The 57671-nt window shown below is 72.8% G+C and carries 50 protein-coding genes and 1 pseudogene (2 of these 51 running past the window's edge); 31 read left to right on the top strand and 20 right to left on the bottom strand.

Annotated elements, in window-relative coordinates:
• A protein-coding gene (locus ACFYMU_RS18335) for a DUF6716 putative glycosyltransferase (RefSeq protein ID WP_388373955.1) crosses the window boundary here: on the bottom strand, positions 1–554 show its 5' end (the start). It extends 808 nt beyond the left edge of the window; the window shows 554 of its 1362 coding nt (coding positions 1–554); it begins with the start codon at positions 552–554; its stop codon lies off the left edge, out of view.
• A 198-nt stretch (positions 555–752) separates the two neighbouring features.
• On the opposite strand from ACFYMU_RS18335, the gene ACFYMU_RS18330 reads away from it, so the two are divergent.
• The 3 genes from ACFYMU_RS18330 to ACFYMU_RS18320 all read left to right on the top strand — a co-directional run bounded on the left by ACFYMU_RS18330 (position 753) and on the right by ACFYMU_RS18320 (position 4389).
• A complete protein-coding gene (locus ACFYMU_RS18330) occupies positions 753–1730 on the top strand; it encodes a glycosyltransferase family 2 protein (RefSeq protein ID WP_388373953.1) in 978 nt (325 codons plus the stop codon).
• Positions 1727–3061, top strand: coding sequence for an alpha-2,8-polysialyltransferase family protein (locus ACFYMU_RS18325; protein WP_388373951.1), 1335 nt, complete (start codon positions 1727–1729; stop codon positions 3059–3061). The genes ACFYMU_RS18330 and ACFYMU_RS18325 overlap by 4 nt, the downstream gene beginning before the upstream one ends.
• Before the next feature lie 161 nt (positions 3062–3222).
• Positions 3223–4389, top strand: coding sequence for an acyltransferase family protein (locus tag ACFYMU_RS18320; RefSeq protein WP_388373949.1), 1167 nt, complete (start codon positions 3223–3225; stop codon positions 4387–4389).
• A gap of 60 nt (positions 4390–4449) precedes the next feature.
• Here ACFYMU_RS18320 and leuE read toward each other — a convergent pair whose 3' ends face one another.
• Together leuE and ACFYMU_RS18310 are read right to left on the bottom strand one after the other, a co-directional pair.
• Positions 4450–5115, bottom strand: coding sequence for a leucine efflux protein LeuE (gene leuE, locus ACFYMU_RS18315; RefSeq protein ID WP_388373947.1), 666 nt, complete (start codon positions 5113–5115; stop codon positions 4450–4452).
• Positions 5116–5179: 64 nt separating this feature from the next.
• Positions 5180–6760, bottom strand: coding sequence for a methylmalonyl-CoA mutase (locus ACFYMU_RS18310; RefSeq protein ID WP_388373945.1), 1581 nt, complete (start codon positions 6758–6760; stop codon positions 5180–5182).
• Between the two features lie 232 nt (positions 6761–6992).
• On the opposite strand from ACFYMU_RS18310, the gene ACFYMU_RS18305 reads away from it, so the two are divergent.
• Entirely contained in the window at positions 6993–7835 is an 843-nt protein-coding gene (locus ACFYMU_RS18305) for a L,D-transpeptidase family protein (RefSeq protein WP_388373943.1), read from the top strand.
• A gap of 243 nt (positions 7836–8078) precedes the next feature.
• On the opposite strand, the gene ACFYMU_RS18300 is transcribed toward ACFYMU_RS18305, so the two are convergent.
• The 5 genes from ACFYMU_RS18300 to ACFYMU_RS18280 all read right to left on the bottom strand — a co-directional run bounded on the left by ACFYMU_RS18300 (position 8079) and on the right by ACFYMU_RS18280 (position 12281).
• Positions 8079–9116 carry a hypothetical protein gene (locus ACFYMU_RS18300; protein WP_388373941.1) on the bottom strand — a complete coding sequence of 346 codons (1038 nt, stop codon included), beginning with the start codon at positions 9114–9116 and terminating at the stop codon, positions 8079–8081.
• Entirely contained in the window at positions 9116–9790 is a 675-nt protein-coding gene (locus tag ACFYMU_RS18295; RefSeq protein ID WP_388373939.1) for an RNA polymerase sigma factor, read from the bottom strand. The genes ACFYMU_RS18300 and ACFYMU_RS18295 overlap by 1 nt, the downstream gene beginning before the upstream one ends.
• A gap of 498 nt (positions 9791–10288) precedes the next feature.
• Positions 10289–11059, bottom strand: a complete 771-nt coding sequence (locus ACFYMU_RS18290) for a hypothetical protein (RefSeq protein WP_388373937.1) — start codon at positions 11057–11059, stop codon at positions 10289–10291.
• A gap of 59 nt (positions 11060–11118) precedes the next feature.
• Entirely contained in the window at positions 11119–11751 is a 633-nt protein-coding gene (locus ACFYMU_RS18285) for an RNA polymerase sigma factor (protein WP_388374060.1), read from the bottom strand.
• Between the two features lie 134 nt (positions 11752–11885).
• The gene (locus tag ACFYMU_RS18280) at positions 11886–12281 is read right to left on the bottom strand and encodes a hypothetical protein (RefSeq protein ID WP_388373936.1); all 396 of its coding nucleotides are present in this window, start codon (positions 12279–12281) and stop codon (positions 11886–11888) included.
• Between the two features lie 168 nt (positions 12282–12449).
• Between ACFYMU_RS18280 and ACFYMU_RS18275 the strand changes: the two genes are divergently transcribed.
• Complete coding sequence (locus ACFYMU_RS18275) at positions 12450–12944, top strand: DUF1877 family protein (protein ID WP_388373934.1); 495 nt, start codon at positions 12450–12452, stop codon at positions 12942–12944.
• A 13-nt stretch (positions 12945–12957) separates the two neighbouring features.
• Here ACFYMU_RS18275 and ACFYMU_RS18270 read toward each other — a convergent pair whose 3' ends face one another.
• On the bottom strand, positions 12958–13521 hold the full coding sequence (locus ACFYMU_RS18270; RefSeq protein WP_388373933.1) for a hypothetical protein: 564 nt from the start codon (positions 13519–13521) through the stop codon (positions 12958–12960).
• A 160-nt stretch (positions 13522–13681) separates the two neighbouring features.
• Positions 13682–15337, bottom strand: a complete 1656-nt coding sequence (locus ACFYMU_RS18265) for a glycoside hydrolase family 20 protein (protein ID WP_388374058.1) — start codon at positions 15335–15337, stop codon at positions 13682–13684.
• Between the two features lie 274 nt (positions 15338–15611).
• Between ACFYMU_RS18265 and ACFYMU_RS18260 the strand changes: the two genes are divergently transcribed.
• The 7 genes from ACFYMU_RS18260 to ACFYMU_RS18230 all read left to right on the top strand — a co-directional run bounded on the left by ACFYMU_RS18260 (position 15612) and on the right by ACFYMU_RS18230 (position 21588).
• On the top strand, positions 15612–16232 hold the full coding sequence (locus ACFYMU_RS18260) for a 2-oxo-4-hydroxy-4-carboxy-5-ureidoimidazoline decarboxylase (RefSeq protein WP_388374056.1): 621 nt from the start codon (positions 15612–15614) through the stop codon (positions 16230–16232).
• Between the two features lie 257 nt (positions 16233–16489).
• On the top strand, positions 16490–16870 hold the full coding sequence (gene sdhC / locus ACFYMU_RS18255; protein WP_388373931.1) for a succinate dehydrogenase, cytochrome b556 subunit: 381 nt from the start codon (positions 16490–16492) through the stop codon (positions 16868–16870).
• 5 nt (positions 16871–16875) lie between these two features.
• A complete protein-coding gene (locus ACFYMU_RS18250; protein ID WP_388373929.1) occupies positions 16876–17358 on the top strand; it encodes a succinate dehydrogenase hydrophobic membrane anchor subunit in 483 nt (160 codons plus the stop codon).
• A 19-nt stretch (positions 17359–17377) separates the two neighbouring features.
• The gene (gene sdhA / locus ACFYMU_RS18245; protein ID WP_388373927.1) at positions 17378–19132 is read left to right on the top strand and encodes a succinate dehydrogenase flavoprotein subunit; all 1755 of its coding nucleotides are present in this window, start codon (positions 17378–17380) and stop codon (positions 19130–19132) included.
• Positions 19132–19902, top strand: a complete 771-nt coding sequence (locus ACFYMU_RS18240; protein WP_381088908.1) for a succinate dehydrogenase iron-sulfur subunit — start codon at positions 19132–19134, stop codon at positions 19900–19902. Before sdhA ends, ACFYMU_RS18240 begins: the two co-directional genes overlap by 1 nt.
• Positions 19903–20058: 156 nt before the next feature.
• Positions 20059–20727 (top strand): Uma2 family endonuclease, encoded by a 669-nt coding sequence (locus tag ACFYMU_RS18235; protein WP_388373924.1) that lies wholly within the window; start codon positions 20059–20061, stop codon positions 20725–20727.
• A gap of 87 nt (positions 20728–20814) precedes the next feature.
• Complete coding sequence (locus tag ACFYMU_RS18230) at positions 20815–21588, top strand: TetR family transcriptional regulator (RefSeq protein ID WP_388373922.1); 774 nt, start codon at positions 20815–20817, stop codon at positions 21586–21588.
• A 16-nt stretch (positions 21589–21604) separates the two neighbouring features.
• Here the strand turns inward: ACFYMU_RS18230 and ACFYMU_RS18225 are convergent, their stop codons facing one another.
• A complete protein-coding gene (locus tag ACFYMU_RS18225) occupies positions 21605–24019 on the bottom strand; it encodes an MMPL family transporter (RefSeq protein ID WP_388374055.1) in 2415 nt (804 codons plus the stop codon).
• Positions 24020–24179: 160 nt separating this feature from the next.
• On the opposite strand from ACFYMU_RS18225, the gene ACFYMU_RS18220 reads away from it, so the two are divergent.
• From ACFYMU_RS18220 to ACFYMU_RS18210, 3 genes are all read left to right on the top strand, one after another.
• Positions 24180–24908 (top strand): response regulator transcription factor, encoded by a 729-nt coding sequence (locus tag ACFYMU_RS18220; RefSeq protein ID WP_388373920.1) that lies wholly within the window; start codon positions 24180–24182, stop codon positions 24906–24908.
• Positions 24905–26368, top strand: coding sequence for an ATP-binding protein (locus ACFYMU_RS18215; RefSeq protein WP_388373918.1), 1464 nt, complete (start codon positions 24905–24907; stop codon positions 26366–26368). The genes ACFYMU_RS18220 and ACFYMU_RS18215 overlap by 4 nt, the downstream gene beginning before the upstream one ends.
• 282 nt (positions 26369–26650) lie before the next feature.
• Positions 26651–28774, top strand: a complete 2124-nt coding sequence (locus ACFYMU_RS18210; protein WP_388373916.1) for a hypothetical protein — start codon at positions 26651–26653, stop codon at positions 28772–28774.
• Positions 28775–28789: 15 nt separating this feature from the next.
• On the opposite strand, the gene ACFYMU_RS18205 is transcribed toward ACFYMU_RS18210, so the two are convergent.
• Both ACFYMU_RS18205 and ACFYMU_RS18200 read right to left on the bottom strand, forming a co-directional pair.
• Positions 28790–30166, bottom strand: a complete 1377-nt coding sequence (locus tag ACFYMU_RS18205) for a metallophosphoesterase (RefSeq protein WP_388373914.1) — start codon at positions 30164–30166, stop codon at positions 28790–28792.
• Between the two features lie 21 nt (positions 30167–30187).
• The gene (locus tag ACFYMU_RS18200) at positions 30188–30430 is read right to left on the bottom strand and encodes an SCO4848 family membrane protein (protein WP_388373912.1); all 243 of its coding nucleotides are present in this window, start codon (positions 30428–30430) and stop codon (positions 30188–30190) included.
• A gap of 148 nt (positions 30431–30578) precedes the next feature.
• On the opposite strand from ACFYMU_RS18200, the gene ACFYMU_RS18195 reads away from it, so the two are divergent.
• Complete coding sequence (locus tag ACFYMU_RS18195) at positions 30579–31841, top strand: D-alanyl-D-alanine carboxypeptidase family protein (RefSeq protein ID WP_388373910.1); 1263 nt, start codon at positions 30579–30581, stop codon at positions 31839–31841.
• Here ACFYMU_RS18195 and ACFYMU_RS18190 read toward each other — a convergent pair.
• Complete coding sequence (locus ACFYMU_RS18190; RefSeq protein ID WP_388373908.1) at positions 31789–32697, bottom strand: YihY/virulence factor BrkB family protein; 909 nt, start codon at positions 32695–32697, stop codon at positions 31789–31791. The genes ACFYMU_RS18195 and ACFYMU_RS18190 overlap by 53 nt on opposite strands.
• 195 nt (positions 32698–32892) lie before the next feature.
• Between ACFYMU_RS18190 and ACFYMU_RS18185 the strand changes: the two genes are divergently transcribed.
• Positions 32893–33657 (top strand): decaprenylphospho-beta-D-erythro-pentofuranosid-2-ulose 2-reductase, encoded by a 765-nt coding sequence (locus ACFYMU_RS18185; RefSeq protein WP_388373906.1) that lies wholly within the window; start codon positions 32893–32895, stop codon positions 33655–33657.
• Between the two features lie 31 nt (positions 33658–33688).
• Here the strand turns inward: ACFYMU_RS18185 and ACFYMU_RS18180 are convergent, their stop codons facing one another.
• Positions 33689–34276: a 2'-5' RNA ligase family protein gene (locus tag ACFYMU_RS18180; RefSeq protein ID WP_388373904.1), complete on the bottom strand. Its 588-nt coding sequence runs from the start codon at positions 34274–34276 to the stop codon at positions 33689–33691.
• A 212-nt stretch (positions 34277–34488) separates the two neighbouring features.
• Positions 34489–35502: a tryptophan--tRNA ligase gene (gene trpS, locus ACFYMU_RS18175; RefSeq protein ID WP_388373902.1), complete on the bottom strand. Its 1014-nt coding sequence runs from the start codon at positions 35500–35502 to the stop codon at positions 34489–34491.
• Positions 35503–35593: 91 nt separating this feature from the next.
• Here trpS and ACFYMU_RS18170 point away from each other — a divergent pair, with 91 nt between their 5' ends.
• Positions 35594–36265: a hypothetical protein gene (locus tag ACFYMU_RS18170; protein ID WP_388373901.1), complete on the top strand. Its 672-nt coding sequence runs from the start codon at positions 35594–35596 to the stop codon at positions 36263–36265.
• A gap of 67 nt (positions 36266–36332) precedes the next feature.
• On the opposite strand, the gene ACFYMU_RS18165 is transcribed toward ACFYMU_RS18170, so the two are convergent.
• Complete coding sequence (locus tag ACFYMU_RS18165) at positions 36333–37778, bottom strand: glycine hydroxymethyltransferase (RefSeq protein WP_388374053.1); 1446 nt, start codon at positions 37776–37778, stop codon at positions 36333–36335.
• 259 nt (positions 37779–38037) lie between these two features.
• Here ACFYMU_RS18165 and rocD point away from each other — a divergent pair, with 259 nt between their 5' ends.
• A complete protein-coding gene (rocD, locus tag ACFYMU_RS18160; RefSeq protein WP_388373899.1) occupies positions 38038–39243 on the top strand; it encodes an ornithine--oxo-acid transaminase in 1206 nt (401 codons plus the stop codon).
• A gap of 80 nt (positions 39244–39323) precedes the next feature.
• Here rocD and ACFYMU_RS18155 read toward each other — a convergent pair whose 3' ends face one another.
• Positions 39324–40508, bottom strand: a complete 1185-nt coding sequence (locus tag ACFYMU_RS18155; RefSeq protein ID WP_388373897.1) for a glutathionylspermidine synthase family protein — start codon at positions 40506–40508, stop codon at positions 39324–39326.
• A 10-nt stretch (positions 40509–40518) separates the two neighbouring features.
• Entirely contained in the window at positions 40519–40860 is a 342-nt protein-coding gene (locus ACFYMU_RS18150; protein ID WP_388373895.1) for a hypothetical protein, read from the bottom strand.
• A 144-nt stretch (positions 40861–41004) separates the two neighbouring features.
• On the opposite strand from ACFYMU_RS18150, the gene ACFYMU_RS18145 reads away from it, so the two are divergent.
• The 3 genes and pseudogenes from ACFYMU_RS18145 to ACFYMU_RS18135 form a co-directional block, all read left to right on the top strand.
• Complete coding sequence (locus ACFYMU_RS18145) at positions 41005–41832, top strand: hypothetical protein (protein WP_388374051.1); 828 nt, start codon at positions 41005–41007, stop codon at positions 41830–41832.
• A 207-nt stretch (positions 41833–42039) separates the two neighbouring features.
• Positions 42040–42246 (top strand): hypothetical protein, encoded by a 207-nt coding sequence (locus ACFYMU_RS18140; protein ID WP_388373893.1) that lies wholly within the window; start codon positions 42040–42042, stop codon positions 42244–42246.
• Positions 42247–44163: 1917 nt separating this feature from the next.
• Positions 44164–45867 (top strand): annotated as a pseudogene (locus tag ACFYMU_RS18135) (SpoIIE family protein phosphatase); the annotation flags it as partial.
• A 54-nt stretch (positions 45868–45921) separates the two neighbouring features.
• Here ACFYMU_RS18135 and ACFYMU_RS18130 read toward each other — a convergent pair.
• The gene (locus ACFYMU_RS18130) at positions 45922–47313 is read right to left on the bottom strand and encodes a PLP-dependent aminotransferase family protein (protein ID WP_388373891.1); all 1392 of its coding nucleotides are present in this window, start codon (positions 47311–47313) and stop codon (positions 45922–45924) included.
• 47 nt (positions 47314–47360) lie between these two features.
• Here ACFYMU_RS18130 and ACFYMU_RS18125 point away from each other — a divergent pair, with 47 nt between their 5' ends.
• From ACFYMU_RS18125 to ACFYMU_RS18085, 9 genes are all read left to right on the top strand, one after another.
• The gene (locus ACFYMU_RS18125; RefSeq protein ID WP_388373889.1) at positions 47361–47849 is read left to right on the top strand and encodes a carboxymuconolactone decarboxylase family protein; all 489 of its coding nucleotides are present in this window, start codon (positions 47361–47363) and stop codon (positions 47847–47849) included.
• On the top strand, positions 47846–48292 hold the full coding sequence (locus tag ACFYMU_RS18120; RefSeq protein ID WP_388373887.1) for a carboxymuconolactone decarboxylase family protein: 447 nt from the start codon (positions 47846–47848) through the stop codon (positions 48290–48292). The genes ACFYMU_RS18125 and ACFYMU_RS18120 overlap by 4 nt, the downstream gene beginning before the upstream one ends.
• Positions 48289–49002: an isocitrate lyase/phosphoenolpyruvate mutase family protein gene (locus tag ACFYMU_RS18115; RefSeq protein WP_388373886.1), complete on the top strand. Its 714-nt coding sequence runs from the start codon at positions 48289–48291 to the stop codon at positions 49000–49002. Before ACFYMU_RS18120 ends, ACFYMU_RS18115 begins: the two co-directional genes overlap by 4 nt.
• Before the next feature lie 108 nt (positions 49003–49110).
• Positions 49111–49887, top strand: coding sequence for a hypothetical protein (locus tag ACFYMU_RS18110; RefSeq protein WP_388373884.1), 777 nt, complete (start codon positions 49111–49113; stop codon positions 49885–49887).
• Between the two features lie 121 nt (positions 49888–50008).
• A complete protein-coding gene (locus ACFYMU_RS18105; RefSeq protein WP_388373883.1) occupies positions 50009–50902 on the top strand; it encodes a GNAT family N-acetyltransferase in 894 nt (297 codons plus the stop codon).
• A 77-nt stretch (positions 50903–50979) separates the two neighbouring features.
• The gene (locus ACFYMU_RS18100) at positions 50980–51375 is read left to right on the top strand and encodes a CU044_2847 family protein (RefSeq protein WP_388373881.1); all 396 of its coding nucleotides are present in this window, start codon (positions 50980–50982) and stop codon (positions 51373–51375) included.
• A 3-nt stretch (positions 51376–51378) separates the two neighbouring features.
• The gene (locus tag ACFYMU_RS18095) at positions 51379–53529 is read left to right on the top strand and encodes a trypsin-like peptidase domain-containing protein (protein WP_388373879.1); all 2151 of its coding nucleotides are present in this window, start codon (positions 51379–51381) and stop codon (positions 53527–53529) included.
• Complete coding sequence (locus ACFYMU_RS18090; RefSeq protein WP_388373877.1) at positions 53526–54476, top strand: AAA family ATPase; 951 nt, start codon at positions 53526–53528, stop codon at positions 54474–54476. The genes ACFYMU_RS18095 and ACFYMU_RS18090 overlap by 4 nt, the downstream gene beginning before the upstream one ends.
• A 2-nt stretch (positions 54477–54478) precedes the next feature.
• Positions 54479–57671: the 5' portion of an SAV_2336 N-terminal domain-related protein gene (locus ACFYMU_RS18085; RefSeq protein ID WP_388373875.1), read on the top strand. It continues 182 nt past the right edge of the window; the window shows 3193 of its 3375 coding nt (coding positions 1–3193); the start codon lies at positions 54479–54481; the stop codon falls past the right edge of the window.

Raw genomic sequence — 57671 nt, 5'->3', positions numbered from 1 at the left:
AGGAAGGGCAGCGCCACCTCGGTGACCGAGGAGGCGTCGGCGCCCACTCCCTCGTACACCGCGCGGAAGCGCTCGGCGTCCTGGCGGGAGTTGGCGAGGACGAGGTCCGCCCCGTGCCGCAGCAGCAGGCCGTCGGCGAGCTTCTCGTAGACGACGCCCACATAGCCGGTGACGACCACCGGCCGCCGGGCGCGTCCCCGCCAGGCGTGGGCGAGCCCGTGCAGCATCGCCTGGACGCCGCCGCCGACGAGGGCGAGCACGAGCACGTCGTACGTCTCCTCCGCCATCTCGCGCAGGAACTCGAGGGCGGTCACCTCACGGAGGGAGTCCGCGCGGACGCCGACCTCGTCGAGCTGGCGGGCGGTGGGGGTCGCGCGGCCCCGCAGCAGGAAGCCGTCGAGCCGCACGGCCCGACCGGCCGGTTCCGGTGATTCGCCGGTTTCCCCGGCCCCTGTCGGTGAGATGCGGTGCGCGGTGAGCGCGCCCCATTTCCACCGGGTGTCGGAATCGGCGAGGACGGCGACCCGCAGGATTTTCGCGGTACTTGCTGGCACGTCGAAGACGCTAGGAAGCGATTCCGATGCCTGGCCCAACCGGAACACAACAAACGGTTAACAACACTTCGCCGAATGGCGAATCAGGCCGCGAAACGCGCTCGAAACAACTGGGTTCACTGTTCCGCCACGTGTCGTTCACCCGGTATCAAGCCGATGGTCAAGACGAATGCCGGGCGGCCCCCTAACGTCACTCGGGTGGTCAAGCTCTCCGTCATCGTGCCGTTCTACAACGTGCAGCAATACGCGCCCGACACCCTGAAGAGCCTGCGTGCGAACGCGCGGGACGACTTCGAATTCATTCTCGTCGACGACTGTTCGCGCGACGAGACACCGGACATCCTCGCGCGCGCCGAGCGCGAGCTGCCAGGCGCGGTGCTCGTCCGGCACGAGCAGAACGGAGGACTGGCGACGGCCCGCAACACCGGGATCGACGCCGCGCGCGGCGAGTACCTCACGTTCCTCGACGGGGACGACTGGCTCGCGCCCGGCTACTACCCCCGACTGGTCGCCGCCGCCGAGGAGTTGGGGTGCGACTTCGTCCGCACCGACCATGTGCAGTGCACCGCGCGGGCCCGCAGCGTCCACCGGGTGCCGCACGGCCGGCGCGGTGTGGTGCTGACCCCGCGGGACGCGATCCTGCCCGCCGACCGCTCCACCTCCGTCGACTACCCCTACGCGTGGGCGGGTGTCTACCACCGCCGGCTGGTCGACCGCGGCCTGCTGCACTTCACCGACGGGCTGCGCACCGCCGAGGACCGGCCGTGGATCTGGCGGCTGCACCGCGAGGCGGAATCCTTCGCGGCGGTGAGCCTGCTGGGCGTCTTCTACCGCCGTGGAGTCGCCTCCTCGCTCACTCAGATCGGCGATGTACGGCAATTGGACTTCATTCGCGCGTTCGACCAGGTGGTGGCCGAAACGGCCGAGGACCGGGACGCGGACAGGCTCCTGCCGAAAGCCGTTCGCACGTATTGCGCCATCATTTCCCATCATCTGGGATCCATCGAAAGGTTCGAGCCGCCGGTGGCACGGAAACTGAAGTCGATGAGTGCTGTCGCGCTGCGGCGCATGCCGCAGGCCGTACTCGAGGAGGCCCTCGACTCCATGGACATCCAGCGCGCCTCGCGCCTGCGCCGCCTGCGCCGCCGTCCCGCCTCCGCGGGGGTGGCCGCGTGACGACGCAGATCTTCCTGGCGTCGACGCTGTACGGCACGGCGACGCTGGCCGCCGCCCTGGACAGCGAGTGCTTCGCGCCCGCCGACCGGCGCATCCTGCTCGTCTCCAACAACGCGGCGACGCCCGAGACCACGCCCGGCCTGGACGAGATGCCCGGCTTCACGCACCTGCGCGCCCGCTTCGACGACGTGGTCTCCTGGAACGAGACCATCTCCCCCTTCCACCCGGGCGGCTGGGCCCCGCGCCCGGACGACGTCCCGCTGTGGGAGCGGCACCTGCGGCTGGCGTGGGACCTCGGCGACGACGACATCGAGCTGGCCGTCGAGTCGATCCAGGTCAACCCGGCGCTGGGCATCTGCCAGATCTTCACCGGGGCGCCCGTCACCGTGTACGCGGACGGCCTGATGAGCTACGGCCCCACCCGCAACAAGATCGATCCGCTGGTCGGCACCCGGGTGGACCGGCTGCTCCACCTGGACCTGGTGCCGGGCCTGAAGCCGCTGCTGCTCACCGAGTTCGGCGTCGAGCCGGAGATACTTCCCACGGACGCCTTCTCCAAGATCCTCGCCGAACTCGAGGACACCGGCGACGCGTTGCCGTCCGTCGACGCGCCCGCGCTGCTGCTCGGCCAGTACCTCTCCGCGCTCGGCATCCTCACCGCCGAGGAGGAGGAGAACCTCCATGTGCGGATGCTGGAGGGGGCGGTCGGGCTCGGTCACACCCGGGTGGTGTTCAAACCGCACCCGACGGCCCCGGCCCGCTGGTCGCGCACCCTGGAGAAGGAGGCGGACCGGCTCGGCGCCGACCTGACGGTGCTCGACACCCCCGTGCTCGCCGAGGTCCTCTACCAGCGCATGCGTCCGGCCCTGGTGGTGGGCTGCTTCTCCACCGCCCTGCTCACCGCGTCCGCCTTCTACGGTCTCCCGGTCGCCCGCACCGGCACCGGCGCCCTGCTGGAGCGCCTGACGCCGTACGAGAACAGCAACCGCGTGCCCGTCACCATCGTGGACGCGCTGCTGCCGGAGCTGACCGACCGCGAGGCGGTGACCGGCCGGCGCCGGGGCATGGACGTGCGGGACCTGACCGGGCTGATCGCCGCGGTGGGCTACGCGATGCAGCCGAAGATCTACCCGGAACTGCGTCCGGCCGCCGAACGCTATCTGACGGACCATCTGACGCGGCACACCTGGCGTTACTTCAAGCGCAAGCGCCTCACGTCGCTGGCCCTGCCCGGCGCGGTCCCCGCCCAGCTCGCGTTCATCCCGCGCAACGCGACGGTGCGCCGGGTGGCACGCCGCGCCCGTTCCCTCAGGCGGGTGGCACGCGGCTGAGCCCCCGGGGCCGGTCCGTTCGGGCCGGCCCCGGAACCCGGGGTGACGCGCAGGTGAACGCGCACGGAGCGTTCGGCGAAGCGGCAGACCATCCCCCGGGATTCCTCTTTTCATCCGATTACTGTGCTGTGGGTCAGCCCAGTCCCGCCGAGGGGAAACCTGTGATCGACACGCCCGGGGCCCTCCGCGGGACCGCCACGGACACGGCGGTACGCGACACCCTGCCGTCGCCGGCCGCCGCACCCCGCCCCCCGAAGCCGCGCGAGGGCCGTGAGGGCCGGCTGCGCGCCCTGGACGGCCTGCGGCTGGTCGCCGCGTTGATGGTGGCGGCGTACCACTACGGCGGACGCGGCGGAGAGGTCGCCCGCGCCTGGGGCAGTTCGCCGCGGGACCAGTTCCCGACGCTCCACCCGTTTTTCGCCTACGGCTGTCTCGGCGTCCAGATCTTCTTCGTCATCAGCGGCTTCGTGATCTGCATGAGCGGCTGGGGGCGCCCGCTGCGGTCGTTCTTCGCCTCCCGCGCCTCCCGGCTGCTGCCGGCGTACTGGGCGGCGATCGTCATCGTGACGGGGGTGTTCGCGCTGCCGGTGGTCGCCTTCAAGGCGGTCTCGCCGAGCGACGCGCTGGTGAACCTGACGATGCTGCAGCAGCCCCTGGGCGTGGACCGGGTGCTGGGCGTGTGCTGGACCCTGTGGGCGGAGATACGCTTCTACGCCCTGTTCGCGCTGTGCATCGTGCTGCCGGGCGCGACCCGTCGGCGTGTGATCCTCTTCTGCGCCTCCTGGACGCTGGCGGCGGCCATCGCGCAGGGCGCGAAGGAGCCGCTGCTCGACATCGTCCTGATGCCCGAGTACGCGCCGTTCTTCATCGGCGGCGTCGGGCTCTACCTGGTGCACCGCGACCGCCGGGACGTGTACGCCTGGGGCATCGTGGGCGTCAGCTGGCTGATCGGCCAGCACTACGCGGTGCGGCGCCTGTGGCACGCCCCGAACCCGGACGCCTTCTCCTACCGCCCCGCCTACGGGATCGTCCTCGTCGTCACCCTCGGCTTTCTCGCGGTCGCCGCGATCGCGCTGGGCTGGCTGGGATGGGCGAACTGGCGGTGGCTCACGGTCGCCGGAGCCCTGACCTACCCCTTCTACCTGGTCCACGAGCACCTGGGCTGGGTCGTCATCCAGGCCCTGCACCGCACGCTGGGCATCCCGTCGTACGGCACGCTCCCGCTGACGGTCGCGAGCATGCTGCTGCTGGCCTGGCTGCTCAACCGCCTGGTGGAGAACCGGCTGACCCCCCGGCTGCGCACCGCCCTGGCGGCTCCACGGCGCTGAGCCGCGTCGACGGAGCGCAGCACCCGCTCCCGGACAGCACGCACATCGCCTGCCGGGGCACTAGACGCCGGCCAGCGACAGCTTCACCGCGAAGCCCAGGAAGAGGACGCCCGCGGCCGACGTGGCCCCCGCCGACAGCCGCCTGCGCCGGTGGAAGGCCGCTGCAAGGCGCGTGCCGCCGAATATCAGGGCGCTCAGGTACAGGCCGCTGGCGATCTGGGCGAAGAAGCCCAGCACGACGAAGGAAAGCGCCGGGTGGCCGTACCCGGGGTCGACGAACTGCACGAAGAAGGCGACGAAGAAGAGGATCGCCTTGGGGTTGAACAGGCTGATCACCAGGGCGCGGCGGAAGGGCCGCTCGGCGGCCGCGGTGAGCGGGGCGGAGGTCCGGGCCGGCGTGGCCTCGGCGGCCTCCCGCCGCCGGTTCCGCCACATCCCCCGGGCGGCTCGCAGCATGCCGACCGCCAGCCACGTCAGATAGCCGGCCCCGGCGTACTTCACGATCCCGAACAGCACCGGGTTCGCCTTCAGCAGCGAGGCGACCCCGGCCGCGGACAGCGTCATCAGCACCGAGTCCCCGCACCAGACGCCCGCCGCCGCCGTGTAGCCGGCGCGCACACCGTTGCGGGCGGCGACGGACAGCACGTAGAGGGAGTTGGGCCCGGGCAGCAGGATGATGAGGACCAGACCCGCCAGATAGGTGGGGAGATCGATGACGCCGAACATGGGAAGGAGTGTCGCACGGGGGTACGACACTCCGATTCCGGGTTTCGCGGGGCGAGACGGTCGGTCAGAAGGCGTCGCTCGGCACGTACGTCCCCCACACCTCGCGCAGCGCGTTGCAGACCTCGCCCACCGTGGCACGGGCCTTCAGCGCCTCCCGCATCGGGTACAGCACGTTGTCGGTGCCCTCCGCCGCCTTCTTCAGGTCCGCGAGCGCCGCGTCCACCGCCTGCTGGTCGCGCTCGGCGCGGAGCCCGGCGAGGCGTTCCGCCTGCTGCGCCTCGATCGCCGGGTCGACGCGCAGGGGCTCGTAGGGCTCCTCCTCGTCGAGCTGGAAGCGGTTGACGCCGACGACGACCCGTTCGCCCGCGTCCGTCTCCTGCGCGATCCGGTAGGCGTTGCGCTCGATCTCGCTCTTCTGGAAGCCGTGCTCGATCGCCGGGACCGCGCCGCCCAGCTCCTCGACCTTGCCCATCAGCTCCAGCGCCGCGGCCTCCACCTCGTCCGTCATCTTCTCGATCACGTACGAGCCCGCGAAGGGGTCCACGGTCGCCGTCACGTCCGTCTCGTAGGCCAGCACCTGCTGCGTGCGCAGCGCCAGGCGCGCGGACTTGTCCGTGGGCAGCGCGATCGCCTCGTCGAAGGAGTTCGTGTGCAGCGACTGCGTGCCGCCGAGCACCGCCGCCAGGCCCTGCACGGCGACGCGCACCAGGTTCACCTCGGGCTGCTGCGCCGTCAGCTGGACACCGGCCGTCTGCGTGTGGAAGCGCAGCATCATCGACTTCGGGTTCTTCGCCCCGAACTCGTCCCGCATCACCCGCGCCCAGATCCGGCGGGCCGCGCGGAACTTGGCGACCTCCTCCAGAATCGTCGTCCGGGCGACGAAGAAGAACGACAGCCGGGGCGCGAAGTCGTCGACGTCCATGCCGGCCGCGACCGCCGTGCGCACGTACTCGATGCCGTCCGCCAGGGTGAACGCGATCTCCTGCGCGGGGGACGCCCCGGCCTCCGCCATGTGGTAGCCGGAGATCGAGATGGTGTTCCACTTCGGGATCTCCGCCTTGCAGTACTTGAAGATGTCCGCGATCAGGCGCAGGGACGGCTTCGGCGGGAAGATGTACGTTCCCCGCGCGATGTACTCCTTGAGCACATCGTTCTGGATGGTGCCCGTGAGCTGCCCGGCCGGCACCCCCTGCTCCTCGGCGACCAGTTGGTACAGGAGCAGCAGCAGGGCGGCCGGCGCGTTGATCGTCATGGACGTGGAGACCTTGTCCAGCGGGATCCCGTCGAACAGCACACGCATGTCGTCGAGCGAGTCGATGGCGACGCCGACCTTCCCGACCTCGCCGTGCGCGATCGGCGCGTCGGAGTCGTGGCCCATCTGGGTGGGCAGGTCGAAGGCGACCGACAGGCCCATCGTGCCGTTGGCGATCAGCTGCTTGTAGCGTGCGTTCGACTCCACCGCCGTACCGAAACCCGCGTACTGACGCATCGTCCACGGACGGCCCGTGTACATGGAGGGATACACCCCGCGCGTGAACGGGTACGCCCCCGGCGCGCCCAGCTTCTCGGCCGGGTCCCAGTCCTCCAGGGCATCCGGCCCGTAGACCGGCTCGATGGGCAGTCCGGACTCCGACTCGCGCGCCATGGTGTGTGCCTCCGCGTTGCTTTGTTTCTCGGCCTGGTGGACCCGGCTCCGCTACCGACCGGTACAGACGCCCTCGCCACGGACTGTAGCGGCGGCCGTGCGCCCGGTGGAGGGCCGCACGCTGGGACCTTGCTCACAACCATGCCCCCCTGTTCGCCCGCGGGCACATGGGGGGAAGATCTCAGGTGACACGATCGGACACCGGGTACCGGTGGGACGACGGGGGGGCCGCATGGGCGCCAGGGGTACCAGGGGTACGGGGACATCGCTTCTCGCCGGGATAGCCGGGGCGGTGGCGCTCGCCGCGCTCGCCGGATGCACCGCGCAGCCGGTGGAGGGGCGGGGCGGGGGCGCCGAGCACCGCTCACCGGTGCACATCGAGGTCCCGCCCACGCCGTCGGGGACCGCGGCACCGGCCACCACGCCCGCTCCCCGGCCCTCCGCCGCGGTCCTGTGGACACGCGGCGACGCGGGCCGGCAGGTGCGCGAGCTGCAGGCCCGGCTGCGCCAGCTGGCCTGGCTGTTCGACGGGCCGACCGGGACGTACGACGACCTGACCGAGAAGGCCGTCAAGGGCTTCCAGGGCAAGCGCGGGCTGCCGCGGACGGGCGAGGTCGACTCCGTCACCTGGCAGCGGCTGCTGAAGATGACCCACAAGCCCGGCACCTGGGAGCTGTATCTGATGGGCGGGCAGCCGGCCGCCGCGCCGGACCCGCGGTGCACGACGGGCCGGGTGCTGTGCATCAGCAAGACGACCCGGACGCTGCGCTGGATGGTCGACGGCCGGACCGTCTCGACGATGGCCGTCCGGTTCGGCACGCAGTACACGCCCACGCGCGAGGGTGTCTTCCACGTCTACTGGAAATCACGCCATCACGTGTCCACGATCTATCACTCGTCCATGCCGTACGCGATGTTCTTCAGCGGCGGCCAGGCGGTGCACTACTCGTACGACTTCGCGGCGCGCGGCTACGCCGGCGGCTCCCACGGATGCGTGAACGTACGGGACGAGGCCGCGATCGCGGCGCTGTTCTCCCAGGTGAGGACCGGCGACAAGGTCGTCGTCCACTGGTGAGAGGAGCCACGGGAGGTGTGCGGGGCGCGGGCAGGACCGGGGGAACGTGTCCCGCCCGCGCCGGGTGCACCGAGCCGTGGGTACGGGGGGAACCCCGGCTCTGTGCGACGGCCGATGACCAGTCGGCTCACTTATTACTGCGTCAGCACGGCCGAAAACGTCACACCCCCGCCGACGAAACCCCCAGGCATCGCGAAACCCCAGGTCAGAGGCCATGTGGAGGCAGGGGGACGGGACGGTCTGTCAGTGGCCCCCGGGCGCGCCCAGCGCGCTGTAGACCGGGGCCGGGGACGCCGTCCGCGGGGCCGGGCCCTGAGCGACGGCGTGGGTGTCCGGTGGGGCGAGGGGCGGACCGCCGGCGCCGGGCCCTCTGTGGCCTTCGCCGTCACCGCCCTGGTCGCCACCGTTCCCGTTCCCGTTCCCCTTGCCGTTTCCCTTGCTCTTGCCGTTCCCCTTGCCCTTCCCGTTCCCGTTGCCGTTCCCGCTCTGCCCGTCGCTCTTGCCGTCCAGGACGCCCCTGCAGAACTTCTTCACCCGTGCGCTGCCGCCGGCCGCGTCCTCCAGCGCGCGCTGCCGCTCCCGGCCGAGTCCCTTGCCGTCGGCCAGGTCGCGGCAGGAGGAGCGCACCGCCACCCACCACTGCTCGGCCCCGCCCGCGGCGTGCTCGTCACCGGAGCCCGGCCGGCCGCTCGGTGCGGAGCCGTCGCCCGCCTCGCGGTGCGAGGAGCCGTTCCGGGTGCCGCTCGTGGCGCCGGGCGCCGGCGTACGGGGGCCGCCCGGCGTCGGTGTGAGCAGCGGCTGCGGCGACGTCGCGGCGGCCGACACGGACGCCGCGGGCCCCGGTTCGTCGTGGAACGGCGTCGGCAGGACTCCGGTTCCGGCCGCCACCGCGACCCCTCCGATCATCCCGGCCGCCACCGCGGCGGCCAGCCCGAAGCGCACGCGGCGCCCCCACCGGGAGGAGCCCCCGGAGGCGGCGGGGCGCCCTAGGCGGATGAGTCCGGCGTCGGCGGACCGGGCGGCGAACGGGCGGGCGGACGTGCCGGAGCACGATTCCTCGCCGTCGGCGCCGGTGCGCGCGGCCCGGAACGCGGCCAGCGCGGCGGCCTCGCCCGGCGCTTCCTCGCCGGTGGGAGCCGGTGCCGCGGCGAGCGCGGCGAGGGCCTCGGCGAGCCGGGCGGCGCGTGCGCGCGTGTCGGGGTCGACGGCGTCCAGCGGCTCTCCGCGCAGCAGGCGTTCCGCCGCGTCCTTGTCCAGCCACCCGTACTGCTCGTCGGCCATCACATGTCCTTCTGCGTCCGCGAACGCACGCGCGTCACACCCGCGGGCGACACCGCGCGCCTGCGCGCATCTCGCTGGGGAGGCATGGCGCCGAGGGCGCCAGCTGATTCCGGATCGGCCCCGGGGCCCGCGTCGAGCAGCTCCGCCAGCCGCTTCAGTCCGCGGTGCGCGGCCGTGCGGACGGCGCCCGGCCGCTTGCCGAGCGTCTCGGCCGCGGACTTGGCGTCCAGGCCCACGACCACCCGCAGCACCACGGCCTCCGCCTGGTCCTGGGGGAGCTGGGCGATGAGGGAGAGGGTGCGGTCCGTGGCCAGGGCCTCGATGGCCTCGCCGGCGGTGTCCGACTCGGCGGCCCTGCCGGTCAGTTCCGTCTCGTCGCCGCCGATCGCGGGGCGCCGCCCACGCATCCGTATGTGATCCAGCGCACGGTTGCGGGCGATCCGCGCGGCCCAGCCGCGGAACCGGTCGGCGTCGCCGCGGAACCGCTCCAGGTCCCGCGCGATCTGCAGCCATGCCTCGGAGGTGACGTCCTCCGCGTCGGGATCGCCGACCAGCGTGCGCACGTATCCCAGCAGTCGCGGATGCACCGCGCGGTACACGGTCAGGAACGCGGTCTCGTCCCCGTCCTGTGCCGCAAGCACGGCGGCCGTCAGCTCCGCGTCGTCCCCCAGCACCCCGAACTGCCCCTCTGTGCGCCTTGTCCGGCACCGCCCGCGCGGACCGGGTTGTCGCTGTCGTGATTCCTCGTCGTTGCCTGTGGCCCGAGGCCGCTCGTGGTCTGCGGCGGTTCCCCTCACCCGTTCTGCTGGTCGTCCGCGGTCGGCGCGAAAGGCACGTTACGGCCTGAAACCGGTCTGCGTCCATGACGGTACAACGTGCAACCAACACATGACGCGATGGGGTGTGACAGAAAACGCATCCATGGCGCTGTAGAGAGTACGGGCCGCCGCGCGGCCCGTGCCGCGCGACGGCCGGGGCCTCTCCTGTGGGGGGTGGCGGCCCCGGCCGTTGCCTCGGCGGCACCGTGGCCGCGCCGCGAGGCACACCCCGGCGGGCCCTGATCGCATACGGCATCGGCGCATCGAGCTCCTGTGGACACGCATCCGAGACGAACGACGTCGGGGCGCACACACGCGAGCCACCGGACGCCCGACCGGTCCGCGACAGCGGCCCTACCGCCCGGGTCTCTTGGACCTGCGGGCCGTCGGCACGACGGCCGGCGTGGTGGGAGCGGCCGGAGTCACGGCGTCCGAGCCCGCCGCCGTCCCGGCGTTCCCGCCCTTGTCACCGGACTTGCCCGTCCGGTCGGCCGGTGCGGTGGCGGTGCGCGCCAGCTGCTCCGCGCAGTACGCCTCGACCTTGTCCTCGCCGCCCGCGGCCACCACCAGCCGCTGCCAGGCCGTGGCCTCCATCGCCTTGCCCCGGTCCTTGACCGCTTCGTAGGCACGGCAGTGGGCCTCGGTGTCCTGGGCGGTCTCCGGGTGGTCGGGGGAGGCGGCGGTGCCCGGCGCGTGGGACGTCGGGTCGGGCCGCCCGGCCGGGGCGTCCGTGGCGCCGTGCGAGGGCCGGCCGTGGTCGCCGCCCGCGTCGCCGGAGGAGCCGGCCGAGCCGATCCCTGCGACCGCGACGCCGCCCAGGGTCAGGCTCGTGAGGAGCACGGCGACCGTCGCCTTCACCGAGCGCCGCGTACGCCGCTGCTCGCGCGGCCGCCAGTCGTCCCGGCGCCGGGTCCGCGGCTGCTGCGCCCGGGCGTCCCGGGTGGCCCGGAACGCCGCCACCGCCCGCTGTTCGGCCTCGGCGTCCACGGCGCTCTCGCGCAGCGCGGCGGCGAGCAGCGCCTCGAGCACCGCGCTCTCGGCCTCGACCCCAGGGGCGGGCACGGTGCCGCCGGGGTGCACGTGCCGACGGCCGGGGACTCCGCCGCCGCTGTGCCGTTCACCCATGTCCGCATCCATCCCTGTTCGACGGCCGGTCCCGTCGCCGGGCGCGTCGCCGTTGCCGTTCATTTCGACTCCCCCAGCGTTCGGGAGCCGTCTTCCGTCACACCCCGGCCCGTCCCGCCGTCGGCGCCGAGCCGGCGGGCCAGCCGCTTCAGCCCCCGGTGGGCGGCGGTGCGCACCGCGCCGGGCCGCTTGCCGAGGACGCGCGCGGCGGCCGGGCCGTCGAGTCCGACGACCACCCGCAACAGCACCGCCTCGGCCTGGTCGCGCGGCAGCTCCCGGACCAGGTCCAGGGCGTGTTCGGTGGAGATGGACTCCAGCGCCTGGTCGTGGGTGCTGTACGTGCCCGGCAGTTCGAGTGCGTCCTGCTCCAGCGCCGACGCACGGGGTCTCACCCGCTGCCGGCGCAGATGGTCGAGCGCCCGGTGGCGGGCGATGGTCGCCGTCCAGCCCCGGAAGCCCGCGCCGTCCCCCTTGAAGCGCCCGAGGTCCCGGGCGATCTCCAGCCAGGCGTCCGACGCCACGTCCTCGGCGTCGCCGCCGACCAGCCCGCGCAGATACCCGAGCAGCCCCGGCTGCACGATCCGGTAGGCCACCGCGAAGGCGGCCTCGTCACCTTCCTGAGCCCGCACAACGGCCGCGCCCAGTTCCCCGTCGAACGCCTGCGCGCGGCGGGGTTCGCGTCGTTGGCCCAACACTGTCCTCGTTCGTACCGAGTGCGTAGCGAGCTGTGGTGAACCCGCACCGTGCGGGAGCGCCGGCCGTGGCGGCGCCCCCATGGTCAACAGCGTCGCGCCGCGCCGAAGTGTCACAGCCGTCACCGCCCGGCCTACGCGGTCCGCGCCCCCGCCGTCGCGTCCCGGCACAACAGCCGCAGCGAGCCGTGGCCCGCGAAGCAGCGGCGGGCCTCGTCGATCGGGTCCCACAGCGAGCCGTTCGGGGTGCGGACCCAGTGGTCGCCACCGGACGTCCACCACTCGGCGCCGGTCTGACGGACGATCACCTCGCCCGCGTAGGAGCCGAATCCGCGCAGCGCGCTGTCCACGGCGTCGTAGGGCGCCCCCTCCCGCCGTATCTCCTCGATCAACCGGTCCACGCGCCACAGGCTCTGCGCCGAGTAGTCGAGCCGCAGCCCCGCGCCCTCCCGCATCGCCGCCACCGTGTCCGCCGCCCATCGCACCGGCTTCGCGGCGGCGTGAGCCCTGGTCTCCTGCTGAGTCGTCACGTACGCAACAGCGGGGTCGGCGGCCTTTTCGTCACCATGATCGGGGCGGTTCGCCGCAACCGGCGCAGGACCGGCCCGGCTCCGCCCCACGACCGTCACAAGACCCCCTCACCAGGGGGGCTTTCGCGGAAGTGATGGTTCGGGCGCGGTGTGCGCTCCCTATCTGTGATGAGCATGTACTTCCATCTCCGCTCGGTGCCGGCCCCGGCACTGCGCAACAGCGCGAACTGGCTGCAGAGGCTTTTCGAGGACGACCGGGACGCGGTCCGGTGGCGGATCGACCGGCGCCGCGAGGAGGTGCTGGACCGGCGCTATCTGGACCAGGAGCTGCTCTACGCCTGCGCCCCCTCCCACGCCGAGGAGAACGGTGCCGGGAACGACGTCGTGCTCGGCGGCACCCCGGTGTTCCCCGGCGACCGTCAGGGCCCTCCCCTTCTGCTGCTCCCCGCCGGGCGGGCGGCGCGGGTGGCCGCGTTCCTCACGACGACCGACTTCGAGACGCTGTGGCGGCTCGCCCGCGACCATCTGCTGCCCCGGTACGACGGGACGGCGACGGAGACCGAGACACGGTGCGCCCTCGAAGCGGCGCACCGGGACCTGCGGTCGTTCTACGCGCAGACCGCCGAGTACGGGGACGCGGTGGTGAAGCGACTGATGCGGTGAGCGCCGGCGGGGCTCACGCCCGCCCGCGCGCCCGCCGCGACACGACGGCCCGCAGCACCCGGCGCCCCTCCGTGGACACCTCCAGTGCCTGGCGCAGCCCGTTCGGGCCGTGCCCGGCGAGCAGTTCAAGCACGGTGATCTGGCGCCGCAGTTCGGCGGCGACGAGGGGCGGCATGCCGTCGGTGCGGCCCTCACGGCGGGAGTCGACCGGGGAGTCGTCCTCGGCGGGGTCCAGCAGCCCGTGGATCTGCAGGGCGGCGACCGAGCAGGCGTCCGCCCACCGGCGCAGCGCCTCGGTGGTGGGCCGCTCGGGAAACGTGTCCAGCATGCCCCGAGCGAGCCGCGCCGCCTCCGTCTCGGAGGCGCAGTCGGCGTCGGGCATCTCCTCGGCGGCCAGTTCGGCCCGCGCCTTGGCGACCCGCTCCTGCCACTCCTGCCCCGCGACGAGGGTCGACCACAGCGGCCGCAGGATGTCGTCGTCGCCTCCGAGGAGCGGAACACACCGATCCAAACAAGCCAGACCACTCGCCGCGAGCGCCCGCTTGTCCGCCTGTGCGATCAGGTCCACCAGGCTCATCACGCCTCCTCGAAACGCCTCGACGGGTCGCCTCACGTCAACGGAGCCCGCACTTCCCCTTACTGCGTGCAACCTACCGGTAGTGTGACCGGGGCACCACGCCCCGTCGGTGACTGATTGAGAACAATCAGTTTCGGCCAACCGCGCCTTCGGCGGCCTCTCACCCGAGCCGGTTCGCCAACTGCCGGAACTGCGACCAGGACAGCGCCGGCTTCCGCGGGTCCCACAGCTTCTGGGCAGTGGCCCGCAGCGGCATCCGGACCCCGGCCGCCACCTGGTTCTGCGTCTGCGCGGTCGCACGGTCGCTCCACACCGCGAACACGCCGCCGCGTATCTGCCCGTCGTAGCGCGCGGGCACCGCCGCCCTCCCCCGGACCACGCGCGGGGTCCACTGCTCGTATATCCGCTGCCCGGTGGGGTAGACGAAGGTCTGCGGCTGACCCAGCACGTAATACAGGTATTCGTCGTTGTAGTTGAGCAGCGTGCGGCCCGCGTCCAGGTACTCCGCCGGGCGCCGGGCACCGATCTCCTTCCCGGTCCAGTACGCGACGTCGACGCCCTTGGCCGGCTGCACCGCGCTCGTCCGGTAGAAGCCGTCGTTCCAGGCGCGCACCGTCCGGCCGTGCCGGCGCATCAGGTCGACGCGGTCGTTCAGCCAGCCGGTCGCGAGGTCCGCGACGCCGGCGCCCGGCCCGTAGCGGGCCTTGGCCGCGGCGGCGAGCCGCGGGTAGGAGGCGGCCGGGTTCGGCACCGCCAGCGCCCGGTACTCGTCCCCGCCCAGGTGCCAGTACGCGCCCGGGAACAGGGCCGCGTACTCGCCCAGCAGGTCGTCCACGATCCGCGCGGCCGCGGGCTTGGAGATGTCGACGGCCCCGCGGGCGGGCGTGCCGGAGGCGTTGCGCAGCTGGAGGTCGGGGTGCGCGGCGATCACGGCGCCGAGGTGCCCCGGGGAGTCGATCTCGGGGACGACGGTGATGTGGCGGCTCGCGGCGAGGGCGACGATCCCGCGCACCTGCGCCTTGGTGAGGTGCTGCCGGGAGACGATCTCGGGATGGGTGCCCGACTCGATGCGGAAGCCCTGGTCGTCGGAGAAGTGCAGCCCGATCTCGTTGTACTTCAGGTCGCCCAGCTCCCGTATGCGGTCCTCGATCCAGCCGGCCGTGTAGTACTTGCGCGCGATGTCGAGCATGAACCCGCGCCGCGGCTTGGCGGGCGCGTCGCGGACGACACCCTCGGGCGCGGTGCCGCCGCCGTGCACCTCCTGCTTGAGCGTGCGGGTCCCGTAGAAGACGCCGGCCTCGCCCGGGCCGGTGATCCGCACCCGCCCGCTGCCGACGGTCATCGTGTAGGACTCCTGGCCGCCGCTGCCGGCCAGGCCCAGCTCGACGTCGCCGGCGCGGGCACCCGTCCGTCCGGCGTAGCCCATCCTCAGCTCCCCGGCCAGCAGCCGGCCCTCGTCGGCGAGGGCGTCGTCGTCGACGACCACCCGGGCCCCCGCGGCGGGCCGCCAGCCCGGGCCGCGCGCGGGGACGTGCTCCCGGACGGCGGGGATGGTGCGGGGCGTCTGCGACAGGGGGTAGGCCCGGGACGGGGAGGGGGCGGAGGAGCCGGGGGACCCCATGGGGGCGACCGGCCCGGTCGGAGCGGCCGACGTGCTCGCGGAGGCACCGGTCCCGTCCGGCGCGCCGTCACCGGCCGGCCAGAGGGCCACGGTGGCGGCGACCGCGCCCGCGACGAGGATCGCGCCGCCCAGCAGCAACCGGTTGCGCGTCCGGGACGTCTCCTTCCGGGAGACCCGCCGCCTGCGGCCGGTCACCGCGTCCCGCCCCGTGTCGTGTCCGCGCACGGTGACGCCGTGTCCGGACGACCGGGCGTCACCTCGCCCGGTCCACCCGTCCGTATGTGCCCGACCGTCGATCGCACACCACTCACCTCCAGGCTCCACTGCCTCACCCGAACCTACGGCCCCCACCCGCCCGACCGTCCATCCAGCGTTCCAAAACTCTCCCATCCGGGTGAAATCCGGACAGCGACTGGACATCCGCCCGAGCGCCGTCGATACCGTGACGGCGCAGTTCCCGCACCCTCCCCTGCCGACCCGCACGCGATGCCCACGGGACGTCACGCGCGCCTCCCGCCGAGGACCCACGCTGCATCCGCACCGTCTCCCCCGCCTCCCCGGCCACACCGCCCTGCCGGTGCAACACCGCGCGGAGGCCCCCTCGGGCCTGGAGGCGTTCAACTCCGCGGGCCCCGAGGACGCCCGGCGCGCCCTCCTCGCCTGCTGCCGCAGCCTGCGCTGGGTCCACCGCATCGCCGAGCACCGCCCCTACCCCGACCTGGGTTCCCTGCTCGCCGCGGCCGACGAGGCCGCCTACGACCTCACACCGGCGGACCTCGCCGAGGCGCTGGCCGGCGAGTCGCTCATGGCGCTCCCGGACGGCGCGTACTCCGCGGCCCGCACCGCCCTGAACGCGGCGCACGCCGCCTACGAGAGCAGATTCGGGCATGTGTTCATCATCTGTCTGGACGATGTGACACCCGAGGAGGCAGCCGACCGGGTCCTGGCCGCCATCCGATCACGATTGGCGAACGATCCGGAGGAGGAACGACTGCTGGCGGCGGAGGAACTGCGCCGGCTCGCTCGGGGAAGGCTGACCCGGCTGCTGCGGGAGCCCTGCGGGCGGCCCGCGCTGCACCACGCCCCGTGAAGGGCCGCGGAGCTGCGGCGACGCGCGGGCCGGCCGCCGGCGCCCGGCCCGCGCGAGCAGCCCCCGCCCGGACACCGGTCCGCCGGCTAGCCCGTCCGTGCTCGTTTGATTGCCGGTTTGATCACATTGGCAGGGCCGCCGTGAGTGTTCCGGCGACTCGTCGCTACGATGCTGAGGGCCGGTGGACCGTACCCGGCCGGGCCCGACCGACCAAGAAGCCGGCGCGGCCCTAGTCCCCGCTCCCGGAGGGTTCTTCCGTGCCGGCTGGAACGCTGTACCGCGGCCGGGAAGGAATGTGGTCCTGGGTGGCTCACCGAGTCACCGGCGTCCTCATCTTCTTCTTCCTGTTCGTACACGTCCTGGACACCGCTCTCGTGCGTGTCTCCCCCGAGGACTACGACAAGGTCGTATCCACGTACAAGACGCCGATCGTCGCCGTGCTGGAGTACGGCCTGGTCGCCGCCATCCTCTTCCACGCACTCAACGGCCTGCGCGTCGTCGCCGTCGACTTCTGGTCGAAGGGCCCGCGCTACCAGAGGCAGATGCTCTGGACCGTGCTGGGCGTGTGGATCGTGCTGATGCTCGGGGCGATCTACCCCGTCCTCGGTCACGCCGTTCGTGAACTGTTCGGGAGCTGACGCGCATGTCCACGACTGAAACCACCGCATCCGGCATCGGCCCCGTCGAGGGGCCCGCGCTGTACGACGCCGACAACCCGGCGCCGGTGATCGAGGCCCCCCGCAAGCGGACCAGGAAGACACCGAAGTCGACCCGCGGCAACTTCGAGATGTACGGCTGGCTGTTCATGCGCCTGTCCGGCATCGTGCTGGTCGTCCTGGTCATCGGCCACCTGCTGATCCAGCTCGTCCTGGACGGCGGTGTCACCAAGATCGGCTTCGCCTTCGTGGCCGGCCGCTGGGCCTCCCCGTGGTGGCAGACCTGGGACCTCGCCATGCTGTGGCTCGCCATGCTGCACGGCGCCAACGGCCTGCGCACCGTCATCAACGACTACGCCGAGCGGACGAACACGCGCCTGTGGCTGAAGGGCCTGCTGTACACCGCCACGGTGTTCACCATCCTGCTGGGCACGCTGGTGATCTTCACCTTCGACCCGAACATCCGCTAGGCACGGGGCTGCGAGAATCATGAAGATCCACAAGTACGACACCGTCATCGTCGGCGCCGGCGGCGCCGGCATGCGCGCCGCCATCGAGGCGACGAAGCGCAGCCGCACCGCCGTGCTGACGAAGCTGTACCCCACCCGCTCCCACACGGGCGCCGCGCAGGGCGGCATGGCCGCCGCGCTGGCCAACGTGGAGGAGGACAACTGGGAGTGGCACACCTTCGACACGGTCAAGGGCGGTGACTACCTGGTCGACCAGGACGCCGCCGAGATCCTGGCGAAGGAGGCCATCGACTCCGTCCTCGACCTGGAGAAGATGGGCCTGCCGTTCAACCGCACGCCGAACGGGACGATCGACCAGCGCCGTTTCGGCGGTCACTCCCGCAACCACGGCGAGGCCCCGGTCCGCCGCTCCTGCTACGCGGCCGACCGCACCGGCCACATGATCCTCCAGACGCTGTACCAGAACTGCGTGAAGGAGGGCGTGGAGTTCTTCAACGAGTTCTACGTCCTCGACCAGCTGATCACCGAGGTCGACGGCGTCAAGAAGTCGGCCGGTGTGGTGGCCTACGAGCTGGCGACCGGCGAGATCCACATCTTCCAGGCGAAGGCCGTGATCTACGCCTCCGGCGGCTGCGGCAAGTTCTTCAAGGTCACGTCGAACGCGCACACGCTGACCGGTGACGGCCAGGCGGCCGTCTACCGCCGCGGGCTGCCGCTGGAGGACATGGAGTTCTTCCAGTTCCACCCGACCGGCATCTGGCGCATGGGCATCCTCCTGACCGAGGGCGCGCGCGGCGAGGGCGGCATCCTCCGCAACAAGGACGGCGAGCGCTTCATGGAGAAGTACGCGCCGGTGATGAAGGACCTGGCGTCCCGTGACGTCGTGTCCCGCTCCATCTACACGGAGATCCGCGAGGGCCGCGGCTGCGGTCCCGAGGGCGACCACGTCTACCTCGACCTCACCCACCTCCCGCCGGAGCAGCTCGACGCGAAGCTGCCCGACATCACGGAGTTCGCCCGCACCTACCTGGGCATCGAGCCCTACACGGACCCGATCCCGATCCAGCCCACCGCGCACTACGCGATGGGCGGCATCCCGACGAACGTCCAGGGCGAGGTCCTGTCGGACAACACCACGGTGGTCCCGGGCCTGTACGCGGCGGGCGAGGTCGCCTGCGTGTCCGTGCACGGCGCCAACCGCCTCGGCACCAACTCGCTGCTGGACATCAACGTCTTCGGGCGCCGGGCCGGCATCGCGGCGGCGGACTACTCGCAGAAGGCGGACTTCGTCGAGCTGCCGGAGAACCCGGCGGAGTTGGTGGTCGACCAGATCGAGCAGCTGCGGTCCTCGACGGGCACCGAGCGCGTGGCGGACCTGCGGCGCGAGCTGCAGGAGACCATGGACGCCAACGTCATGGTGTTCCGCACCGAGCAGACGATCAAGACGGCCGTCGAGAAGATCGCCGAGCTCAGGGCCCGCTACAGGAACGTGGCGATCCAGGACAAGGGCAAGCGGTTCAACACGGACCTGCTGGAGGCCATCGAGCTGGGCAACCTGCTGGACCTCGCCGAGGTCATGGCGGTGTCGGCCCTGGCCCGCAAGGAGTCCCGCGGCGGTCACTACCGCGAGGACTACCCGAACCGCGACGACGTCAACTTCATGCGCCACACCATGGCGTACCGCGAGGTGGGCGCCGACGGCACCGAGTCCGTCCGTCTCGACTACAAGCCGGTCGTCCAGACCCGCTACCAGCCGATGGAGCGTAAGTACTGATGGCTACCCCCGTTCTGGACAAGGAGGAGGCGGCCGCTTCCGGTTCCGCCGCCTCCCCCTACATCACGGTCACCTTCCGGATCCGCCGCTTCAACCCGGAGGTCTCGGCGGACGCGGTCTGGGAGGACTTCCGGATCGAGATCGACCCGAAGGAGCGCGTCCTCGACGGCCTCCACAAGATCAAGTGGGACCTCGACGGCTCGCTGACCTTCCGCCGCTCCTGTGCCCACGGCATCTGCGGGTCGGACGCCATGCGGATCAACGGCAAGAACCGTCTGGCCTGCAAGACGCTGATCAAGGACATCAACCCGGACAAGCCCATCACGGTCGAGCCCATAAAGGGCCTGACGGTCCTCAAGGACCTGGTCGTGGACATGGAGCCGTTCTTCCAGGCGTACCGGGACGTGATGCCCTTCCTGATCACGAAGGACACCAACGAGCCGACGCGTGAGCGCCTGCAGTCGGCGGCCGACCGCGAGCGCTTCGACGACACGACGAAGTGCATCCTGTGCGCCGCCTGCACGTCCTCGTGCCCGGTGTTCTGGAACGACGGCCAGTACTTCGGCCCGGCGGCCATCGTCAACGCGCACCGCTTCATCTTCGACTCGCGCGACGAGGCCGGCGAGCAGCGCCTGGAGATCCTCAACGACCGGGACGGCGTGTGGCGCTGCCGCACCACGTTCAACTGCACGGACGCCTGCCCGCGCGGCATCGAGGTGACGAAGGCGATCCAGGAAGTGAAGAGGGCGCTGATCACGCGCCGCATCTGAGGCCGGCCGCGACCGACCTCCGAGGGCCCCGTTTCCGCTGGATACGGGGCCCTCGGGCGTATCGGACCACGATCGGGTGAACGTGATCACGAAGGACGCGAGGGCGCCGTCCGGCCTACCATGATGTTCTCGACACCAGCCCACGGGAGGCACCTGATGTCAGCCGCATCCGTCGAGCAGCCCTTCGAGGAGCCCCTCGAGGACGAGGAGCCGGTCACCCTGACGGCCATCGCCGACGAGATCATGGAGCGTCATCCGGGCTACCGCGTCGAGATCATCGGAGACCACCTCCTCGTGACCCCATCACCGGACGCCCCGCACGCCCGCGCCCTGACCGGCCTCATGATCCCGTTCATCGCCGCCGGTCTGCACGGCGACGAAACCCAGGTCCTCCAGAACGTCGGGCTGTGGCTGCCCACCGGCGACGAGGACTACGCCATCCCCGACCTCGTGGTGGCGGAGACCGACATCGACGACCACTTCGTCCAGAACAACGCGTACGACCCCGCCTGCTTCCGCCTCGTACTGGAGGTCACCTCCAGGAACTGGCGGGACGACCTCAGGACCAAGGCCGCCGCGTACGCCGAGGCGAAGGTTCCGGTGTATGTGATCGTCGACCGCGCACATCAGCGTGTCCACGTGCTGACCGACCCCACACAGGACGACTACCGCGGCCACCACTACGGCACCCACCGGGTCCACGCCTCCGGCGAACTGGTCACCCTCCCCGACTCCCTCGGTGCCAAGGTCACCCTGGACGCGGCCGAGATCCTCGAAGCGGGCCGGTCGAAGCGGTCCGCCGCCGCTCCCTGCGCCGACGACTGACCCGGCACCGGGCGGCCTCCCGGGCCCCGGAAGCGGCCGCCCGGTGCCGAAGAGGGACGCCCGTGCCAGTCGTTAGGCTGTCCTCCCGTGCCCGGCAGCGACGACACCCAGACCGACGGCAGCGGCCGTACCCCCACCAAGTCCGAGCAGACCCGCGCCCTGATCCTGCAGACGGCGATGCGGCTGTTCCGGGAGCGCGGCTACGACCGGACGACGATGCGGGCCATCGCCCAGGAGGCCGGGGTCTCCGTCGGCAACGCGTACTACTACTTCGCCGGCAAGGAACACCTGATCCAGGGCTTCTACGACCGGATCGCCGCCGAGCACCGGGCGGCCGCCCGGGAGGTCCTGGACCGGGAGACCGATCTGACGGCCCGGCTCACCGGGGTGCTGAAGGCGTGGCTGGACGTCGCGACGCCGTACCACGAGTTCGCGGTGCAGTTCTTCAAGAACGCCGCCGACCCGGACAGCCCGCTCAGCCCCTTCTCCGCCGAGTCGGAGCACGCGCGCGCGGAGGCCGTCGACGTCCACCGGGAGGTGCTGGCGGGGTCGAAAGCGAGGGTGCCGGAGGAACTGCGGGACGTGCTGCCGGAGTTGATGTGGCTGTCCCAGATGGGCCTCGTGCTGTACTGGATCTTCGATCGGACGGAGGGCCGCGAGCGCAGCTACCGGCTCGCCGAGCGCGGCGCCCGGCTGACCGCACGGGGCGTCACCCTGTCCCGGTTCCGGGTGCTGCGCCCCCTGGTCCACGACGTGCACGAACTGTTCACGGACTTCCTGCCCGGGATGGCCGGGCACCTGCCCGATCCGGCCAGGGCGAAGAGGGCGCCCGCGTCCGCCGACGCGAGCGCCCCCGAGTGACGACGGGCACGGTCCGTCAGTTCACCGCGTCCACCTCGTCGCCGGTCAGCTCCACGTCGTGCACGAGCGGCTCCCGCCCGAGGACCACGTGCCCGGCACGGGACCCGTACGAGGCCGCCGTCACCGCGACGAGGTAGGTGCCGGGCGCCGGGACCGAGACGATGTACGAGCCGTCGGCCAGCGAGACGACCCGGTCCAGCTGGCGGCCGCCCGTGGACAGCAGCGTGACGGCCGCTCCCCCGACCGGATCGCCCTCCGCGTCCCGGACGAACCCGTGCACGACGCTCGCGCCGCCCGCGCCCACGCTCTCCTCCGGCGCCTTCCGCGGCTCCTCGGCCGGCTCCACCGCCAGGTGCGGCAGCCGGCGGTCCAGCCAGCGCGGCAGCCACCAGTTCGACCGGCCGAACAGATGCATCGCGGCCGGCACCAGCGCCGTGCGCAGCACGAACGCGTCCAGCGCGACCGCCGCCGCGAGACCGACGCCCGCCATCGCCGCGCCTGCGTTGCCGCTGAGCACGAAGGCGAGGAAGACGCAGACCATGATCAGGGCCGCGGAGTTGATGACCCGGCTGGTCTCCGCGAGACCGACGCGGACCGCGCGGGCGTTGTCCCCGGTGTGCACCCACTCCTCGTGCATCCGGCTCACCAGGAACACCTGGTAGTCCATCGACAGGCCGAAGAGCAGGGAGAGCATGATGATCGGCAGGAACGCCTGGATCGGGCCCTCCTTGCCCAGACCCAGCAGGTCCAGGCCCCAGCCCCACTGGAAGATCGCCACGAGGGCGCCGAAGGAGGAGGCGGCGGCGATCAGGTTCATCACGGCGGCCGTCAGCGGCACCACCAGCGAGCGGAAGGCGATCAGCAGGAGCAGGAAGCCGAGGCCGATGATGGTCGCGACGAAGTACGGCAGACGGTCGCCGGTGACGGACGCGAAGTCCTTCGACACCGCGGTCACCCCGCCGACATGGGCGGTCGCGCCCGCCTTCGGGATCACGTCGTCGCGCAGGGTGTCGATCAGCCGGTCGGTCTCCTCGGACTGCGGCGAGGTGGTCGGCACCACCTGGATGACGGTCACACCGTGCGCGGGGGGCAGTGCCACGGCCCGGGCCACCCCGTGGGTGGCGCTGATGTCCTTGACGAGCGTGGTGGTGTCACCGTCGGTGGACACCACCTGGAGCGGTCCGTTGAAGCCGGGGCCGAAGCCCTCGGCGAGCAGGTCGTACGCCTTCCGCGTCGTGGTGGACGCGTCGTCGTTGCCCTGGTCGGTGGCGCCCAGCCGCAGGGACAGCACGGGCAGCGCGAGCACCACCATGAAGACCACGGCGAGCGCGGCGATCACCCGGGGACGCTTCTGCACCAGGTCCGACCAGCGTGCCGCGAGGCCGCTCGTGTGCTCCGGCTCGGGCCCCTGCGCCGCCAGCCGCCGCCGCTGCCGACGGCTGAGCACCCGCGGGCCGAGGAACCCGAGCAGCGCCGGGAGCAGGGTGACGGCCGCGAGCACGCTCATCACGACCGTGAGCGAGGTGCCGATGACCACGCCGTCCAGGAAGCGCAGGTTCGTCACGAGCATCCCGGCGAGGGCGATGCACACGGTGCCGCCCGCGAACAGCACGGCCCGGCCCGAGGTGTTCAGGGCGACCGCGGCGGACTCCTCCGGATCGAGGCCGCGCAGGACGCCGCGCCGGTGCCGGGTGACGATGAACAGCGCGTAGTCGATGCCGACGCCGAGGCCGATCAGCGAGGCGAGCAGCGGGGCGATGTCGGGCACGTCCGTGACATGGCTGATCAGCTGGGTGGAGAACAGTCCGATGCCGACGCCGAAGACCGCGACGGCGATCGGCAGCAGCATCGCGAAGAGCGAGCCGAAGGCGAGGAACAGCACGACGGCCGCCGCGACGATGCCGACCGACTCGGACAGGCCCGCGGGCGGCTGCTGGACCCGGGCGATCGCCTGGCCGCCCAGCTCCACCCGCAGACCGTCGCCCCGGGCGCCCTGAGCGGTGTCGACGACGTCCTGCACCAGTTGCTGGGGCACCGCGTTGGCCCGCTCGGTGAAGGTGATCTGCGCGTAGGCGATCGTGCCGTCCCGGCTGATCTGCGCCGCCCCCCGGGCGCCGGTGTACGGGCCGGCGACCGCGCCGATCCCGTCCATCCGCCCGATCTTCGCCAGCGCGGGCTCGATGCGGGCCCGCACGGACCCGTCACGGACCGACCCCCGGTCGGCCTTCCACACCACGGTGTCGGTGTCGCCCGCGGCCTTCGGGAACGCCTTCTCCATGAGGTCGTAGGCCCTCTTGGAGTCCGTGTCGGGCAGGGAGAACACGTTCGCGTAGTCCGCGCCCCTGGCGGAGGCCGCCGCGCCCACCCCGAGCAACGCCCCCACCCACAGCAACAGGACCAGCAGCCGGTGCCGATAGCACCACCGCGCCAAAGTCGTCAACGCTCTACGCTCCTTCATCAGGGTCCCCCGGGTCCTGGACCACCAGCATCGGCAGTGGCCTGCCGGGACGGACATGATCCGCCCCGACTCTCAAGGAACTCCAAAGCACGCCCCCGCCCACGGATTCGGGCGCGTGCGGATACTGGGGGGCATGACCGTCAACGAGGCAGCGCGCGAGGGGGCACACCCGGGCACGCACGAGGGGGCCACCGTCCTCGTCGTCGAGGACGAGGAGAGCATCGCGGACGTCCTGTCCATCGCCCTGCGCTACCACCGCTTCCAGGTGATGACCGCGGGCACGGTGCGCGAGGCGCTCGCGCTCGCGGAGCGCACCCGGCCCGACGCCGCCCTGCTGGACGTCATGCTGCCGGACGGCGACGGGCGCGCGCTGGGCCGGGAACTGCGTGCCCGGCAGCCCGACCTGGCGGTGGTCTTCGTCACCGCGCGCGACGCCCCCACGGAGATCGTCGGCGCGCTCGGCTTCGGCGACGACTACATCACCAAGCCGTTCAACATCGACGAGGTGGTCGCCCGGGTACGGGCCGTGCTGCGCCGCACCCGCCCGGCCGACGTCCTGCCGCAGCGCCCGCCGCTGCGCTACGGCGACCTGGAGCTGGACGAGACGACGTACTGCGTGCACCGCGCGGGACGCACGGTCGAGCTGACCCCCACCGAGTACGCGCTGCTGCGCTTCCTGGTGCGCAACGGCGGACGGATCGTGCCCAAGGACCAGCTGCTGCGGCACGTGTGGCAGTACGAGCACGCGCCGGCCGAGTCGACGGTCGTGGAGACGTACATCAGTTATCTGCGCCGCAAACTGGAGCCGCTCGGACCGCCGGTGATCACCACGCGGCGGGGCGTGGGATACGGGCTGGCATGACCCTCTTCCGGCTCTCCCGGCCGCGCGGCGTCCGTTCGCTGCGGGGCAAGCTGACGCTGGCGAACGTGGGGCTGCTGGCGCTCGGCATCGTCGCGGCCACGGCCTTCAGCCTGATGGGCATGCGGCACTACGTGCTCGGGCAGATCGACGCCGAGCTGACCAAGTCCCGCAACTCGCTGGCGGGCTCGCACCTGACCATGCGGGAGATCGACTCGCTGGCCGCGCTCGCGGTGGTCCGCGACCGGCTGTTGCCGCACGGCGACGACTCGCCGAACCCGGACAACGTCTTCACGGCCGTCGACCGGCACGGCACGGTGCTCGCCATCGCCGGCCTGAAGCCGAACGCGGTGCAGCGGGCGCTCGCCGCGGAGGTCGGGGACCCCGCCGCGCTCGTCCGGGACGGACAGCCGCACGACCTCCAGCTGGGCGGCGACCCCTACCGGGTGACGGGGGTGCGGCTCGCCGACGGCTCCTGCCTGCTGATGGCCCGCTCCACCGCGGTGCTGCACAAGGGCATCGCCAAGGCCCTCAAGCTCGATCTCACCATCGGCAGTCTGCTGCTGGCGCTGCTGGCCACGCTGACGATGATCAGCGTGAGCCGCCGGATGCGGCCGCTGGAGGACATGGTGGAGACGTCGTCGGCGATCGCCGAGGGCGATCTGACCCGGCGCATGCCGTCCAGCAGGGACACCTCCCTGGAGGTCGAGCAGCTGCGCACCGCCCTCAACTCCATGCTCCACCAGGTGGAGTCGGCGTACCGGACGCGGGAGCGCAGCGCCGCCCAGCTGCGCCGGTTCGTCGCGGACGCCTCGCACGAGCTGCGTACGCCCCTGTCGGCGATACGCGGCTACCTCCAGCTCTACGACCAGGGGATGCTGACCGACCCGGACGAGCGGAAGCGGTCCTGGGAGCGGATGATGGCCGAGGCGGACCGGATGGGCCGGCTGGTCGACGAGCTCCTCACCCTCGCCCGCCTCGACCAGCAGCCGGAACTCCGCTTCCGCAACGTCGATGTGAGCCGTCTGGTGCGGGACGCGGCGGAGGACCTGCGCGCCCAGCAGCCGGGGCGTCCGGTGACGGTGGCCGCGGACGGCGCGCTGCTGGTGCGGGCGGACGAGTCGGGGCTGCGGCAGGTGCTCGGCAACCTGGTGGGCAACGTCCGCACCCACACGCCCGCCGATGTGCCGGTGAAGATCGGTCTGGAGCGCGAGGAAGGGGTGGTCCGCCTGTGCGTGGCCGACGACGGGCCGGGCCTCGCGGAGCAGGACGCGGCCCGCGTCTTCGACCGCTTCTTCCGCGTGGGCTCGGGCGCGGGCAGCGGGCTCGGGCTGGCGATCGTGCAGGGCGTGGTGGCGGCGCACGGCGGCGAGGTGGCGGTACGCACGGCGCCGGGCGAGGGGCTGGCGGTGACGGTGACGCTGCCGGCGCGGCCGCACGGCAGGGACCAGGACGACGGCTGAGGCGGGCCCGGGCACAGCGCGGGACGCCGGGTGCGGAACAGGGATGACCCGAGGGTGCGCCGACGAGGGTGGCCGCGGTAGGCCGTTCGCGTGTTCTGCCTTTCGAACGTCCGCAGCCCATGGAGTGGTCGCACGCGGCCCCGGCCCTCTCTGAGGTAGACACGACACACGCCGTCAATCGACTGACAACCGGCCCACGGGACGTGGGACCTTTCGGACCTTTCACTGCGCCCAGGCCCGATGGGTCCCCGCGGGGCTTCGGTTGCCGAGGAGGTCCGCCACATGAGCCCGAAGTCGCTGCGCAGATCCTGGATCAGCACCGCCACCCGCTTCTCGGCGGCCGGAACCCTGGCGGTGCTGGCCGGACTCTCGTCCGCGCCGGCCGCTCAGGCCCAGGGAGGCGACGGCCCGCGGGACGACTGCGGTTACTCCTCCCACGACCACGACCACGGCCACGACGGCCGCTGTCCGCAGGGTGCCCAAGGCCCCCAGGGTGCCCAGGGCCCCCAGGGGTTCCAGGGCAACACGGGTCCGCAGGGACCGCAGGGGGCGTTCGGCGGTCCTCAGGGGCCGCAGGGTTTCCAGGGAGCGCAGGGCGCTCAGGGCAGTACGGGCACGCAGGGCTCACAGGGCGAGACCGGCTCCCAGGGCAGTCAGGGGGCCTTCGGTCCGCAAGGCTTCGAAGGCCCCCAGGGCGACGCCGGCCTTCCGGGCCTCCAGGGGCCGCAGGGTGTGGAGGGCACGCAGGGCGCCGCAGGCTCGCAGGGCCCTGCGGGGGACACCGGCCCCGCCGGCCCCCAGGGCACGCAGGGCAGCACCGGGGCCGAAGGCCCGCAAGGTCCCCTCGGCCCCCAGGGGTTCCAGGGCGACTTCGGCCCCCAGGGTTCCTCGGGACCGCAGGGCGACACCGGCTCCTCGGGCCCCGCGGGCCCGAGCGGCCCGCAGGGCTTCGAAGGCCCCCAGGGCACCACCGGTGTCCAGGGCGACACCGGCCTCCAAGGCGCCCAGGGCACCCAAGGCCACCAAGGCGAGACCGGCACCGGCACCCAAGGGCCCCAAGGCGACTTCGGCCCCGTCGGCCCCCAGGGCGTCAGCGGCCCCTCCGGCCTCGAAGGCCCCCAGGGCACCACCGGCGTCCAGGGCGACACCGGCCTCCAAGGCGCCCAGGGCACCCAAGGCCACCAAGGCGAGACCGGCACCGGCACCCAAGGACCCCAAGGCGACTTCGGCCCCGTCGGCCCCCAGGGCACCTTCGGCCCGCAGGGCTTCTCAGGGCCCCAGGGCACTCATGGCGCCCAGGGGGACACCGGACCTCAAGGGCCCCAGGGCGAGATGGGCAAGGAGGGCGTGCAGGGCCCGCAGGGCGAACCGAACGGTCCCCAGGGTCCGCAGGGCGAACCGGGTCCGGCTGGAGGCCCGCAGGGCGTGCAGGGTGCCCAGGGCACCCAGGGCGAGACCGGGCCGCAGGGCGTGCAGGGCACCCAGGGCGAGATCGGCGCCCAGGGCTTCCAGGGCAACTTCGGCCCCCAGGGCTTCCAGGGACCCCAGGGCGAGACCGGCTCCTCAGGCCCCCAAGGAATCCAGGGCGACACCGGCAGCGCCGGCCCCCAGGGCGACACCGGCCCCCAGGGCGTCCAAGGCCACCAAGGCGACGTCGGCAGCCAGGGCCCCCAAGGTGACCTCGGCCCCCAGGGCTTCCAGGGACCCCAGGGCGAGACCGGCTCCTCAGGCCCCCAAGGAGTCCAGGGCGACACCGGCAGCGCCGGCCCCCAGGGCGACGCCGGCCCCCAGGGCGTCCAAGGCTTCCAGGGCGACACCGGCAGCCAAGGCTTCCAGGGCGACATCGGCCCCCAGGGCGTCCAGGGCGACTTCGGCCCCCAAGGTGTCCCGGGACCCCAGGGCGACCCCGGACCCACGGGCCCGCAGGGCGTCGAGGGACCGCAGGGCTTCCAGGGCCTCGAAGGCAGCCAGGGCCCTCAGGGTTTCCAGGGCGACACCGGAGTGCAGGGCCCGCAGGGCCTGACCGGGCCGCAGGGCGTGGAGGGTGCTGCAGGACCGCAGGGCGACACCGGCCTCCAGGGCCCCCAGGGCACCCAGGGGTCCATCGGGCCGCAGGGCTTCCAGGGCACCCAGGGGGAGACGGGGGCGCAGGGTCCGCAGGGCTCGAGCACCTCCGGCGCGGCGAGCCGGGTCGTCACGGCCACCACCTCCACCGGCACGGCGACCGTGCTGTGCCCGGCCGGCACCTTCGCCGTCGGCGGTGGCGTCCGGAACCTGACAGTGAGCACGGCCAACTACGACTTCATCGGGCCGGTCGGGTTCACGGCCACCACACCGGCCACCGGCTGGCAGGCCATCTCCCCCGTCGCGCGCACCCTCACGGTGTACGCGGTGTGCACACCGTGATCCCGCGAAGACCCGTCACGCCCGGCGGGACGCCAGCTCGATCACCGTGATGTCCGACGGCGCGCCCACCCGTGTCGGGGGCCCCCAGGCCCCCGCTCCCCGCGACACGTACAACTGGGTGTCGCCGTAGCGGTCCAGGCCCGCGAGGGTCGGGTTGGCGGCCGCCGCGACGAAGTTGCCGGGCCACAGCTGGCCGCCGTGGGTGTGGCCGGAGAGCTGGAGGTCCACGTGGTGCCGTACCGCCTCGTGGATCTGGACCGGCTGGTGGGCCAGCAGCACGACGGCGCGCGAGGGGTCGCGGCCGGCGAGCGCCTTGGCGAAGTCCGGGCCCTCGCCCTCGCGCTCGCCCGCCAGGTCGTTGACGCCGGCCAGGTCGAAGGCGGGCAGTTCGGTGCGGGCGTTCTCCAGCGGGTGCAGACCGAGCCGGCGCACCTCCTCGACCCACTGGTCCGCGCCGGAGAAGTACTCGTGGTTGCCGGTGACGAAATAGCTGCCGTGACGGGCCCTCAGCTGCGACAGCGGCGCGGCGGCCGGCCCGAGGTTCTTGACGCTGCCGTCGACCAGGTCGCCGACGACCGCGATCAGGTCCGGCTGGGTCGAGTTGATGGTGTCCACCACGCGCTGGGCGAAGCTCCGGCCGAGCACCGGGCCGAGGTGGATGTCGCTCACGACGGCGATCCGGTAACCGTGCGCGGAACGCGGCAGTCTGTTCAACGCGACCGTGACGCGTTTCACGGTGGGGCCGCGGAGCACGCCGTACGTGCCGTAGCCCACCGTACCGAGCGCGGCGGCCGCCACGGCCCCGCCCACGACACGGGAGACGAACAGCCTGCGGGACGGCGACTCGGCGGCGTCCTGCGGCGCCGGGGCCACCGGGTCCGCGGGCGCCGCCCCCACCGCTTCCGGTGCCGTTTCCGGACCTGCCGGCCCCACACCCGCCGTTTCCGTACCCGCCGGCCCCGTACCCGCCGTCTCCGGACCGGCCGGCCCCGCGCCCGCCGATCCCGGCCCCACCGGCACCGCGCCCGCAGGCACCGGTGCCGCTGTCGGCTCCGTCTCCTGCGTGCTCGCCCGGCGCTCGGCCAGCCGGCGCACCAGCGGCCGCAGCAGTTCGCCCACCGCCAGCGCCAGCAGCAGGTACAGGGACAACGCCATCCACAGGAAGCCCGGCCATCCCAGGACACGCTGGAGCCAGAAGGGAGCCCCCGCGACCTCGGCCGCCAGGGCCGCGACCGTCAGCACGGGTCCGGCGACGATCACCACCGTGCCGGCGCGCCGGGCGGGGCCCGGCCCGCGGGTCGTGTCGCGGACGAGCCGGCGCCACGCGTACCGGTGCAGCGCCGCGTAGGCGGCCAGGACGGCCAGGACGATCAGCGCGAAGACGACGACCACCGTGTCCCTGTCCCCTCGTCGTTATGGCCTACGTCGCAACGCACGCAGTCCGCGGAACCCGATGACGCCGATGACGGTCCCCAAGATAAAGGAGACGACGGCGAGCGCCAGGTGCACCCAGAAGTACGCCGTCGGATCCCCCGCGTCGTCGAACGCGAGCCCGCTCGCGTCCTTCCACAGGTTCCTGACGAAAGTGATCCAGATGACCCAGCTCCACACCCCGAAGGCGAGCAGGAACCAGGAGACGGGACGGCTGAGTTTCACCAGACGGGGCCTTTCGTCACTGCGCCGGGCCTCCGCGGCCGGCCTGGGTTCAGTATCGCCGCTTCCCGGTGACCCCTCACGGCGGGGTGGGCGGCATCGGCCGGGATGCGGCGGGACTTCCGGCTCCGCACCCTGTACTTTCGCGTCCGTGTCCGCCTCGAAGAAGATCACCGGCCGCCGCCTCGCGGTCGCCTCCGCCGTCGTGTTGTCCCTCGCACTCGCCACCCCGGCGACCGCCTTCCCCGACAGGAGGAGCCCGGCCGCCCCGCCGTCGGCCACTCCCCCGGCGGCGATGTCGACCGTCGGCGGAGAACTGCTCGGCAGGCCGGGCACCCAGGTGAACCTCGGCAGCGGCGCCCCGGTGCTTCCGAAGGACATCGCCGCGCGCTCCTGGATCGTCGCCGACGCCGAGTCCGGTGACGTGCTGGCCGCCCACAACGCGCACTGGCGGCTGCCCCCGGCGAGCACCCTGAAGATGCTGTTCGCCGACACCGTGCTGCCCAGGTTCCCGAGGACCGAGCAGCACAAGGTGGCGCCCTCCGACCTGGCCGGCATCGGCGCCGGCTCCAGCATGGTCGGGATAAAGGAGGGGGAGACCTACACGGTCCACGATCTGTGGCTCGGGGTCTTCCTGCGCTCCGGCAACGACGCGGTGCACGTACTGTCCGCGATGAACCACGGGGTCGGACAGACCGTCAGGGACATGCAGGCGCACGCCGAGGAGCTCCAGGCCCTCGACACCCATGTGGTCAGCCCCGACGGCTACGACGCCCCGGGACAGGTCTCGTCGGCCTACGACCTGACGCTCTTCGCCCGGTCCGGGCTGCAGAAGAAGGACTTCCGGGAGTACTGCTCGACCGTGCGGACCGAGTTCCCGGGCGAGACGAAGGTGACGAAGGGCAAGAAGACCCGCGGGTCCTTCGAGATCCAGAACACCAACCGGCTGCTGTCCGGGGACTACGACATCACCCCCTACCGGGGCATCGCCGGCGTGAAGAACGGCAACACCACCAACGCCGGCGCGACCTTCACGGGGGTGGCCGAACGCGACGGCAGGGTGCTGCTCGTCACGGTCATGAACCCGGACAAGCACGAGCACAACGAGGTCTACCGGGAGGCCGGCCGGCTGCTCGACTGGGGCTTCGGCGCGGCCGGCAAGGTGACCCCGGTGGGCGAGCTCGTCGCCCCGAGGAGCGCCGCCGGGCAGCCCGGCGCCGAGCCGTCCGCCTCCGGCGGGGGCCACGGCTCCGCCAAGCCGGTGGCCGCCTCGGTGAAGCAGGGCGGCTCCAGCGGCGTCGGTGTGGCGCTCGCCCTCGTCGGCGGCCTTCTCATACTGCTGGGCGGGGGTGCGTTCCTGGTCAACCGCCGCTGGCCGCTGCCCGACCTGGTACGCCGCCGGACGCGCCCGTGACGTCGGCCTCGTCGTTCCGCGCGGCCGTCCAGGCGGCGCAGTACAGCACGAGTTTGGCGGTGAAGTTGATCCACAGCAGCAGCGCCACCGGCACCCCGAAAGCGCCGTACATGCTCTTCGAGGCCACCTGCTGGACATAGCCGCTCAGCAGCAGCTTCAGCAGTTCGAAGCCGACCGCGCCGATCAGGGCGGCGACCAGCAGGCGGCGCTTCGGGGGCTCCACACCGGGCAGCAGCGTGAGCACGTACAGGAGGACCAGGAAGTCGGCGCAGGCGGCGACGGCGAACGCGGCGACGCGCAGCAGTGCGATGCCCCAGCCGTGCTCGTCGAGGCCGAGCTGTCCGGCCGCCCGGCCCACCAGCGCGGAGGCGAGGGTGGAGGCGGCGAGGGTGACGAGGACCGCGCCGCCGAGGCCGATGAGCACCACGCCGTCCTTCACCTTGCGCAGCAGGGGGTTCTCGTCGCCGTCCGGCAGTTCCCACACCGCGCGCAGGCAGTCGCGGACCTGCCCGACCCAGCCGATGCCCGCGAACAGCAGCACGGCCGCGGAGATGACGCCGACCGTGCCGGCGTTCTGGACCAGGCCGTGGATGTCGAGCTGCCCGGAGATGCCGGGGAACTGCTGGGCGACCTTGCTCTGCAGCTTGTTCTGCTGGGATGTGCTGAGCGTCGCGGCGCCGATCGCGGCGGCCAGGGTGAGCAGCGGGAAGAGTGCCACGAAGCTGATGAACGTCATCGCGGCGGCGAGCCGGGTCCACTTCACGCGGTCGAGGCGTTCGTAGGAGCGCCAGGCGTGCGTGGCCATGAGGCGGGTGACCAGCGGCCCGACGACGGGGAGCCTCTTCAGCCAGTCCATGATCCGACGCTCCCCTCGTGGCCCCCGTGCGGTTCCCTCGCACGGAGCCGCGGACGATCTGTGTCCGGGTACCCGCGAAGCGGCCGGGCACCGCACCACGGGCGGGACGGCATGGGTCGTCCATTCCGGTGAGGCCCCGCAGCGACCGGGGACATGAGAGAGTTATGCCCGTTTTGCGGCGATACGGTCACGGTCATGCCTGCCCACAACGACGCCCTCGGCACCCCGCAGTCCCTGCTGATCCTCGGCGGCACGTCCGAGGTCGCGCTGGCCACCGCGCGCCGGCTCATCGCACGGCGCGCCCGCACCGTATGGCTGGGCGGGCGCCCCTCGGCCGAGCTGGAGAGGGCCGCCGAGCATCTGCGTGAGCTCGGCGCCGACGCCCGTACCGTCGCCTTCGACGCGCTCGACTGCGAGAGCCACGAGAGCGCGCTCGGCAAGGTGTTCGCGGAGGCGGACATCGACCTGGTGCTGTTCGCGTTCGGCGTGGTCGGCGACCAGGCGACCGACGAGCGCGACCCGGTGGCCGCGGCGCGCGTCGCGCAGACCAACTACACCGGCGCCGTCTCGGCGGGGCTGGTGTGCGCCCGCGCCCTCCAGGAGCAGGGCCACGGCTCGCTGGTGGTGCTGTCCTCGGTCGCCGGCGAGCGGGCCCGCCGCTGGGACTTCATCTACGGCTCCAGCAAGGCCGGGCTCGACACGTTCGCGCAGGGCCTGGGTGACGCGCTGCACGGCACCGGCGTGCACGTCATGGTCGTGCGCCCCGGGTCCGTCCGCCGGCGCGGCAGCGCGGGGCGGGGGGACGGACCGCTGTCCACCACGCCGGAGCGGATCGCCGCCGCGATCGAGCTGGGGCTGCGCAGGCGGTCGGAAGTGGTGTGGGTACCGGGGTCCCTGCGGCTGGTCATGTCGGCGCTGCGCCACGTGCCGCGTCCGGTGTTCCGGTGGCTTCCCGTCTAGGGATCCAGGGGATCGGGAGTCCGAGGGCGGTCTAAGGAGCCCAGGGGGCGGGCAGGGGGGCGTCCTCCGCACGGGCCGCCTGCGGCGGTACCACGGCGCCCCCGAAGGCGAACTCCCGCAACCGGCGCCAGACGCCGTCCGCGCCCTGCTCGTACAGCCCGAAACCCGTGCACGGCCACTCGGCCTCGTAGCAGGCCAGCTCCTGGTACGCGCGGTCCATCGCCGCGTCGTCGATGCCGTGCGCCACCGTGACATGCGGGTGGTACGGGAAGAGCAGCTCGCGCGCCACCGGCCCGGAGGCGTCCCGGACCTGCTTCTGCAGCCACGCGCACGCCTCGGCGCCCTCGGCGACCTGCACGTAGACCACGGGCGACAGCGGACGGAACGTGCCCGTTCCGGACAGCCGCATCGGGAAGGGGCGCCCGGCCGCCGCCACCTCGACGAGGTGCGCCTCGATCGCGGGCAGTGCGGAGGCGTCGACCTCCGTCGGCGGGAGCAGGGTGACATGCGTGGGGATGCCGTGCGCCGCGGCGTCGCCGAAGCCCGCGCGCAGCTCCTGGAGCAGGCTGCCGTGAGGCTCCGGGACCGCGATCGACACTCCGATCGTTACGGTCCCCACGTCGTCTCCTGTCGTCGTGCTGGTGTCGTTCAGTGTTCTTCGGCGTTCTTCTGGGTTCTTCTGGCGGTCGTCGGGTGGTGGTCTTCGGGCTCTTCCGGCGGTCTTCGGGTTCTTCGGTTCCGGCTTCGTCGCTCTCGGCGCTCGGCGCGGGCAGGGGGGACTACCGACTGTACGGCGGTGGGGCGCGGTAACGGGAGGGCGGTCCTGCCGGCTCAGTGCTTGGCGGGCAGGAACCCCACCCTGTCGTACGCCTGGGAGAGGGTCTCCGCCGCGACGGCGCGCGCCTTCTCCGCGCCCTTGGCCAGGATCGAGTCGAGGGTCTCGGGGTCGTCCAGGTACTGCTGGGTGCGCTCACGGAACGGGGTCACGAAGTCGACCATGACCTCGGCGAGGTCCGTCTTGAGCGCACCGTAGCCCTTGCCGGCGTACTTCTGCTCCAGTTCCGCGACGCCGGTTCCGGTCAGGGTGGAGTAGATGGTCAGCAGATTGCTGATGCCCGGCTTGAGCTCCACGTCGTACCGGATCACGGTGTCCGTGTCCGTGACGGCGCTCTTGACCTTCTTCGCGGTGGTCCTCGGCTCGTCGAGCAGGTTGATGAGGCCCTTCGGCGTGGACGACGACTTGCTCATCTTGATCGACGGGTCCTGGAGGTCGTAGATCTTCGCCGTCTCCTTGAGGATGTACGGCCGCGGGACGGTGAAGGTCTCGCCGAAGCGGCCGTTGAAGCGCTCGGCGAGGTCGCGGGTCAGCTCGATGTGCTGGCGCTGGTCCTCGCCCACCGGTACCTCGTTGGCCTGGTACAGCAGGATGTCGGCGACCTGGAGGATCGGGTACGTGAACAGGCCGACGCTCGCGCGCTCGGCGCCCTGCTTGGCGGACTTGTCCTTGAACTGGGTCATGCGGCTCGCCTCGCCGAAGCCGGTGAGGCAGTTCATGACCCAGGCCAGCTGGGCGTGTTCGGGGACATGGCTCTGGACGAAGAGCGTGCACCGGTCCGGGTCGAGCCCGGCGGCCAGGAGCTGGGCGGCGGCCAGGCGGGTGTTGGCGCGCAGGTCCGCGGGATCCTGCGGGACGGTGATCGCGTGCAGGTCCACGACCATGTAGAACGCGTCGTGGCTCTCCTGAAGGGCCACCCACTGGCGGACGGCGCCGAGGTAGTTGCCGAGGTGGAACGAGCCGGCGGTGGGCTGGATGCCGGAGAGCACACGAGGACGGTCTGAAGCCATGTCGCCCATTCTCTCAGGTCCTGGGGACCGGTCCGGAACTGGTGGGCAACAGCTGCGGGCCGAATAGTGCCCGGCGGTGTAACAAGAGGACATGACAAGAGACGGGGGCCGCGTGCGTGCGCTCGGCCGGCTGGTGGCGGCGCTGACGGTGACGGTCTGGACGCTGACCGCGACCGCCGCACCGGCGCGGGCTGTGGGCAAGGACATACCCGATCTGGCGCTCGTGACGGCGGTCGGCACGGGCCGTACGACCACACTGCGCGCCGGCGACCGCGACTTCGCGCTGCTGTGGCAGCTGCTGGGGCCGACGCGGCAGCGGACCGAGCGGGTGCCGGACGCGTGGGCGCAGGGGCGGTACCCGAGCGTGCGCGCCACCGTGGTGTGGGGGCTGACCGGGATCGGGGGCTGGCCCTACACGCGGCGGGCGCCCGGGGGTGATGTGGCCCTCGAACGGCAGGACCAGGTGTTCCTGGCCGGGGACGGCACGGCGTGGGTGCGGTCGGATCCGGCGCCGGACGTCGCCGACGACGACGTCCGGTGGCATCGGGTGCCGCGGCCGGTCTTCGACCGGCTGGAGCAGGGCGGGCTCTTCGGGCCGGCCGCCGCGGGCGGCGACGGCCCCGCGGACCGTCTGCGCTGGGGGGCCGTGGGACTCGGCGCGGGGCTCGCGCTGGGGATCGGCGGGACCCGTGCCGTGCGGCGGGTGGCGGCCCGGCGCAAGGAGCCGCCGCCCGGGCCCCGGCAGGAGCTCATCGATCTGTGAAAGCCTGTGCACCGACCCCGTCCGGGCCCGGGCGCGGGTTCGTGCACAGGCTCTGGGGCCGGGCGCCTCAGCCGAGGTCGATCTCCGGGTACAACGGGAAACCGGCCAGCAGGTCGGTCGCGCGGTGCGCGATCTCGTCCGCGACCTTCGGGGCCAGGACGTGCTGGGCCTTCGACGGGGCGCCCTTGGCGGTCGTGCCGGGGACGGCCGTGGTGAGGACGCGGTCGATCAGGGCCGCGATCTCGTCCATCTCGGCCGCGCCCAGGCCGCGGGTGGTGAGCGCGGGGGTGCCGATGCGGATGCCCGACGTGTACCAGGCGCCGTTCGGGTCGGCCGGAATGGCGTTGCGGTTGGTGACGATGCCCGACTCCAGCAGCGCCGCCTCCGCCTGGCGGCCCGTGAGGCCGTAGGAGGAGGCCACGTCGATCAGGTTCAGGTGGTTGTCGGTGCCGCCGGTCACGAGCGTGGCGCCGCGGCGCAGCAGCCCCTGGGCCAGGGCACGGGAGTTGTCGACGATCCGCTGGGCGTAGTCGCGGAAGGAGTCCTGCCGGGCCTCCGCCAGGGCCACCGCCTTGGCGGCCATCACGTGCGGCAGCGGGCCGCCGAGCACCATCGGGCAGCCGCGGTCGACCTGGTCCTTGAGCGAGTCGTCGCACAGGACCATGCCGCCGCGCGGGCCGCGCAGCGACTTGTGGGTGGTGGTCGTCACGATCTGGGCGTGCGGCACCGGGTCGAAGTCGCCGGTCAGGACCTTGCCCGCGACCAGGCCGGCGAAGTGCGCCATGTCGACCATGAGCGTCGCGCCGACCTCGTCGGCGATCTCGCGCATGATCCGGAAGTTCACCAGGCGGGGGTAGGCGGAGTAGCCGGCCACGATGATCAGCGGCTTGAACTCGCGGGCCGAGGCGCGCAGGGCCTCGTAGTCGATGAGCCCGGTGGCCGGGTCGGTGCCGTAGGAGCGCTGGTCGAACATCTTGCCGGAGATGTTCGGGCGGAAGCCGTGGGTGAGGTGACCGCCGGCGTCCAGGGACATGCCGAGCATGCGCTGGTTGCCGTAGGCGTGGCGCAGCTCGGCCCAGTCCTCGTCGGTCAGCTCGTTGACCTGGCGCACGCCCGCCTTCTCCAGCGCGGGGGCCTCGACGCGCTGGGCGAGGACGGCCCAGAAGGCGACGAGGTTGGCGTCGATGCCGGAGTGCGGCTGGACGTAGGCGTGGCGGGCGCCGAACAGCTCCCTGGCGTGCTCGGCGGCGAGCGACTCGACGGTGTCCACGTTGCGGCAGCCGGCGTAGAAGCGGCGGCCGACGGTGCCCTCGGCGTACTTGTCGCTGAACCAGTTGCCCATGGCCAGCAGGGTCGCCGGGGAGGCGTAGTTCTCGGAGGCGATCAGCTTGAGCATCTCGCGCTGATCGGCGACCTCCTGGCCGATGGCGTCGGCGACGCGCGGCTCGACGGCGCGGATCACGTCGAGGGCGGCGCGGAAGGCGGTGGACTCGGTGGAGACAGGCGCGGACATCTCGGGCATCAGGGACCTCCGGACGTGGCGTTCGGCGTTCACGGTACGGCCCAGGCGCACGGCACACTTCCTGCTCGGGCCGCTCCCCGATGGTCCGTCCCATCCCAGCGCGCCAGTCACGGCCCGCCGGCCAGCCTACCCGGCCCGTCGGACGGCGCGACACGCGACGCCGTCCGCGTGCGGTCCCCCCGCGTCCGCCGCGCGAGGATGAGCATGGGAAACGGGACAGCAGGGTCACCCTCGTCGTCCGGGAGCCGCCGTGACCGCCACGCAGACACTCATCGCCGCCGCCGAGGCGCACGGCGCGCACAACTACCGTCCGCTGCCGGTGGTCATCGCGTCCGCCGACGGCGCCTGGATGACGGACGTGGAGGGCCGCCGCTATCTGGACCTGCTGGCCGGCTACTCGGCGCTCAACTTCGGTCACGGCAACCGGCGGCTGATCGACGCGGCCACCGCGCAGCTGGAGCGGGTGACGCTGACGTCCCGGGCCTTCCACCACGACCGGTTCGCCGACTTCTGCGCGCGGCTGGCCGACCTGTGCGGCATGGAGATGGTGCTGCCGATGAACACGGGCGCCGAGGCCGTGGAGACCGCGGTGAAGACGGCCCGCAAGTGGGGCTACCGGGTCAAGGGCGTGCCCTCCGGAAGGGCGAAGATCGTGGTCGCGGACGGCAACTTCCACGGCCGTACGACGACGATCATCAGCTTCTCCACCGACCCGGAGGCGCGCGCGGACTTCGGCCCCTACACGCCGGGCTTCGAGATCGTGCCCTACGGGGACCTGACCGCGATGCGGGCGGCGGTGACGGAGAACACGGTGGCGGTGCTGCTGGAGCCGATCCAGGGCGAGGCGGGGGTGGTGGTGCCGCCGGCCGGTTACCTGCCGGCGGTGCGGGAGCTGACCCGCGAGCGGAACGTGCTCTTCGTCGCCGACGAGATCCAGTCGGGGCTCGGCCGCACGGGACGCACCTTCGCGTGCGAGCACGAGGGGGTCGTCCCGGACGTGTACGTCCTCGGGAAGGCGCTCGGCGGCGGGATCCTGCCGGTGTCGGCGGTGGTGTCGAGCGCGGATGTGCTCGGGGTGTTCCGGCCCGGTGAGCACGGGTCGACCTTCGGCGGGAACCCCCTGGCCTGCGCGGTGGCGCTGGAGGTGATCGCGATGCTGCGGACCGGCGAGTACCAGGCGCGGGCGGCGGAGCTGGGCGCGCACCTGCTGGACGAGCTGGGCGCGCTGACCGGCACGGGCCGGGTGACCGGGGTGCGCGGGCGCGGCCTGTGGGCGGGCGTGGACATCGCCCCGGCGTACGGCACCGGCCGGGAGGTGGCCGAGCGGCTGCTGCACCGGGGCGTCCTGGTCAAGGACACCCACGGGTCCACGATCCGGATCGCCCCGCCGCTCGTCATCGGCGAGGAGGACCTGGACTGGGGGCTGGCGCGGCTGCGCGGTGTCCTGGGCATCTGACCGCCGCGCTCCCGGGGACGCCGGGGCGGCCCCGGGAGGTTCGGGGAGTGCGGCCCCGCAGGTTCGAGGAGCCCGGAGGTTCAGAGGATGACGTGCGGCAGGAAGCGTGCGTACTCGTCCGTGACCGGGCCGGACGACTCGCGCAGGCCGAGCCCCGCCGACTCGCCCTCGACGACCCAGGCGCCGAGGACCACCCGGTTGCCGTCGAAGTCCGGCAGGGGCGCCAGCCCCTGGTAGCAGCAGGGCTCGTCCCGCAGGACGGGCTCGGCGCCCGGCTCGTGGACCGTCACGCCCTCGCCCTCGCGGCCGAGCAGCGGCTTGGCGACGTAGCCCGTGGTGCGTGCCAGCTCCCGGGGGCCGTCGAGATGGGCGGGCAGCAGGTTCGGGTGGCCCGGGTACAGCTCCCAGAGGATCGCGAGCAGCGCCTTGTTGCTGAGCAGCATCTTCCAGGCAGGTTCGATCCACAGCGTCGTGCCCGTGCCGCCGCCGTTGTCGAGGGTGTCGAGGACATGGCCGGCGAAGCGGTCGGTGGTGAGCCACTCCCACGGATAGAGCTTGAAGCAGCTGCGGATGAAGCGGAGCCGGTTGTCGACGAAGCGCTCGGACAGCGGGTCCCAGCCGATCTCCTCCATCGAGATCCAGTCGGTGTCGAGTCCGGCCTGTTCCGCGGTCTCCTTGAGGTAGGCGACCGTCATCAGGTCCTCACCGAGTTCGTCGGCGGAGGAGTGCGCGAAGTACAGCGGGCTGCCGGGCGGCAGCAGGGCGGCCTGCCTCTTCCAGGCGGCGACCAGCCGTTCGTGGAGGGAGTTCCACTGGTCTGCGCCCGGGAAGCGCTCCTCCATCCAGAACCACTGGGGGCCGGCCGCCTCCACGAGCGAGGTGGGGGTGTCGGCGTTGTACTCCAGGAGCCTGGCCGGGCCCGTGCCGTCGTAGCGCAGATCGAACCGGCCGTAGACGGAGGGGAGTTCGGCACGGCGGTGCCATGCCTCGGCGACCGCGTGCGCGACGCGCGGGTCGGTGATGCCGAGGTCGGCGAAGCGGTCCGTGGCGACGATGTGCGCGGCCGCGGCCAGGCACATGGCGTGCAACTCCTCGACGACCTCCTCCAGCGCCTCCACCTCGGGGAGTGTGAAGGCGTAGTACGCGCTCTCGTCCCAGTACGGGCGCAGGGAGTCGTCGGGATGGCGGGTGAGCGGATAGATGAGGCCCTGGGCCTCGACGGTCTGCTGCCAGCCGGGGCGGGGCTCTATCGTGCGGCGTTCCACGACGGGCCGCTCAGCCGCCGGACTTGCCGTGGCCGCTGCCGAAACCGCCGCGGTCGACGCCGCCGTGGCCGCCGCTGGAACCGCCGGAGCTCCGGGGCCTGGTGAAGGAGCCGTCGCTGACCCAGCCGTTCTTCTTCTTGCCGCCGTAGTACCAGGAGCCGCGGGCGGACGCCTTGCCGGAGGTGCAGTTCTTGTCGGCGACGACCTTGTAGCCCTTGGCGAGCGTGTAGCTGTCGCGGTCGACGCAGCGCTTGTCCGGGTCGGAGGAGCAGGCCGTGAGGGCGGCGGCGAGAAGGCCCATGCCGCCGAGGACGACCGTGCCCGAGCGCAGTTGCCGGCGTGTGTCCGCCATGTTCGTGATCCCCCGTCGTGTGGGCGTCGTCGGGTGAGACGCCGTTGAGATGTTGACGAATATCAGATTAGAGAGCTTGCTTCCGCCCGGCGCGCCCGCCCCCGCGCCGGTGCGCTGCCCTACAGTCGCACCGTGTTCTGGGGAATGGTGTGTGCGCTCGGTGCGGCGGTCTGCTTCGGCACGGCGACCGTGCTGCAGGCGATGGCGGCGCGTGCGGCGGGCACGGGCGGGGGCGGGGACGCGGCGCTGCTGCTGCGGGCTCTCGGGCAGTGGCGGTATCTGGCGGGGCTCGGGCTGGACGGGCTCGGCTTCCTGCTGCAGATCGCGGCGCTGCGGTCGCTTCCGATCTATGCGGTGGGGGCGGCGCTCGCCTCCAGCCTCGCGGTGACGGCGGTGGTCGCGGCCCGGCTGCTGCGGGTGCGGCTGACGCGCGGCGAGTGGACCGCGGCCGCGGTGGTGTGCGCGGGGCTGGCGATGCTGGGGCTGGCCTCCGGCACGGAGGGGCACCGGGACGGGTCCACGGTCTTGCGGTACGCGATGCTGGCGGCGGCGGTGGGCGTGCCGGTGCTCGGATCGGCCGGATCGCGGCTGCCGGGACGCGGGCGGGCACTGGCGCTGGGGCTGGGCGCGGGATTCGGGTTCGGGGTGGTCGAGGTGGCGGTGCGGCTGATCGACTCGCTCAGGCCGTCCGTGCTGCTCACGGAGCCGGCGGCGTACGCGCTGCTGCTGGGCGGCGGTGCGGCCTTCCTGCTGCTGACGAGCGCCCTGGAGCGGGGATCGGTGACGGTGGCGACCGCGGGTCTGGTCGTCGGCGAGACGGTGGGGCCGGCGGCGGTGGGGGTGGTGTGGCTGGGCGACCGCACCCGCGAGGGGCTGGTCTGGCTGGCGGCACTCGGCTTCCTCGTCGCCGTGGCGGGCGCCCTGGCCTTGGCGCGGTTCGGGGAGGCGCCGGCCGTGGAGGAAGGCTCATGAGCCGCCCCTGACGGAGCCGTGGAACTCGGGACGATCTTGAGCTCGGACGACCGCCCTCCACGGTTCGGCGAGGTAGCGGGCGTCTCGGTGCCGTGTTGGACTGAGCAGAGTGCTCGTCATCGCGGCGCCGATCGACGCCGTTGCACGACATCGGCCAGATTCGGGTGACTGTCGCACAGCGCGACACTGAGGATGCGGAGGCGGCTCATGGCGGAGTCGCGGGACGACGAACAGCTCAGTCTGCGCCTGACGGCCGTGGCGGCGTTGGGGTTCGTGCTGATGGTTCCGCCGTTCCTGGCGCGGTTCGACCACATGGGCCAGGTTCTCGGCGTCCCGGTTCTCGCGGCCTACCTGTTCGTCGTCTGGGCGGTCGTGATCGTTCTGGTCGCCGTGATCGGCGGCAGATCGAGGTAGGCCGTGCTCGAGACCTGGTTCATCGTCGCTGTTTCGGCCGGGTACCTCGGCCTGCTCTTCGCCGTGGCCTTCTACGGTGACCGGCGGGCGGACTCCGGCCGGAGCGTCATCAACAACGCCACGGTCTACGCGCTGTCCTTCGGTGTGTACGCCACCTCGTGGACGTACTACGGCAGCGTGGGCTGGGCCGCCACGACGGGAATCAGCTTTCTGCCGATCTACCTGGGGCCGACGCTCATGCTCGCGCTCGGCTGGCTGGTGCTGCGCCGGCTCATCCGGGCGAGCCAGCGGCACCGGGTCACCTCACTGGCCGACTTCGTCTCCGCCCGCTACGGCAAGAGCACCGCGCTGGGCTGCCTGGTGACGATCATCGCCGTGGTGGGGGTCGTCCCCTACATCTCGCTGCAGCTCAAGGCGGTCTCCCTCACCTTTGCGATCATTCGGCGGCATCCCGAGCTCACCTCCGCCCCGGAGCTGGGACACATCCCGCTGTTCCAGGACACAGGACTGTACGCAGCGCTGGTGCTGGCCGCGTTCACCATCGTCTTCGGCACCCGTCATCTGGACGCCACCGAACGCCACGAGGGCATGGTCGCCGCCATCGCGTTCGAGTCCGTGATCAAGCTCCTGGCCTTCCTCTCGGCGGGGATCTTCGTGACCTTCTGGATGTTCGGGGGGCTCGACGACCTGTTCTCCCAGGCCTCGGACGCCGGCCTCACCACGCTGTTCACGCTGCGCGAGCACACCGGCTACGGCACGTGGGTCTGGCTCATGGTGCTGTCCATGCTGGCGATCGTGCTGCTGCCCCGGCAGTGGCAGATCAGCGTCGTCGAGAACGTCGACGAGAGGCACCTCAAACGGGCGATGTGGCTGTTCCCGCTGTACCTGCTCGCGATCAGCAGCTTCGTGCTCCCGATCGCGGCCGGCGGCCTTCTGCGGTTCGGAAAGGGCGTCGACGCCGACACCTACGTGCTCACCCTGCCGATGGCCGGAGGCCAGCCGGCACTCGCGCTGCTCGTCTTCATCGGCGGCCTCAGCGCGGCCACCAGCATGGTCATCGTCGAGACGATCGCGCTCAGCACCATGGTGTCGAACTCACTCGTGATGCCGCTGCTGCTGCGCAGCAAGTCCCGGCTGGCGCACCGGGACAACCTCGCCGGTCTGGTGCTGGGCATCCGCCGGGCGACCATCGTGCTGGTCCTGCTGCTCGGGTACGCGTACCTGCGGCTGGCCGGCGAGACGACCGCGTTGGTGACGATCGGCCTGGTGTCGTTCGCGGCGGTGGCACAGTTCGCGCCCGCCATCCTGGGCGGCCTGTTCTGGAAGGGCGGCACCCGGCGGGGCGCGCTGGTCGGCCTGGTGGCGGGGTTCACCGTATGGGTGTACACCCTGGTGCTGCCGAGCTTCGCCGATGCGGGGCTGCTGTCCGGTTCGCTCCTGCGGGAGGGTCCGTTCGGCATCCGTCTCCTGCGGCCGCAGCATCTGTTCGGCGTGACGGGAATGGACCCCATCGGCCACACGATGTTCTGGAGTGTCCTGCTGAACTTCGGCGCGTACGTCGCGGTCTCCCTGGTGGACCGGCCCGATGCCGCCGAGCGGGCGCAGGCCGTGCAGTTCGTCGAGATCCTCGAACCGCCCGCGCGGGAGCGCCGCTGGCAGGCCCGTGCCACGGTCGGCGAACTGCAGACCCTGCTGGAGCGCTTCCTCGGGCCGGAGGGCGCCCGGCGGGCGCTGCGCTCCTACCCCGGCAGAAGACCCCGCTCACTGTCGGCCGAGGCGCCGCCGGGGCTGGTCCATCACGCGGAAGCCCAGCTCGCCGGTTCGGTGGGCGCCGCGTCCGCGCGGCTCGCGGTCGCCGCGGTGGCCGGAGAGGAGGAGGTCGGCACCGAAGAAGTGATGGAGATGATCGGCGAGGCGTCGCAGCGGGTCGAGCTGATCCGGTGGCGCCTGAAGCTGCTCTACGACGCGACCGGCGGCATCGGCACCACCCTCGATGTGACCCGTACGGCCGAAGAGCTGACGCAGGTCGCGGTGCCGCGCTTCGCCGACTACGTCACCGTCGACCTGGCCGAGTTCGTGCTGCGCGACGAGGACGTGGGGATGAACGGCATCGACACCGGCAGCAAGCGGATGCAGCGCGCGGCCGTCAGCGGCATCCGCGCCGACGCTCCCTTCTTCGCGGTCGGCGACCTGATCACTTTCGGGCCGTCGTCACCACAGGCCCGCAGCGCCGAGAGCGGGCAGGCGGTCCTGGTGCCCCGGCTGCGCGACTCCGTGCGATGGCAGGCGATGGACCCCGAGCGGGGCGCCCGCATCGTCGAGTACGGGATCCATTCGCTCATCACGGCGCCGCTGTCCGCCCGCGGTGTGCTGCTGGGCGTCGTCCACTTCTGGCGCTCCGAGAAGCCCGAGCCCTTCGATCAGGACGACCTCTCCCTCGCGACCGAACTGGCCACCCGGGCCGCCGTGTCCCTCGACAACGCACGCCGCTACACCCGCGAGCACGGCCTGGCCGTGGCGCTGCAACGGAGACTGCTGCCCCGGGCGCTGCCCGAACAGAACGCCGTCGAGGTCGCTTCCCGCTACCTCCCCGCGCAGGCGGGAGTCGGCGGCGACTGGTTCGACGTCATCCCCCTGCCCGGCGCCAGGGTCGCGCTGGTCATGGGCGACATCGTCGGGCACGGACTGCATGCCGCGGCCACCATGGGGCAGCTGCGCACCGCCGTGCACAACTTCTCCACCCCCCTGGACCTGGCGCCCGACGAACTGCTCGGCCACCTCGACGAGTTGGTCACCCTCATCGACCAGGACGCGATCGCCGCCGGCGACCGGACCACCGTCACCGGCGCCACCTGCCTGTACGCGGTCTACGACTCCGTGTCCGGCACCTGCGTCATCGCCAGCGCCGGTCACCCGCCGCCCGCGCTCGTGCACCCCGACGGGACGGTGGAGTTCCTGGACGTGCCGGCCTGCCTTCCCCTCGGCATCGGCGGACTGCCCTTCGAGTGCGCCGAGCTGCGGCTGGCCGAGGGCAGCAGGCTGGTCCTGTTCACCGACGGCCTCGTCGAGCGCCGCGACCTGGACATCGACGTCGGGCTCCGGCTGCTCCGCGAGACGCTGGCGCACGCGGACCAGTCGCCCGAGGAGACCTGCGACGCCGTGCTCGACGCCCTGCTCCCCGAGCTCCAGAGCGACGACATCGCGCTGCTCGTCGCCCGTACGAAGGTGCTGGCGCCCGGGCAGGTCGCCGAGTGGGACGTGGAGTCCGACCCCGCCGCCGTCCACCGCGTACGCGCCGCCGTCTCCGCCCGGCTCATGGAGTGGGGGCTGGAGGATCTCGTGGACACCACGGAGCTGATCTGCAGCGAACTGATCACCAACGCCATGCGCCACGGCGCAGGGCCCATCAAGGCACGGTTGATCCGCGACCGTGCGCTCATCTTCGAGGTCTCCGACCACAGCAGCACCTCGCCGCACCTGCGCTACGCGGCCACCATGGACGAGGGCGGACGGGGCCTCTTCCTCGTGGCCCAGTTCGCCGAGCGCTGGGGCGCGCGCTACACCAAGGACGGCAAGGTCATCTGGGCCGAGCAGGCGACGCCGGGGACGCCCGGCGGCTGACCGGCACCGACAGCAGACCGGCACCGCCCGCGGACCCGGCCGTCTTCCGCGCTGTCACGGCAGCACCCGGCACAGGGCCTCCAGCGCCCCCGCCCACCCGTGGTCCGGAGGCGTCCCGTAGCCCACGACCAACGCGTCCAACGGCTCGGTGGCCGCCCTCTCGTGGCGGTAGTGGCCCAGGCCGTGCACCGCCAGGCCCTGCCACGCCGCCGCCTGGACCACCGTCCGCTCGGTGCCGGGCGGCAGGCGCAGGACCGCGTGCAGGCCCGCCGCGATGCCCGTGACCCGTACGTCCGGGGCGCGGGCCGCGAGGGCGTGGACCAGCGCGTCGCGGCGCCCCCGGTAGCGCAGCCGGGACGCACGCACATGACGGTCGTACCCGCCGGACGTGAGGAACTCGGCCAGGGTCAGCTGGTCCAGCGCCCCGCACATCTCGAGCCGGCCGTTCACGGCCGCGGCCTCCTCCGCGAGCCCCGGCGGCAGCACCATCCAGCCCAGCCGCAGGCCCGGCGCCAGGGACTTGCTGGCGGTGCCGAGGTGGACCACATGGTCGGGTCCCAGGCCCTGGAGCGCCCCGACGGGCTGCCGGTCGTAGCGGAACTCCCCGTCGTAGTCGTCCTCCAGGATCAGCCCGCCCGTCCGCCGCGCCCGGTCCACGACGGCGGCCCGCCGGTCGGGGGGCAGCGGCACCCCCATCGGGAACTGGTGGCCGGGAGTGAGCAGCACGACACCGCCGTCGGGGAGCGCGCCGGTGTCGGTGCCCCGCGCGTCGAAGGGGAGCGGCTCCGTGCGCAGACCCGCCTCCGCGAGCAGGTTCCAGTGCACGTCGAGGCCGTACGACTCGACGTGCACCACGCGGACACCGCGGGCCCGCAGCACCGCGCCGAGGATCTTCAGCCCGTGCGAGAAGCCCGCGCACACCATGACGCGTTCGGGGTCGGCGCGCACGCCGCGCGCCCGGGACAGGTACTCGGCGAGGGCGGCGCGCAGTTCCGCGCGGCCGCGCCCGTCGCCGTAGCCGAGGGCGTCGTACGGCGCCGAGGCCAGGACCCGGCGGGTGGCCCTGAGCCACTCGGCCCGGGGGAAGGCGGCGAGGTCGGGCGTGCCGGGCACCAGGTCGTACTCGGGGCGCCCGAGCTCGCGGGGGCGGGGCGCGGCGGGTGCGGGCCGCGGGCCGGGGGCGGTGCGCTCGGCCACCCGGGTGCCCGATCCCTGGCGCGCGGTGAGCCAGCCCTCGGCGACCAGGTCGCCGTACGCCTCGGCGACCGTGTTGCGTGCGATGCCCAGGTCGGCGGCGAGCGAGCGGGAGGAGGGCAGCCGGGTCCCGGGGGTGAGCCGGCCGGTGCGGACCGCCTCGCGCAGGGCGTCGGTCAGGCCCCGGCGCAGACCGGGCCCGGTCGGCTCCAGATGCAGGTCGACCCCCAAAGTGGCCCATGCTTTCCCCATGGAAATGGACCATACCCCTGGGATGCCTCGCTCCTAGGGTCGGGAGCATGACCACCAACGACTACGCGCCCGAGCACAGGCCCCGGCTCCGCTGGGCCCAGCACGCCCCCGAGGTCTACAAGACGATGGTCCGGCTCGACGCCGCCGCCGGGCAGGGCCTCGACGCGACGCTGCGCGAACTGGTCAAGATCCGCGCCTCGCAGATCAACCACTGCGCCTTCTGCCTCGACATGCACACCAAGGACGCGCTGGCGGCGGGCGAGAGCGTCGAGCGGATCGTCCAGCTCAGCGCCTGGGAGGAGTCCCGGCACTTCTACACCGAGAAGGAACTCGCGGCGCTGGAGCTGACGGAGGCCGTCACGGTCCTGACGGACGGCTTCGTGGCGGACGAGGTGTACGAGAGGGCCGCCAAGCACTTCGACGAGACGGAGCTGGCCCAGCTGATCGCCGCGATCACGGTGATCAACGCGTGGAACCGGTTCGGTGTGACGACCCGTGCGGTGCCGGGCCACTACCGGCCGGGGCAGCACAAGTGACGGCCCGCACGACGGTCCTCGACACCGACGTCCGCACCACGATGCAGGCGCTGGGCGCCGCGGCGAAGAAGGGGTTCGGCGACCCCGCCCTCGCCGAGCTGGTCCAGATCCGGGCCTCCCAGCTCAACCACTGCGCCTTCTGCCTGGACCTGCACCTCACGATCGCCCGCCGCCACGGCGTGAGGGAGCGTCAGCTGGATCTGCTGGACGCCTGGGAGGAGGCGGGGGACGTCTTCGACGAGCGCGAGCGGGCGGCGCTGGCGCTGACGGAGGCCGTCACGGTCCTGACGGACGGCTTCGTGGCGGACGAGGTGTACGAGGAGGCCGCCGAGCACTTCGACGAGGCGCGGCTCGCCCATCTGGTCGCGCTGATCACCGTCATCAACGGCTGGAACCGGCTGATGGTCAGCCGGCGGATCCCGGCGGGGAGCACGCGGTGGTGAGCGCTGCCGAGACCTTCCGGGCCCTGCACCGGCACCGGCTGCCGGACGAACCGCTGGTGCTGCCCGGGCCCTGGGACGCGGCCAGCGCGCGGGTGTTCGCGGAGGCCGGGTTCCCGGCGCTCGCCACGCCCAGCGCCGGGATCGCCGCCTCGCTCGGCTACGCGGACGGCGAGACGCCCGCCGACGAGATGTTCGCGGCGGTCGCGCGGATCGTGCGGGCCGTCGACGTGCCGGTGTCGGCCGATGTCGAGGACGGGTACGGGCTCGCCCCGAAGGAGCTGGTGGAGCGGCTGCTGGAGACGGGAGTCGTGGGCTGCAATCTGGAGGACTCGCACGGAGGCGTCCTCAAGGATCCGCGGGAGCACGCCGACTGGCTCGCCCAGGTGCGGGCCGAGGCCGGCGGCCGGCTGTTCCTCAACGCGCGGGTCGACACGTTCGCCCGCGGTGTCGCCGATCCCGCACGGGCCATCGAGCGGGCCGCGTTGTACGTCGCCGCGGGTGCCGACTGCGTGTACCCGATCGGCGCCCCGGCGGACGTCCTGCCGCTGCTGCGGGCGGGGATCCAGGGGCCGCTCAACGTGTTCGCGCGGCCCGGCGGCCCCTCACCGCGGGACCTCGGCGAACTCGGCGCCACCCGCGTGACGTTCGGGCCGGGGCTCCAGCGCCGCGCGATGGCGGCCCTGGGCGAGATCGCCGCGCGTCTGGGGTAGCCGCCGCGCGCCGGGGGCGGGAATCGGTCCCCGGCATGGAGTCACCGAAAATGCGCTGGAAAGGGGGCAAAAGTAACCTGACGATCAGGCACTCATGGAGGTGATGCGATGTCCCGGACCCGTGGCTTCACGAGGACGGCCCGCGCGACGACGACGGCCGCGGCGGTGAGCCTGCTGTTCGTCACCGGACTGGCCGGCGTCTCGACGGCCCAGACCGGCGGCAACCCGGACCCGCGGCGACTGGCCGAGCAGGCGCAGGAGGGGCTGCGGAAGGCGACATCGATCCGTATCGGGTACACGGACCGCAGTACGGCGGCGACGTCGAACAACCGTTTGCCGACGTCGATGAGTCTCGCGCTCGACCGGCGCGGCAACTGCGCGGGCACCCTGACGATGGGCAACAACGGCGGCACCGTGGAGATCATCAAGCGGGACACCGAGGTGTGGCTGAAGCCGGACGGGGCCTTCTGGAAGGCGGAGCTGCCCGGCCGGCGGGGCATCGACACGGCCGCCTCGCTCGCGGGCCGCTACCTCCACGGCTCCGCCTCCGACGCGCTCCTGAGCGGCATCGCCGACAGCTGCAACCTCGGGACCCTCCAGAAGGCGGCGACGGTCAGCGCGCCCCGCTCCCTGAAGGAGGGCCTGGCAAGGGCGATGGACCACACGCGGGTGGTTCCCCTGTCCTTCACGGTGAGCGGCCTGAAGTCGACGCTGTACGTCACGACGGACATGCCGCGCCGCCTGTACCGGGCCACCCAGACGGGCCAGGGCACGAACCTGACCCTGACCTTCACGGACTACGACAAGCCGGTCCCGACGAGGATCCCTTCGGCGACCGAGACGGTGGACATCGCGAAGGTCCGCAACCAGCTGCCGACGAGGTAGTGCGCGGCGCGCCCGCCGCGGCGCGCCCGCATGCCTGCATGCCTGCACGCACGCCCGCCCGCCCGTCGACGCCGTTCCGGGCATGGACACCCGTTTTTTCTTTGACTAAAGTCAAAGAACCATGGAGCGAGTGTCCAGTGAGCACGTGACGGCCCTGCGACGGTTCAACCGGTACTTCACACGGCGGATCGGCGCCCTCGACGACCACTACCTCGGCCGGGGCCGGCCGCTCGGCGAGGCGCGGCTGCTGTACGAGATCGGCGACGGGGCCCCGCTGCGGGAGTTGCGGGGGCGGCTCGGGCTCGACGCCGGGTACCTGAGCCGGATGACACGGGCGTTGCAGGCGCAGGGGCTGGTGCGGGTCGGTGTTCATCCGGACGACAGCCGGGTACGGCTCGCGGAGCTGACGCCCGCCGGGCGCATCGAGGTCGACGAGCAGAACCGCCTCGCCGACGCGCTCGCCGAGAGTCTGCTCGCGGGCCTGACCGACGAACAGCGCGCCGAGCTGACCGGCGCCCTCGGCACCGCCCGGCGCCTGCTGCGCCTGGCCGCCATCACGGTCGAACACGTCGACGGCGGCTGCGCCGACGCCCGCACCTGCCTCGACGCCTATGCCGCCGACATCGACGCCCGCTTCCCCGAGGGCTTCGACCGCGCCGCGCTCGTGCGCCCGGAGGAGGTGTCCCACGACGCCGGCGCCTTCCTGGTCGCGTACGAGGAGGGCCGTCCCGTGGGGTGCGGGGCGCTGCGCACGCCGGAGGCCGGGGTGGGCGAGATCCGGCACGTGTGGGTGCACGCGGACGCCCGACGGCTCGGGCTGGCGCGACGCATCCTCGACGGCCTGGAGCGCCAGGCCGTCGCGCGGGGCCTCCTCGTCGTACGCCTGGACACCCACGCCGTTCTGACGGAGGCCCAGGCGATGTACCGGGCCTGCGGATACGCGGAGATCCCGCGCTACGACGACAACGTGTACGCGGCCCACTGGTTCGAGAAGCGGCTCAGCGTGACGACCTGACCTCAACTGCCCATCTCGTGAGACGAGTTGGACAAAGTGCCCTGTCCTGCCCCGCCCGCCTCGGCCACAATGTCCTGGTGTCCACAACCACTGATCTCGAGCTCGACGACGGTACGCCCATCCGGTTCCTGCTGACTCCCGCCGCAGACATGGCGGCCCCCGCACCGGACGCCGATCTCCCGGAGGGCATGGGCAGGGCCGTCCCCGTGTCGTCCGGCGGGAGGGCCGTCGCGAACCTCGCGGCCGGGGCGCTGCGGGGCGCGCTGAGGCCGCTCGGCGCGCTGCTCCAGGAGGTGCACGACGCGGCGCTGGCCTCCCCCCGGCCCCCGACGGAGCTGAGTGTGACCTTCGGCGTGCAGGTCGGTCACGACCTCACCTTCGGGATCGTCGGCGGCAGGGGGCAGGCTCACCTCACCGTGACCGCCAGTTGGAAGCCGACGGAGGCTGCGGGGCCGGCGCCCGACGCGGGGTGAGCCGTGGGGTGGTTCGCGGCCGCGGAGGCCGCCGAGGACCGGACGTCCCGCGTACCGATCGTGACCGTACGCCGCCCGGACGACCTGCGGATGGCCGGGGCGGGCTTCCCCCTCGGTCCCGAGACCGTGCTGACCTGCGCCCATGTCGTCAATGACGCGCTGGGCAGGAACCGCTTCGAGTCCTCGCCGCCCGGCCTCGGCGACATCCCCGTCGAGGTGGCGGGCGCGCACGGCACCGAGCGGTATCCGGCGCGCGTGGCGCACTGGATTCCACCGCGCGCCCAGGACGGCGGGGCGGTGCGCGAGGGCGACGACGAGTGGCTCGGCGACCTCGCGGTGCTGCGGGTCGACGGGCCGCCCGAGGGTCTGCCCGTCCCCCCGTCGCGGACCGCGATGGCGGAGGGCCAGCGGGTACGCGCATGGCACGGCAGCGGACGCGACGCCACCTTCGCCGACCTGACCGTCACCTCCCTGACCGGCCCCGTGGGCTACCTCGACGGACGCTCCACCGGAATGGCGGTCGGCCCGGGCTACAGCGGCGGCCCGCTGTGGTGCCCGAAGGCGCAGGCCGTCGTCGGTGTCGTCGCCGCGCACTTCATGCCACCCCACGATCCGGTCACCGGGGCCACGATCCGGCACACCCCACAGCACCTGATCCGGCGGAGCTGGGGCATCCCCTGGCAGCACGTCGAGGCCGAGCTGCACCCCATGGGCGTCCTGGACGCGCTGGATCCGGTACCCCTGGATCCCGAGGACCCCGCCTTCGTCCTGCTGGAGGATGCGGTCTGGGACGCCCTGCCCTCGGCCAGCGGCCGCGTCGACTGCGCCGTGCGGCTGGCACGGGCCTGTGGCGTGGCCCGGGGCAGCGACGTCACCCCGCCCCGGCCGGAGGAGTTCGCGGCGTTCCTGCTCACCCACCCGCGCGCGCTGGCGGCCCTCAGCGCGATCCTTCGCCGCGGCGCCCCGGACGCCGCGGACCGCGTCCTGGTCGCGGGCGCCCTCTCCCGCACACCCCGGCTGCTCTCCCCTCAGGAGAACACCGGTCTGCGCAAGCTCCTGCGCAAGATGGAACGGACCGTGCTCGGCAGGTTCCCCGAGGCGGTGCGCGCCGCCCTGCCCCTGGCCGCGGCCTTCCCCGCCGGGGACACCGTCGACGCCCTGCTCGACCATCTGGAGGCACTGCACGGTGACGGCCGCTCCGGCGGCGGCGAACGCCGGGTTCCGGCGCTGCTGTGCGTCATGGAGTACATCGGCTCGCTGTGCCCCGGCCCGTTGCGGGCCGAGCTGCGCATGTGGTCGGACGGGGTGGCGTGGCGGCTCGGCATCCCGCGGGAACAGCTCGGCGAGCGCCGCTCCATGGCCCAGGAGTGGGCCCGGGGGGTGCGCAACCGCCCGGCACGGGCCCGGGTGCTGGTGCAGGTGACCCGGGCCGAACGGGGCCGGTACCGGCTGCGGATCTGGTGCGACGAGGGCACCGGCCCGCGGCAGGTGTCGACGGACAGCGTCGTGTCGTACTCGGCGTCCGAGGCGGCCCGCGAGGTGCTGCGGGTCCTCGATTCGCCGGGTCGCCCCACCGGGGACGAACCACAGCCCCTCGTCGAGGTGCTGGTGGACCGCACGAGCCTGAACCTGCCGGTGGACGAGTGGGAGGCGAGGGCCCCCGACGAGATCGTCCCGGGCGTCCTCGGAGTGGAGTTCCCCCTGGTGGTGCACTGCCCGGAACTGCTGCGCCGACACGAGCGTTTTCTGCCCCACTGGCGCAAGCGCTGGAGCCGGCTGGACTCGGGGACGACGGAGATCGTCTCGGACGCGTCCGCGGACCCGGGCAAGATCTACGCAAAACTCGTCAACCAGCTCGACACGGTTCGCGTCTGCGTGGATGTACCACCCGGGCTGCGGGACGGCATCGTGCAGACGTGTCTCGCCGTGGGCATACCGGTGGTGGTGTGGGACCGGGGCCGCGACGGCGCATCGCACGTGGTGCGGCACATGGACCGGGTCGCCACCCGCGAACTGCCCGACGGAGTCCGCAGTTACCGGGCCAACGCCATGGCCAGTCCGCCCGAGTTCCCCGGCCGCCCGGTCCTCGCCTGGGCGGACGCCGACCGCACCGTGCCCCGACTGCATCTGAGCGAACCACAGGAGAGCGCATGACTTCCGCCTCCGAGGCCGACTGGCGCCTCTTTCGCGGCGACCGGACGCCCAGGGCCGTGACGCTTCCACCGGCCCCTCCCTGGCGCCGCTTCACGCCCACCCGGTCCGCACGCCCCGAACTGCCGTACCTCATCGAGCCCAAGCACGCCGACGTCGTCAATGCCGCTCTGCATCTGCGCCGCCCGCTGCTGGTCACCGGCCCGGCCGGCACCGGCAAGTCGTCGCTGGCCCGCGCAATCGCTCACGAACTGCGGCTCGGCCGGCTGCTGCGCTGGTCCATCAACAGCCGCTCCACCGTGCGGGAGGCGCTCTACCAGTACGACGCGATCGGCCGGCTGCGGGAGACGACACTCAGCCGGGACCGGGGTGAACGGGAACCGTCCATCGGCACGTTCATCCGGCTCGGGCCCCTGGGCACCGCGCTGGTGCCGTCGGCCACCCCCCGCGCGCTGCTCATCGACGAGATGGACAAGGGCGACGTCGACCTGCCGAACGACCTGCTCACCGTGTTCGAGGAGGGCGTCTTCGACATCCCCGAACTGACCCGGCTGCCCGAGGACATGGCCGATGTGGAGGTGCAGACCGTCGATCACGGGGGGACGGTGACCGTGCACCGCGGGCTCGTCCAGTGCGCGGAGTTCCCCGTCGTCGTCATCACGAGCAACGGCGAACGGGACTTCCCACCCGCGTTCCTGCGCCGCTGTGTCCGGCTCGACCTTCCCCTGCCGGACGAGGAGCGGCTGCGCGCCATCGTCGCCGCCCACCTCGGCCGGGACGCCCTGCGGGAGGCGGACGACCTGATCGACGCGTTCCTGCGCCGCCGGGCCCTGAGCGACCTGGCCACCGACCAGTTGCTGAACGCCGTGTTCCTGCGGGCCGGGGGCGTCGACCTGAACGCGGAAGGACTGCTGGAGGCCGTACTCCACCAGCTGACCGGGGCGCTGTGACCATGGCGGGCGACGGTGACGGCGACGCCCGGCCACGGGGCGGTGACGGACGGCTCGGGGAGGCGTTGCGCGTGCTCGCGGCCTGCGGACACGGCCTGGACGCCGACCAGGTCCTCGACGTGCTCTGGCTCGCGCGCCGTCTGCCCCCCGGAGCGGACGCCCCGCTGCGCCGGGAACCACCCCCCGAGCCCGAGCCGGACCCGGCCCCCACCCGGGAACCCGATCACGCCGCCCGGCCGCCGGGCGGCCCGGACACGGACGAACCGGACCTGCCCGACCTCGCCTCCCCGGCCCTGTACGCGGCGGCCCGCACGTCACCGGAGCCCGCGGCACGGGTCCGGCGGCAGCCGGACCCGGAGCGCCGCCGGGCGATGCCGGTCCGGGTCCCCGAGGCCAGGGCGCTGTCCGGGGAACTCGCACTCGGACGGGCCCTGCGGCCGTTGCGCCGCCGCCGGGACAGCCAGCACCGCTGGGAGATCGACGAGGAGCGCACGGCCGCCCAGCTCGCCGAGACCCAGCTGCCCGACGTGGTGCAGCGGCCGGTGCGTGAGCGCTGGCTGCATCTGGTGCTGCTCGTCGACGACGGTCTGTCCATGCTGCTGTGGCACCGGCTGGGCGCCGAACTGCGAGCCCTGCTGGAACGCCTCGGTGCCTTCGCCACCACCCGCACCTTCGGCCTCGACGCACGCAACGCCCGCAACCCCCGCCTGCACGCCCGCCCCTTCCAGCACGCCGGCCCCCACCTGCCGCTGAGCACGGTCAACGATCCCTCGGGCCGCACGCTCGTCCTGGTCGTCAGCGACGGCATGGGAGCCGCCTGGCGTTCCGGCACGATGCACGAGCTGCTGGCCCGGCGCGCCGCGCAGGGTCCCGTCGCGGTGCTGCACACCCTGCCGCCCGGCATGTGGGAGGCGTCCGGCATCCACGCCGAACGCTGGCAGGCCGGCACCCGGCGGATCGGCGGCGCCAACACCTCCTGGCAGATCACGGATCCGGTGCTGCCGCCCGACCTCGCCCGCTTCGAGGGGATACGGGTTCCCGTCCTGGAGCCGACGGCCGCCTCGCTGGGGGACTGGGCCCGGCTGCTCGCCTCGCCGGGCACCACGGTGGAACTGCCCCTGCTGTCCCGCCCCAGCCGGTACGCCACCGTCGCGCCGTCACGGGACCTGGACAGCCCCCAGCACTTCCGGGACGCGGCCACCCCGGAGGCGTACCGGCTCGCCGCGCATCTCGCGGCCGTGTCGCCCCTGTCGGTGCCCGTGATGCGGCTGGTCCAGACGTCGGTGCCGTGGCCCGCCCGTACCGCGCACCTCGCGGAGGTCTTCCTGGGCGGTCTCATCCGGCCGCATCCGGCGCCCGTGCCCGGGCCGCTGCCCGCCAAGCACCTCGTCTTCGACTTCTCCGACGCGTCCAAAGCGGTGCTCCTGGACGCCGTTCCGCAGGCCGAACTCCTCAGGACGTCCCGTCGGATCGGCCGCCGTCTGGAAGAACTCGCGGGCAGCTCCCCCGACTTCCCCGCCTGGCTGGTGCACCCGGACGGCTCCGCCGATCTGCCCGGTTCGCACCAGCCGTTCACCAGCGTCGAGCGGCGCCTGCTCGCCCGCTTCGGGGTGTCGTTCGGCGACGCCCCGGCCACACCGGCACCGCACGGCGAGAACCCCGGCGCGGCCGAGGCCGACGGCTGGGGCCCACTCACGGACGACGACCCCCGCCGGCTCGGCCCCTTCCGGCTGCGCGTACGGCGCCGCGGCCGCCGTACGGTCGTCTACCGGGGCGTCGACCGGGACGGCGTGGACGTCGTGCTGCGCGTACCGCGCCCCGATCTCCCCGCCGCCAACGCCGGGTTGATCGAGGTGGAGGCCGAGGCGCTGGCCCGGCTCCAGGGTCAGTACGCGCCCGTCCTGCTCGCCCGGGAGCCCGGGGACCGGCCGCCGTGGCTCGCGATGACACCGGTGCGCGACGCCGACGTCCCCGACGCGCAACCGCCGCGGCTCTCGGAGATCTTCAGCCGGGCCCTTCTGGACGGCACCGCGCCCTTCGACATCCTCGCCGGGCTCCTCGTCGGCTGGCACCTGGCGAACGCGCTCGCGCTGTGCCACGTGAACGGGCTGGTGCCCACGGACTTCAGCGCCGACAGCGTGTTCGTCCTGCGGCGCACCATCGTCCTGGCCGATCTGTCGGACTGCGTCGTCGACGGCCGCCACCTCGGTTCGGGCTCCGTCCCGACCGCTCAGGACAACGTGCGGTCCCTGGGGGAGCTGCTCCAGCTCATCAGCACCAAGGCCGGCTGGGAGATGCCCTCCCTCCCGGAGGGCATGCACCTGTGGCAGGGGGACACCTGGGAACGGCTGCGGCGGCTGGTGCTGCGCTGCCTGGACCCCGACCCGGTGGCGCGTCCGACGGCGAGCGAGGTCGCCGAGGTGCTCGCCCGGTACGTCGCCATGGCGCGCCTGACACGCGGCGGCCCGGACGCCTCGGCGCCGGCCGCTCCCGTCGAGCCCGCGGCCGACGTGCCGCTGAGCCTGCCGCCGGGGGACGGGACGGACCGGGCGGGCGGGCGGGCCCTGCGCCTGCCCCGGTTCGGCACGGCCCGCCGGGAGGGCGAGGCACGCCTGGAGCGGCTGCGGGTGCCGCTGCGGCGCAGCAGGCGCGTCACCCTGGCCGGCGCCTACTACTACAGCGGGCGGGCCACCACCACCATGGTGCTCGGCTCACTGCTGGCCACGGTGCGGGGCGAGCCGGTGCTGGCCCTCGACGGGGCCGCCACCGACGGGGCACTCGACGCGTTCCTCGACGGGCGCAATCCGGCGGTCGTCCGCGACCTGGCCGCCCTGCCGCCCGGTCCGTCGTACGAGGAGATCCGGGCCCACACCACGCGGCTGCCGTCCGGCCTCGAGGTGATCGCCCACCGCGGCGGCCATTTCACGCCGAACCCCGCCCACGCGCAGGAGTACGCCCGCGTCCTGGCGCACACGGCGCCCTACTACCCCTTCGTCCTGACCGACTGGGCCCCGCTCGCCCTGGACCGCTCGGCGGAGGCCGTACTGGACCACACGGACCGACTGGTCGTGTGCTGCGGCACCGCGGACTGGTTTCTCGACGCGGCCGTACGCACGCTCGAAGGGCTGCGAGAGGCCGGCCGCGGCCGCCTCGCACGGGAGGCGGTCGTGGTGGCCACCGACATCGACGGCCCCA

Origin of the sequence: Streptomyces sp. NPDC007264, from assembly GCF_042869095.1 — a bacterium.
Taxonomy (GTDB): domain Bacteria; phylum Actinomycetota; class Actinomycetes; order Streptomycetales; family Streptomycetaceae; genus Streptomyces.
The sequence above is the reverse complement of the archived record's forward strand: the minus strand, read 5'-3'. Positions and strand labels throughout refer to the sequence as shown.

Bases quoted from the DNA above. Each gene is read 5' to 3' on its own strand.
- sdhA (WP_388373927.1), top strand. From the start codon at position 17,378: ATGAAGATCCACAAGTACGACACCGTCATCGTCGGCGCCGGCGGCGCC.
- ACFYMU_RS18150 (WP_388373895.1), bottom strand. From the start codon at position 40,860: ATGGCGGACACACGCCGGCAACTGCGCTCGGGCACGGTCGTCCTCGGC.
- ACFYMU_RS18170 (WP_388373901.1), top strand. From the start codon at position 35,594: ATGACAAGAGACGGGGGCCGCGTGCGTGCGCTCGGCCGGCTGGTGGCG.
- ACFYMU_RS18290 (WP_388373937.1), bottom strand. From the start codon at position 11,059: ATGGGTGAACGGCACAGCGGCGGCGGAGTCCCCGGCCGTCGGCACGTG.
- ACFYMU_RS18240 (WP_381088908.1), top strand. From the start codon at position 19,132: ATGGCTACCCCCGTTCTGGACAAGGAGGAGGCGGCCGCTTCCGGTTCC.
- ACFYMU_RS18270 (WP_388373933.1), bottom strand. From the start codon at position 13,521: ATGAGCCTGGTGGACCTGATCGCACAGGCGGACAAGCGGGCGCTCGCG.
- ACFYMU_RS18145 (WP_388374051.1), top strand. From the start codon at position 41,005: ATGGTGTGTGCGCTCGGTGCGGCGGTCTGCTTCGGCACGGCGACCGTG.
- trpS (WP_388373902.1), bottom strand. From the start codon at position 35,502: ATGGCTTCAGACCGTCCTCGTGTGCTCTCCGGCATCCAGCCCACCGCC.
- ACFYMU_RS18305 (WP_388373943.1), top strand. From the start codon at position 6,993: ATGGGCGCCAGGGGTACCAGGGGTACGGGGACATCGCTTCTCGCCGGG.
- ACFYMU_RS18130 (WP_388373891.1), bottom strand. From the start codon at position 47,313: ATGGGGAAAGCATGGGCCACTTTGGGGGTCGACCTGCATCTGGAGCCG.
- ACFYMU_RS18185 (WP_388373906.1), top strand. From the start codon at position 32,893: ATGCCTGCCCACAACGACGCCCTCGGCACCCCGCAGTCCCTGCTGATC.
- ACFYMU_RS18090 (WP_388373877.1), top strand. From the start codon at position 53,526: ATGACTTCCGCCTCCGAGGCCGACTGGCGCCTCTTTCGCGGCGACCGG.
- ACFYMU_RS18190 (WP_388373908.1), bottom strand. From the start codon at position 32,697: ATGGACTGGCTGAAGAGGCTCCCCGTCGTCGGGCCGCTGGTCACCCGC.
- ACFYMU_RS18235 (WP_388373924.1), top strand. From the start codon at position 20,059: ATGTCAGCCGCATCCGTCGAGCAGCCCTTCGAGGAGCCCCTCGAGGAC.
- ACFYMU_RS18275 (WP_388373934.1), top strand. From the start codon at position 12,450: ATGAGCATGTACTTCCATCTCCGCTCGGTGCCGGCCCCGGCACTGCGC.
- ACFYMU_RS18165 (WP_388374053.1), bottom strand. From the start codon at position 37,778: ATGTCCGCGCCTGTCTCCACCGAGTCCACCGCCTTCCGCGCCGCCCTC.
- ACFYMU_RS18125 (WP_388373889.1), top strand. From the start codon at position 47,361: ATGACCACCAACGACTACGCGCCCGAGCACAGGCCCCGGCTCCGCTGG.
- ACFYMU_RS18300 (WP_388373941.1), bottom strand. From the start codon at position 9,116: ATGGCCGACGAGCAGTACGGGTGGCTGGACAAGGACGCGGCGGAACGC.
- ACFYMU_RS18310 (WP_388373945.1), bottom strand. From the start codon at position 6,760: ATGGCGCGCGAGTCGGAGTCCGGACTGCCCATCGAGCCGGTCTACGGG.
- ACFYMU_RS18105 (WP_388373883.1), top strand. From the start codon at position 50,009: ATGGAGCGAGTGTCCAGTGAGCACGTGACGGCCCTGCGACGGTTCAAC.
- ACFYMU_RS18250 (WP_388373929.1), top strand. From the start codon at position 16,876: ATGTCCACGACTGAAACCACCGCATCCGGCATCGGCCCCGTCGAGGGG.
- ACFYMU_RS18140 (WP_388373893.1), top strand. From the start codon at position 42,040: ATGGCGGAGTCGCGGGACGACGAACAGCTCAGTCTGCGCCTGACGGCC.
- ACFYMU_RS18210 (WP_388373916.1), top strand. From the start codon at position 26,651: ATGAGCCCGAAGTCGCTGCGCAGATCCTGGATCAGCACCGCCACCCGC.
- ACFYMU_RS18220 (WP_388373920.1), top strand. From the start codon at position 24,180: ATGACCGTCAACGAGGCAGCGCGCGAGGGGGCACACCCGGGCACGCAC.
- leuE (WP_388373947.1), bottom strand. From the start codon at position 5,115: ATGTTCGGCGTCATCGATCTCCCCACCTATCTGGCGGGTCTGGTCCTC.
- ACFYMU_RS18215 (WP_388373918.1), top strand. From the start codon at position 24,905: ATGACCCTCTTCCGGCTCTCCCGGCCGCGCGGCGTCCGTTCGCTGCGG.
- ACFYMU_RS18110 (WP_388373884.1), top strand. From the start codon at position 49,111: ATGTCCCGGACCCGTGGCTTCACGAGGACGGCCCGCGCGACGACGACG.